General features: G+C 36.1%; 60 protein-coding genes and 2 riboswitches (1 of these 62 running past the window's edge). Of the genes, 36 read left to right on the top strand and 24 right to left on the bottom strand.

The features are described from left to right. The 5 genes from B2Z27_RS00985 to B2Z27_RS00965 all read left to right on the top strand — a co-directional run. Positions 1 to 496, top strand: the 3' portion of a protein-coding gene (locus B2Z27_RS00985) for an NAD(P)H-dependent oxidoreductase (protein ID WP_099192878.1). 179 nt of this gene lie to the left of the window's left edge; 496 of the gene's 675 nt are visible here — the last part of the coding sequence; its start codon lies off the left edge, out of view; the stop codon is at positions 494 to 496. 27 nt (positions 497 to 523) lie between these two features. Further along, positions 524 to 1537, top strand: a complete 1014-nt coding sequence (locus B2Z27_RS00980) for a zinc-binding alcohol dehydrogenase family protein (protein ID WP_286812215.1) — start codon at positions 524 to 526, stop codon at positions 1535 to 1537. A 22-nt stretch (positions 1538 to 1559) separates the two neighbouring features. Continuing rightward, entirely contained in the window at positions 1560 to 2399 is an 840-nt protein-coding gene (locus tag B2Z27_RS00975) for a DUF4437 domain-containing protein (protein WP_286812214.1), read from the top strand. 56 nt (positions 2400 to 2455) lie between these two features. Next, the gene (locus B2Z27_RS00970; RefSeq protein WP_286812213.1) at positions 2456 to 4099 is read left to right on the top strand and encodes an FAD-dependent oxidoreductase; all 1644 of its coding nucleotides are present in this window, start codon (positions 2456 to 2458) and stop codon (positions 4097 to 4099) included. Positions 4100 to 4219: 120 nt separating this feature from the next. Beyond that, complete coding sequence (locus tag B2Z27_RS00965; RefSeq protein ID WP_286812212.1) at positions 4220 to 4471, top strand: helix-turn-helix domain-containing protein; 252 nt, start codon at positions 4220 to 4222, stop codon at positions 4469 to 4471. Positions 4472 to 4489: 18 nt separating this feature from the next. Here B2Z27_RS00965 and B2Z27_RS00960 read toward each other — a convergent pair whose 3' ends face one another. Further along, positions 4490 to 4729, bottom strand: a complete 240-nt coding sequence (locus tag B2Z27_RS00960) for a hypothetical protein (protein WP_286812211.1) — start codon at positions 4727 to 4729, stop codon at positions 4490 to 4492. Between the two features lie 164 nt (positions 4730 to 4893). Here B2Z27_RS00960 and B2Z27_RS00955 point away from each other — a divergent pair, with 164 nt between their 5' ends. From B2Z27_RS00955 to B2Z27_RS00915, 9 genes are all read left to right on the top strand, one after another. Continuing rightward, positions 4894 to 5856: a 2OG-Fe(II) oxygenase gene (locus B2Z27_RS00955; RefSeq protein WP_286812210.1), complete on the top strand. Its 963-nt coding sequence runs from the start codon at positions 4894 to 4896 to the stop codon at positions 5854 to 5856. A gap of 93 nt (positions 5857 to 5949) precedes the next feature. Continuing rightward, the gene (locus tag B2Z27_RS00950) at positions 5950 to 6729 is read left to right on the top strand and encodes an SDR family NAD(P)-dependent oxidoreductase (RefSeq protein WP_286812209.1); all 780 of its coding nucleotides are present in this window, start codon (positions 5950 to 5952) and stop codon (positions 6727 to 6729) included. A 181-nt stretch (positions 6730 to 6910) separates the two neighbouring features. Then, on the top strand, positions 6911 to 8026 hold the full coding sequence (locus B2Z27_RS00945) for an esterase-like activity of phytase family protein (protein WP_286812208.1): 1116 nt from the start codon (positions 6911 to 6913) through the stop codon (positions 8024 to 8026). A gap of 162 nt (positions 8027 to 8188) precedes the next feature. Continuing rightward, entirely contained in the window at positions 8189 to 8812 is a 624-nt protein-coding gene (locus B2Z27_RS00940) for a MarC family protein (RefSeq protein WP_058102779.1), read from the top strand. Between the two features lie 43 nt (positions 8813 to 8855). Next, the gene (locus B2Z27_RS00935; RefSeq protein WP_286812207.1) at positions 8856 to 9407 is read left to right on the top strand and encodes an NAD(P)H-dependent oxidoreductase; all 552 of its coding nucleotides are present in this window, start codon (positions 8856 to 8858) and stop codon (positions 9405 to 9407) included. Positions 9408 to 9448: 41 nt separating this feature from the next. Continuing rightward, positions 9449 to 11347 carry a monovalent cation:proton antiporter-2 (CPA2) family protein gene (locus B2Z27_RS00930; protein ID WP_286812206.1) on the top strand — a complete coding sequence of 633 codons (1899 nt, stop codon included), beginning with the start codon at positions 9449 to 9451 and terminating at the stop codon, positions 11345 to 11347. Between the two features lie 194 nt (positions 11348 to 11541). Further along, entirely contained in the window at positions 11542 to 12126 is a 585-nt protein-coding gene (locus B2Z27_RS00925; protein ID WP_099192897.1) for a DUF6515 family protein, read from the top strand. Positions 12127 to 12287: 161 nt separating this feature from the next. Continuing rightward, complete coding sequence (locus B2Z27_RS00920; protein ID WP_286812205.1) at positions 12288 to 12902, top strand: DUF6134 family protein; 615 nt, start codon at positions 12288 to 12290, stop codon at positions 12900 to 12902. 26 nt (positions 12903 to 12928) lie between these two features. Next, positions 12929 to 13690, top strand: coding sequence for a patatin-like phospholipase family protein (locus B2Z27_RS00915; protein WP_286812204.1), 762 nt, complete (start codon positions 12929 to 12931; stop codon positions 13688 to 13690). Positions 13691 to 13697: 7 nt separating this feature from the next. Here B2Z27_RS00915 and B2Z27_RS00910 read toward each other — a convergent pair whose 3' ends face one another. The 6 genes from B2Z27_RS00910 to B2Z27_RS00885 all read right to left on the bottom strand — a co-directional run bounded on the left by B2Z27_RS00910 (position 13698) and on the right by B2Z27_RS00885 (position 18517). After that, positions 13698 to 14309: a DEAD/DEAH box helicase gene (locus B2Z27_RS00910; RefSeq protein ID WP_058102785.1), complete on the bottom strand. Its 612-nt coding sequence runs from the start codon at positions 14307 to 14309 to the stop codon at positions 13698 to 13700. Positions 14310 to 14396: 87 nt separating this feature from the next. After that, a complete protein-coding gene (locus B2Z27_RS00905) occupies positions 14397 to 15296 on the bottom strand; it encodes a DMT family transporter (RefSeq protein ID WP_286812203.1) in 900 nt (299 codons plus the stop codon). Between the two features lie 126 nt (positions 15297 to 15422). Beyond that, the gene (locus tag B2Z27_RS00900) at positions 15423 to 16580 is read right to left on the bottom strand and encodes an iron-containing alcohol dehydrogenase (protein WP_286812202.1); all 1158 of its coding nucleotides are present in this window, start codon (positions 16578 to 16580) and stop codon (positions 15423 to 15425) included. A gap of 39 nt (positions 16581 to 16619) precedes the next feature. Further along, positions 16620 to 17252, bottom strand: a complete 633-nt coding sequence (locus tag B2Z27_RS00895) for a nitroreductase family protein (protein ID WP_071342269.1) — start codon at positions 17250 to 17252, stop codon at positions 16620 to 16622. A 13-nt stretch (positions 17253 to 17265) separates the two neighbouring features. Continuing rightward, positions 17266 to 17931: an NAD(P)H-binding protein gene (locus tag B2Z27_RS00890; protein WP_286812201.1), complete on the bottom strand. Its 666-nt coding sequence runs from the start codon at positions 17929 to 17931 to the stop codon at positions 17266 to 17268. Position 17932: 1 nt separating this feature from the next. Then, positions 17933 to 18517 (bottom strand): TetR/AcrR family transcriptional regulator, encoded by a 585-nt coding sequence (locus B2Z27_RS00885; protein WP_286812200.1) that lies wholly within the window; start codon positions 18515 to 18517, stop codon positions 17933 to 17935. Positions 18518 to 18740: 223 nt separating this feature from the next. On the opposite strand from B2Z27_RS00885, the gene B2Z27_RS00880 reads away from it, so the two are divergent. The 3 genes from B2Z27_RS00880 (at position 18741) to B2Z27_RS00870 (ending at position 22737) form a co-directional block, all read left to right on the top strand. Beyond that, positions 18741 to 19952, top strand: coding sequence for a patatin-like phospholipase family protein (locus B2Z27_RS00880; protein WP_286812199.1), 1212 nt, complete (start codon positions 18741 to 18743; stop codon positions 19950 to 19952). Positions 19953 to 20055: 103 nt separating this feature from the next. Further along, a complete protein-coding gene (locus tag B2Z27_RS00875) occupies positions 20056 to 21372 on the top strand; it encodes a DEAD/DEAH box helicase (RefSeq protein ID WP_286812198.1) in 1317 nt (438 codons plus the stop codon). Positions 21373 to 21381: 9 nt separating this feature from the next. Next, the gene (locus B2Z27_RS00870) at positions 21382 to 22737 is read left to right on the top strand and encodes a M24 family metallopeptidase (RefSeq protein ID WP_286812197.1); all 1356 of its coding nucleotides are present in this window, start codon (positions 21382 to 21384) and stop codon (positions 22735 to 22737) included. Between the two features lie 67 nt (positions 22738 to 22804). Here the strand turns inward: B2Z27_RS00870 and B2Z27_RS00865 are convergent, their stop codons facing one another. After that, on the bottom strand, positions 22805 to 24100 hold the full coding sequence (locus B2Z27_RS00865) for a Na+/H+ antiporter NhaC family protein (protein ID WP_286812196.1): 1296 nt from the start codon (positions 24098 to 24100) through the stop codon (positions 22805 to 22807). A 51-nt stretch (positions 24101 to 24151) separates the two neighbouring features. Continuing rightward, positions 24152 to 24248: riboswitch (SAM-I-IV-variant riboswitch) on the bottom strand. Positions 24249 to 24531: 283 nt separating this feature from the next. Here B2Z27_RS00865 and B2Z27_RS00860 point away from each other — a divergent pair. The 3 genes from B2Z27_RS00860 to B2Z27_RS00850 all read left to right on the top strand — a co-directional run bounded on the left by B2Z27_RS00860 (position 24532) and on the right by B2Z27_RS00850 (position 27218). Further along, entirely contained in the window at positions 24532 to 25806 is a 1275-nt protein-coding gene (locus B2Z27_RS00860; protein ID WP_286812195.1) for an arylsulfotransferase family protein, read from the top strand. A 239-nt stretch (positions 25807 to 26045) separates the two neighbouring features. Continuing rightward, a complete protein-coding gene (locus tag B2Z27_RS00855) occupies positions 26046 to 26789 on the top strand; it encodes a hypothetical protein (RefSeq protein ID WP_286812194.1) in 744 nt (247 codons plus the stop codon). A 129-nt stretch (positions 26790 to 26918) separates the two neighbouring features. Further along, positions 26919 to 27218 (top strand): hypothetical protein, encoded by a 300-nt coding sequence (locus tag B2Z27_RS00850; protein WP_058102799.1) that lies wholly within the window; start codon positions 26919 to 26921, stop codon positions 27216 to 27218. 122 nt (positions 27219 to 27340) lie between these two features. Here B2Z27_RS00850 and B2Z27_RS00845 read toward each other — a convergent pair whose 3' ends face one another. The 9 genes from B2Z27_RS00845 to B2Z27_RS00805 form a co-directional block, all read right to left on the bottom strand. Next, the gene (locus B2Z27_RS00845) at positions 27341 to 28198 is read right to left on the bottom strand and encodes an outer membrane beta-barrel protein (protein ID WP_074673947.1); all 858 of its coding nucleotides are present in this window, start codon (positions 28196 to 28198) and stop codon (positions 27341 to 27343) included. Between the two features lie 257 nt (positions 28199 to 28455). After that, positions 28456 to 29667 (bottom strand): cytochrome-c peroxidase, encoded by a 1212-nt coding sequence (locus tag B2Z27_RS00840; RefSeq protein ID WP_286812193.1) that lies wholly within the window; start codon positions 29665 to 29667, stop codon positions 28456 to 28458. 150 nt (positions 29668 to 29817) lie between these two features. After that, on the bottom strand, positions 29818 to 31272 hold the full coding sequence (locus B2Z27_RS00835) for a vanadium-dependent haloperoxidase (RefSeq protein ID WP_286812192.1): 1455 nt from the start codon (positions 31270 to 31272) through the stop codon (positions 29818 to 29820). A 169-nt stretch (positions 31273 to 31441) separates the two neighbouring features. After that, positions 31442 to 33943 (bottom strand): TonB-dependent receptor plug domain-containing protein, encoded by a 2502-nt coding sequence (locus B2Z27_RS00830; protein ID WP_286812191.1) that lies wholly within the window; start codon positions 33941 to 33943, stop codon positions 31442 to 31444. Positions 33944 to 33966: 23 nt separating this feature from the next. Continuing rightward, complete coding sequence (locus B2Z27_RS00825) at positions 33967 to 34878, bottom strand: FecR family protein (RefSeq protein ID WP_286812190.1); 912 nt, start codon at positions 34876 to 34878, stop codon at positions 33967 to 33969. Positions 34879 to 34915: 37 nt separating this feature from the next. After that, positions 34916 to 35437 (bottom strand): RNA polymerase sigma factor, encoded by a 522-nt coding sequence (locus B2Z27_RS00820; protein ID WP_286812189.1) that lies wholly within the window; start codon positions 35435 to 35437, stop codon positions 34916 to 34918. A 164-nt stretch (positions 35438 to 35601) separates the two neighbouring features. Next, a complete protein-coding gene (locus B2Z27_RS00815) occupies positions 35602 to 36258 on the bottom strand; it encodes a hypothetical protein (RefSeq protein ID WP_286812188.1) in 657 nt (218 codons plus the stop codon). A gap of 178 nt (positions 36259 to 36436) precedes the next feature. Further along, on the bottom strand, positions 36437 to 36820 hold the full coding sequence (locus tag B2Z27_RS00810; RefSeq protein ID WP_286812187.1) for a response regulator: 384 nt from the start codon (positions 36818 to 36820) through the stop codon (positions 36437 to 36439). Between the two features lie 299 nt (positions 36821 to 37119). Beyond that, positions 37120 to 37500 (bottom strand): Fur family transcriptional regulator, encoded by a 381-nt coding sequence (locus B2Z27_RS00805; RefSeq protein WP_286812186.1) that lies wholly within the window; start codon positions 37498 to 37500, stop codon positions 37120 to 37122. An 81-nt stretch (positions 37501 to 37581) separates the two neighbouring features. Between B2Z27_RS00805 and B2Z27_RS00800 the strand changes: the two genes are divergently transcribed. From B2Z27_RS00800 to B2Z27_RS00770, 7 genes are all read left to right on the top strand, one after another. Then, the gene (locus B2Z27_RS00800; RefSeq protein WP_286812185.1) at positions 37582 to 37986 is read left to right on the top strand and encodes a MerC domain-containing protein; all 405 of its coding nucleotides are present in this window, start codon (positions 37582 to 37584) and stop codon (positions 37984 to 37986) included. After that, positions 37976 to 38641, top strand: coding sequence for a GTP cyclohydrolase I FolE (gene folE, locus B2Z27_RS00795; RefSeq protein WP_286812184.1), 666 nt, complete (start codon positions 37976 to 37978; stop codon positions 38639 to 38641). The genes B2Z27_RS00800 and folE overlap by 11 nt, the downstream gene beginning before the upstream one ends. Positions 38642 to 38674: 33 nt before the next feature. Further along, positions 38675 to 38983, top strand: a complete 309-nt coding sequence (locus tag B2Z27_RS00790; RefSeq protein WP_286812183.1) for a hypothetical protein — start codon at positions 38675 to 38677, stop codon at positions 38981 to 38983. Positions 38984 to 39134: 151 nt separating this feature from the next. Beyond that, entirely contained in the window at positions 39135 to 41504 is a 2370-nt protein-coding gene (locus B2Z27_RS00785) for a TonB-dependent receptor (protein WP_286812182.1), read from the top strand. A 71-nt stretch (positions 41505 to 41575) separates the two neighbouring features. Continuing rightward, positions 41576 to 42400, top strand: coding sequence for a DUF4625 domain-containing protein (locus B2Z27_RS00780; RefSeq protein ID WP_286812181.1), 825 nt, complete (start codon positions 41576 to 41578; stop codon positions 42398 to 42400). A 58-nt stretch (positions 42401 to 42458) separates the two neighbouring features. Further along, positions 42459 to 42938 (top strand): DUF4625 domain-containing protein, encoded by a 480-nt coding sequence (locus B2Z27_RS00775; protein ID WP_286812180.1) that lies wholly within the window; start codon positions 42459 to 42461, stop codon positions 42936 to 42938. A gap of 108 nt (positions 42939 to 43046) precedes the next feature. Next, positions 43047 to 43811, top strand: a complete 765-nt coding sequence (locus B2Z27_RS00770; protein ID WP_349677504.1) for a DUF5995 family protein — start codon at positions 43047 to 43049, stop codon at positions 43809 to 43811. An 8-nt stretch (positions 43812 to 43819) separates the two neighbouring features. Here B2Z27_RS00770 and B2Z27_RS00765 read toward each other — a convergent pair whose 3' ends face one another. Beyond that, positions 43820 to 44734, bottom strand: coding sequence for a helix-turn-helix domain-containing protein (locus B2Z27_RS00765; RefSeq protein WP_286812179.1), 915 nt, complete (start codon positions 44732 to 44734; stop codon positions 43820 to 43822). A 149-nt stretch (positions 44735 to 44883) separates the two neighbouring features. Between B2Z27_RS00765 and B2Z27_RS00760 the strand changes: the two genes are divergently transcribed. The 4 genes from B2Z27_RS00760 to B2Z27_RS00745 all read left to right on the top strand — a co-directional run bounded on the left by B2Z27_RS00760 (position 44884) and on the right by B2Z27_RS00745 (position 47561). Continuing rightward, positions 44884 to 45648 (top strand): hypothetical protein, encoded by a 765-nt coding sequence (locus tag B2Z27_RS00760; protein ID WP_286812178.1) that lies wholly within the window; start codon positions 44884 to 44886, stop codon positions 45646 to 45648. A 180-nt stretch (positions 45649 to 45828) separates the two neighbouring features. After that, the gene (locus B2Z27_RS00755) at positions 45829 to 46302 is read left to right on the top strand and encodes a cupin domain-containing protein (protein ID WP_286812177.1); all 474 of its coding nucleotides are present in this window, start codon (positions 45829 to 45831) and stop codon (positions 46300 to 46302) included. Positions 46303 to 46312: 10 nt separating this feature from the next. Beyond that, positions 46313 to 47086 carry a carboxymuconolactone decarboxylase family protein gene (locus B2Z27_RS00750; protein ID WP_286812176.1) on the top strand — a complete coding sequence of 258 codons (774 nt, stop codon included), beginning with the start codon at positions 46313 to 46315 and terminating at the stop codon, positions 47084 to 47086. 10 nt (positions 47087 to 47096) lie between these two features. Further along, positions 47097 to 47561 carry a cupin domain-containing protein gene (locus B2Z27_RS00745; RefSeq protein ID WP_286812175.1) on the top strand — a complete coding sequence of 155 codons (465 nt, stop codon included), beginning with the start codon at positions 47097 to 47099 and terminating at the stop codon, positions 47559 to 47561. A 36-nt stretch (positions 47562 to 47597) separates the two neighbouring features. On the opposite strand, the gene thiH is transcribed toward B2Z27_RS00745, so the two are convergent. The 6 genes from thiH to thiS form a co-directional block, all read right to left on the bottom strand. Beyond that, positions 47598 to 48710 carry a 2-iminoacetate synthase ThiH gene (gene thiH / locus B2Z27_RS00740; RefSeq protein WP_286812174.1) on the bottom strand — a complete coding sequence of 371 codons (1113 nt, stop codon included), beginning with the start codon at positions 48708 to 48710 and terminating at the stop codon, positions 47598 to 47600. A 5-nt stretch (positions 48711 to 48715) separates the two neighbouring features. Continuing rightward, positions 48716 to 49480, bottom strand: a complete 765-nt coding sequence (locus B2Z27_RS00735) for a thiazole synthase (RefSeq protein WP_286812173.1) — start codon at positions 49478 to 49480, stop codon at positions 48716 to 48718. A gap of 1 nt (position 49481) precedes the next feature. Next, entirely contained in the window at positions 49482 to 50135 is a 654-nt protein-coding gene (thiE, locus tag B2Z27_RS00730; protein ID WP_286812172.1) for a thiamine phosphate synthase, read from the bottom strand. 12 nt (positions 50136 to 50147) lie between these two features. After that, a complete protein-coding gene (locus B2Z27_RS00725; RefSeq protein ID WP_286812171.1) occupies positions 50148 to 50789 on the bottom strand; it encodes a thiamine phosphate synthase in 642 nt (213 codons plus the stop codon). Between the two features lie 103 nt (positions 50790 to 50892). Beyond that, positions 50893 to 52752 carry a phosphomethylpyrimidine synthase ThiC gene (gene thiC / locus B2Z27_RS00720; RefSeq protein ID WP_286812170.1) on the bottom strand — a complete coding sequence of 620 codons (1860 nt, stop codon included), beginning with the start codon at positions 52750 to 52752 and terminating at the stop codon, positions 50893 to 50895. Positions 52753 to 52822: 70 nt separating this feature from the next. Further along, positions 52823 to 53032, bottom strand: a complete 210-nt coding sequence (thiS, locus tag B2Z27_RS00715; protein ID WP_286812169.1) for a sulfur carrier protein ThiS — start codon at positions 53030 to 53032, stop codon at positions 52823 to 52825. A 101-nt stretch (positions 53033 to 53133) separates the two neighbouring features. Then, positions 53134 to 53227, bottom strand: a riboswitch (TPP riboswitch). 199 nt (positions 53228 to 53426) lie between these two features. On the opposite strand from thiS, the gene B2Z27_RS00710 reads away from it, so the two are divergent. The 5 genes from B2Z27_RS00710 to B2Z27_RS00690 form a co-directional block, all read left to right on the top strand. Further along, positions 53427 to 54101 (top strand): NUDIX hydrolase, encoded by a 675-nt coding sequence (locus B2Z27_RS00710; RefSeq protein ID WP_058102832.1) that lies wholly within the window; start codon positions 53427 to 53429, stop codon positions 54099 to 54101. 96 nt (positions 54102 to 54197) lie between these two features. Beyond that, positions 54198 to 54635, top strand: a complete 438-nt coding sequence (locus B2Z27_RS00705) for a nucleoside 2-deoxyribosyltransferase domain-containing protein (protein ID WP_286812168.1) — start codon at positions 54198 to 54200, stop codon at positions 54633 to 54635. 10 nt (positions 54636 to 54645) lie between these two features. Beyond that, a complete protein-coding gene (locus B2Z27_RS00700; protein WP_286812167.1) occupies positions 54646 to 56100 on the top strand; it encodes a nicotinate phosphoribosyltransferase in 1455 nt (484 codons plus the stop codon). 12 nt (positions 56101 to 56112) lie between these two features. Next, complete coding sequence (locus B2Z27_RS00695) at positions 56113 to 57111, top strand: hypothetical protein (protein ID WP_286812166.1); 999 nt, start codon at positions 56113 to 56115, stop codon at positions 57109 to 57111. Positions 57112 to 57114: 3 nt separating this feature from the next. Continuing rightward, on the top strand, positions 57115 to 57671 hold a 557-nt coding region (locus B2Z27_RS00690; RefSeq protein WP_286812165.1), incomplete at its 3' end, for a ribose-phosphate pyrophosphokinase.

Genomic DNA, 57671 nt, shown 5'->3' with positions numbered 1-57671 from the left:
AGACAAAGAGTTAAGAGAGCTTTTAAAACCGGTTGCTTGGGGCGCTCCTTTAAAATTAGATACTGCCAGTCACTTTGTTTTAGGTTTGGCTATGAAAGCACCAATGGTAAAGCATAACGCACCTTATATAGAACATATGATGAAAGAGGTAAAACAAATGCCTGCCGAAGTTATAGAAATGTACTCTAAATTTTATAGGGAATTTCAGGAGCGCGATTTTAACCTGGATACGGATAAAAAGCTATTTGATTGGTCTTCTAAGCAAACCTATATTGCATTAGGTAATATGATGACATCAGCAGCATTAACAGGCATAGATTCTTGCCCAATTGAAGGATTTCATCAGGAAAAAGCAGAGGCTTTATTACAGGAGAAATTTGGAATTGATACCGATAAATACGGACTAGCTTTTATGGCCGCCTTTGGATATAGAAAAGCGGACCCAGAGTTTCCTAAATCTAGAAGAAATTTTGAAGACATTGTAACTTGGAAATAAGGACAAGTTCATTTAAAAATCACATTTATGAAAGCAATAGGATACAAAAAAAATCTTCCGGCAACAGATATTAATTCGCTTCAGGATATAGAAATAGATATGCCTAAAGCAACAGGAAAAGATATTTTAGTTGAAGTAAAAGCTATTTCGGTAAACCCTGTAGATTATAAAATTAGAGCCAATAGACCAGCTCCAGATGGAAAATGGAGTGTTATTGGTTGGGATGCTACAGGTGTTGTTAAGGAAGTGGGAGAAGATGTATCTCTTTTTAAAGTAGGTGATGAAGTTTGGTATGCTGGTGATTTAAACCGACAAGGTAGTAATGCCCAATATCAGTTGGTTGATGAACGTATTGTAGGTAAAAAACCTGCAAGTTTATCATTTGCAGAAGCCGTCGCCTTACCATTAACCACGCTAACGGCTTACGAAATGCTGTTTCATAGATTAGAGGTTTCTAAAGATGATGCCAACAAATCTATTTTGGTTATTGGTGCTGCTGGTGGCGTGGGTTCTATTTTGGTGCAACTGGCTAAAAAGCTTACAAAATTGAATATTATTGGTACCGCTTCTAGAGAAGAAACTACTTCTTGGTTAAAAGAATTGGGTGTAGATACGGTAATTAATCACAGAAATAAGCTTAGTGATGAATTTGAAAAATACCACTTGCCAGCACCTGAATACGTAGTGAGTTTAAATGCTACGGAACATCACGTAGGTGAAATTGCTAAACTGATTAAACCACAAGGGAAATTCGGATTTATAGATGACCCAAAATCATTAAACGTAATGCCTTTTAAAGGCAAAGCGGTATCTACACACATTGAGCTAATGTTTACGCGCTCTATGTTTCAGACCGATGATATGATAGAGCAACATAATATCTTAAACGAAGTTTCTGAGCTTATAGACAACGGAACAGTAAGAACCACATTGGGAGAAAACTTTGGAGCAATAAATGCTGAAAATCTTAGAAAAGCTCATGCTTTCTTAGAGACAGGAAAAGCAAAAGGTAAAATTGTTTTAGAAGGATTTCAAGATTAACTATTTAGATACTGAAAATAAAATGAAAAATATATTATCAATTTTAGCTGTAGCGGCTGTATTTGCAAGTAACAAGATAACTGCACAAACACCAACAACAGACGACATTAAGTCTGTAAATGAAGTGGTAACCGCAGATAATGTAGAATGGGGTTGGTTAAACCCATTGCGAGGCGATAAAAGTCCGGCTGCAGGAAAACTTTGGGGCAATAGAACTAAAAACGAACCAGCGGGATTTTTGGTGAAATTCAAAAAAGGATTTTCATCACCACCACATATTCACAATATAACTTATAGAGGTGTAGTAATTAAGGGATTGTTACATAATGATGATGAAAATGCAGAAAAACAATGGCTACCAGCAGGTTCTTATTGGCAACAACCAGCAGGAGAAGCGCATATTACTGCTGCTGACGGTGAAGATAATATGGCGTTTTTAGACATTCAAGAAGGTCCGTATTTAGTAAAACCAACATCTGAAGCTTTTGATAATGGCGAAAGACCTGTAAATGTTTATAAAACAAACTTGGTCTGGTTAAATGCTAACGACATCCAATGGGTTTCTGAAAAGAGCAATGTAGAAACTGCATTTTTATGGGGAAGCCACAAAGAAAATCAGCTACGTGCCGCGCTTTTAAAATTGCCAGCTGGTTTTAATGGAAAGATTAAAAACTTAAGTCCTAATTTTAGAGCAGTGGTCATTTCTGGTGAAGTAACACATCAGTTTTCTAAAAAAGATACTAAAAATGATTTACAACCCGGTTCTTATTTTGGAGCTGAAGAAAATGCGACTTCAATCATTTCTACCGCTAAAGAAACAATTCTTTACATAAGAAGTAATGGAGATTATGAGGTAAAATAGATTACAAACATTATCTTATGTTCAAGGTTATCACTATCTAAACAATCAAACCAATTATGATCGATCCAAAATTTCCTGAATTAACCAATGTTCAGGTAGAAAAACTTAAGAAGTACGGTGAAATAGAGTTCTATAAGGAGCCAACGGTCGTTTTGGATTTTGGAGACCGGCATTATGATTTTTTTGTGGTGCTTACTGGCGGAATCAGAATTATAGACCCTGATAAAAAAGATGAAAATATTGCCATTCATACCAGGCATCAATTCTCAGGTTCAAGTAGTATTCTTTCGCACAGAGCCGTTGGGGTTTGTGGTGAAACCTTGGCAAATACCCAGCTCATAAGAATAAGTCCTGAAAATCTAAAAAGTGCCATTGCCAAATTCAGTGATATTAGCGATGTACTTCTAAATGCATTTTTATTACGTGAAGATGCGCTGAAAAACAATGTTCAGGGTATTAAGCTCATTGGTTCTGAACACTCCAATGAAACCTACGCTATCCGTGATTTCATGGATAAGAATGATATTTGGTACAATTTTATTGATTCTGATAAGGAAGACGGATTGGTGCAGCTATTGGAAACTTTCAATTTAAAAGAATCTGACCTACCTGTTTTGATTAATAGTCAGAATGAGATTTCCGTTCGGCCATCCATAGATGAAATTGGTACGTGTACCGGTGTTCGGTTGCAATTGGATGATGATATTTATGATGTTCTAGTGGTAGGTGCAGGTCCCGCTGGCTTGGCTGCTAGTGTTTATGCCGCTTCAGAAGGCTTAAAAGTGTTGACCATAGATAGTAATTCCCCTGGCGGACAAGCCGGTAAAAGTTCTAAAATTGAGAACTATCTTGGGTTTCCTACCGGAATTTCAGGACGTGACCTTGCGAATAATGGCTATATACAGGCACAAAAATTTGGTTGTACCATATCCGTGCCGCATAGGGTAGAGGGCATAGTGCGCAAAAATGGTTATTACGAAGTTAATTCTAACAACACATCTATATTAAAGGCTAAAACGGTCATTGCCGCAACAGGTGCCGCGTATAGAAGACTGCCTTTAGAAGGTATTGAAAAATTTGAAGGTTCCGGAGTGTACTATAGCGCCACTTCAATGCATGCCAATATGTGTAAAAACAGCGAAATAGGTATTGTGGGCGGTGGCAACTCCGCAGGTCAGGCGGCATTGTTTTTAGCAAACCATGCGCATAAAGTATATGTAATCATAAGAAACGAGGATATTGGTGCAAAAATGAGCGACTATCTAGTGCAGCGAATTTTCGCATGTGATAATATTGAAGTTTTAACAGGTAGTAATGTCGTTAAGGTTGACGGCGATACGAATTTGGAAAAGGTAGAAATCAAGCAAAACGATACTTTAGTCCAAAACAACATTAATTACCTATTTACATTTGTTGGCGCAAAACCGTGTACGGAGTGGTTAGACAACATTATAGACACAGATGCTAAAGGCTTTGTACATACAGGGCTCACTATTTGCGACAATGCTTTAAATGGCGAATCAGTTTTTAAACATAGAAAGCCTTACACTTTTGAAACCAGTTTACCCGGACTTTTTGCTGTTGGCGATGTGCGTTCCGGGTCGGTTAAACGTGTAGCTTCGGCAGTAGGTGAAGGGTCTATTGTAGTTAGTGACATCCATAAATTTTTAGCGCTTGAAACCGAAGTAAAAACTATATAGTACTTTTAAGTCCTATGCCACGTACCATAATCGAAAATATTGTAATTCAGGAATACAAAGACCAAACTTTTTTTGAGTTTTGTAAGTATACTACTATCAGGTTTTTTGAGATTGTGTATTTTGAAAGAGGAGTTTCATATGGCGGACAATTACATCAGTGAATATTTTAAAAAACATACTGATGTATCACTAAAAAAGTACATTCTTAACTACAAATTAAAACAAGTAGAAACCCGATTAAAATATACGGATCTGCAGTTCTCAGAGATTGCAATGGAATTAGGCTATACAGATTCTAGTCACCTTAACAAAACCTTCCAAAGTTATAAGGGAATGACTATTGGTGCTTATAAGGCAAGTATTTCGGTCTAATTTATGGTATTTAAAGATTTAGATACCGTCAAAAATACCTGAGATAAATTCCCCAATCCCTTCAAGTAATCCATCAAATACATCTCCAAAGTCCAACCAAGAAGCATCTATATCCAAGTCTGGAATTTCAGTCCAATCAGATACAGATGTCAAGGACAGTCCACTTAGCATTTCTGTTTTCATTTCTGCATAATCACATACCTCACCAGTCTTCGCATGATATGCATCAAAATCGGAATGTGATGAATAAATGCTCATTCCCCAGCATGCAAAATCAACATAATCATACCACTTACTCTTTTGATGAGCTTCCTTTATTTCTTCTGGCTTATAAAATTTTTTCTTACCGTTATCTTTTATTAAAATTTCTCCAAGGTCGGTAATATACTCTCGCTTATTAGCTATACTTAAAACATATAATTATGAAAACAATAGAACATACCAATGCACTCGCAGAAGCTCGTGCGCTAGAAGTACCATCAAGAGAACTATCATTAAGACGCGATCCATCTGTTTCTCAATTTTGGAATGAAAACCGTAAATTGTTAGAAGCTGCTTGGGCAGAATGGGAAATAGAAAACAAAGACGATTTACTAGTTCCTGACGAAACTTTGCTTGACCCACGTTTACGTAAAGCTATTAAAGAGGCTTGGGAAAATCCTGAAAAAGAATCTGCTGTTGCCGATTTATGGGAAGAAGTTATACCTGGTGTTTATGTAGCGCAGTTTTTTGATGTAGATCGTTTAGCGGATTTTCGCAACTACTTAGAAGCTGTGGCAAACTCAAGAGTGCCAAAACGTGCGCCTTACAGTATACAGCTAAACCGATATGGAATGATGCTAGACCCTCGTTCTGAAGGGCATTTGGCTACACCTAATTTTCAGGCATTTTATAATGATATGATGGACCGTTTTATGCGTCCGATAGCGCGCTTGCTATTGGGAACTTACGGTTATGACAATCAGACTTTTGGATTTTCAATACAATACAATCCAGATAAGGACAAGGATTTACACGCACATACTGATGCTTCTGCAGCTACCTTGAATATCAACATTAATTTACCGGATGAAAAGTTTACAGGATCTGAGGTCGATTTTTATGATAAAGCTTCAGGAAAAACGGTACAAGCTATTTTTGAGCCAGGAAAAGCCATCATCCACAGAGGGAATGTGCCACACGCAACACACCCAATTACAAGCGGACAACGTAGTAATTTAGTAGTTTGGCTGTATGGTGACCGTATGCAAATACCACGTGGTAGTACTAGCAGTTACAGAAATAGTAGTAGTGACACCATTAAAGATGTTACCATGGAAAGCGTTACCGCTCGCCAACGTTGGAGTTTACCTGATGGTCCTAAAGATACTGTTGCACCATTTTAATTACAGCAAGCGTAGTTTATTACATTAGACAAAAATAAAATTATAAAACTGGCAATAGTTGTATTACCAGTTTTCATCAACATAAAAAATACAATGAAACATATATTAATAACAGGGAGTACCGACGGCATAGGAAAATTACTTGCCTTGCGTTTGGCTAAAGAAGGACACTTTGTAGCCATTCACGGTAGGAGTGATGCTAAATTAAGCGCTACTTTAAAAGAAATTAAACAGCAATCTAACAATGAATATGTTATTGGCTTTTTAGCGGATTTTTCAGACTTAAATGCAGTTAAAAATATGGCTGAAGAGGTTGCTGAAAAAATGCCGGTAATTGATGTTTTGGTCAACAATGCAGGCGTTTTAATGACAAATGATAGTAGTGGAACTACAGATATACGGTTTGTGGTAAATTACTTTGCACCATATGTATATACTAATGGCATATTAGCAAATTTAAAAGCATCGGACGCACCAAGAATTGTGAATTTAAGTTCTGCCGCGCAATCTACTATAAATATACAAGCATTAGAAGGTAAAACAGGCTTGGGCGCCAACGAAGCATACGCACAAAGCAAACTAGCATTAACAATGTGGAGTTTTTATTTAGCGGAACAAGAACCATCAATTACGGTAGTGGCAGTAAACCCGGGTTCATTATTAAATACCAAAATGGCTAAAGAAGCTTATGGGCAGCATTGGTCTCCTGCAGAAAAGGGAGTTGACATTCTGTACAATTTAAGTATGACAGATTTAGTAAAAACAGGTAAGTATTTTGATAATGATAAAGGTTCATATGCCACAGCACACGCAGATGCATACAACACTCAGAAAATTGAAAATTTACTTTCTATAACAAATACATTGGTTTAGGACTTTTTTGTTCTTTTAATTTGATACAACCTTTTTATTATGAATAATTTTGCAAGAATAAAACACCTCAGGATAAGCCCATGAGACATTCAACGGAAATAAACTTTTAAATTCGAGGCAAGCCTCGGGGTATTATACCCTTTGGCGGAGCCAACAAAATTTCGCTATTAAAACCGATAAAATGAGGATTGTAGTAAAATTGCTATTTGCATGCACAGCTTTAATAATAACATCTTGCGGTGGTAAAAAGGATAGCAAGAAAGCCGAAAACACTATAAACTTACGTTTTGTAGATGAGTATGTTCTGCCGGCAGAGTCAGCTCTTAACAGCACTAAAGTTGGTGGCTTATCCAGTATTGATTATGCAAATGGCAGTTATTATTTAATCAGTGATGATACTGAATCTCCAAGATTTTATCAGGCTGAGATTTCGTTTGACTTAAATGGTTTTGATTCCATCTTCATGAAATCGGTCACACTCCTTAAAGATAAAAATGGTCTAGGTTTTTCTAAAGGAAGTATTGATCCAGAATCTTTAAGATATGATAACGGCTCGTTCATTTGGACTAGTGAAGGTAATATCAATAATGGAGTAAACCCATTTGTACGTATTTCAGATTCAAACGGAAAATTCGTTAAAGAAATTGATATCAGAGACCGCTTTTTAATTCATCCTGACCCAAAGTTTGGCCCTCGTCATAATGGTGTTTTTGAAAGTATAACCTTAAGCCATCAACAAAAAGGATATTGGGCAGCAATGGAATTACCATTAAAACAAGATGGCGATGAACCAACGGTAGACGAGACTGATTCGCCAGTAAGGATTGCTTTTATCAATAAGAAAACCGATAGTTTTGAAAAAGAAATAGTGTACGAATTAGATAATGTAGCCAGGCAAGCTATAAATGGGCATTCTTTTGAATTGAACGGTGTTGTAGAAATTTTGGAATATGATACCAATAAGTTTTTAGTTTTGGAACGTTCTTACGCTATGGGGTACAAAGATGGTGGTAATACGGTTAAAATTTATGATGTAGATGCCAGTAATGCAACAGACGTAAGCAATTTTAAAAGTTTAAAAGACAGAAACTACTCAAAGGCAACCAAAAAGCTTTTGTATAATTTTGATACTATTAGAAATGAGTTAACAAACGGGGTTGTAGACAATATTGAAGGTATTACGTTTGGACCAAATTTTGAAAATGGCAATAGGTCTTTAATTGTGGTTGCCGATAACAACTTCAATCTTTACGGCAGTCAACTCAATCAGTTTATTTTGTTTGAATTTGGCAAGTAATTTAAAACCTGTACCCTTGAAAGTATTCCAGTTTAAAAATGAGATTAATTTTAAAATGGTCTCAGCTTTTCTTATTTTTCAATAATTCCCAAAAGTTTCAAAATTATTTAGGAATTTAAAATGGAATTGAAGTTCTTGCACGATTAATTTTTGCTCATAATAATGGATGACTTAATTACATTTTCAATTGCCGTTTTTACTGGTTTCTTTGCCATTACAAACCCAATTTCTAACATGACCGTTTTTTTATCGTTAACCCAAGGTGCCGATAATAAAACCAAAGAGGATATCAATAAAAGAGCAAACCTAATTGCATTTATTATTGTATTGGTCTTTGTGCTTTTAGGCAAGTATATTTTTGAACTTTTCAATATCAGTATTCCGGCGTTTAAGATCACGGGCGGAATTCTAATTTTCTATATTGGTTTTGAGATGCTACAATCAAAACAATCTAACGTAAAAAATATAAAACACGTTAATATTGATGAGAATATTGCCGTGTCTCCACTTGCCATTCCAATTTTGGCCGGTCCGGGAACTATTGTTACCGCAATGAACTTTGTGTCTAGTGCACAACCGGTACATATTGCTATAGTTATTGCCGTATTCGGTTTTATGAGCCTTCTCACTTATTTCACGTTCAGACTTAGTAATTTAATAGTAAAATTAGTTGGCTTTAACGTTATTTCGGTAATTGGAAAAATAATGGGTCTTATCATAGCCATTATTGGTACGGGCATGATCATTGAGGGTATTAAAATCTCCTTTAATCTAATTACGAAGTAATTGGCTTACTAAACCATAGGTCATTATTCTTAATTGATATAACATGAAAAAAGTACTTGTTTTATTTGCTCACCCAAAGTTTGAGAAATCTAGGGCAAATACCATTTTGGTCAATTATATCAGAAATAAAGAGGGTGTAACCTTTCACGATTTGTATGAAGAGTATCCAGATTTTCATATTGATGTTTCCTATGAAAAAAAATTATTGGAAGAGCATGATGTAATCGTTTGGCATCATCCAATGTACTGGTACAGTTGTCCGCCTTTATTAAAGCAATGGATAGATATGGTGTTGGAATTTAATTGGGCGTACGGACCAAAGGGCAAGGCCCTAACTTCAAAAATATGTTTAAATGCCATTACTACCGGTGGAAGTAAAAAATTGTATTGCTCACAAGGTAGCAATAGCTATACCATTACCGAGTTTTTAAGACCTTTTGAACAGACCGCCAACCTTTGTCTAATGAATTATAGACAACCATTTACCGTAATGGGTACCTATAGATTAACTGATGAACAGCTTAGCGAATACGGTTCGCAATACAGTTCTTTGATAGATAGCCTACAAAATGAAAAGACGGTGCTTAGTACTTAAGTTTGAGTTCTATTAAAAGCACCAAATAAACCAAACCAATTATGACCGGAAGCCTTCTTTTTGATGCCATTATATTTTTATTGGGAGCGATCATCTGTGTCTCAATAGCTAAAAGATTAGGCTTGAGCTCTGTTTTGGGCTATCTGATCGCCGGAGTTTTAATAGGTCCGTATGTTTTAGGATTTATAGGTGAAGAGGGAGAAGACATCCTTCATTTTGCTGAATTTGGGGTAGTGGTCATGCTTTTCTTGATAGGGCTCGAAATTGAACCAAAGAACTTCTGGAATATGCGTAAATCCATTGCTGGTATGGGTGGTTTACAAGTTGCTGGGACCATGTTGCTCTCTTATCTCTTTTTTATACTAATTGATTTTGATTGGAAGGTTGCCTTGGTGATATCTATGGCGGTAGCCTTATCATCAACGGCTATAGCCATGCAAACCATTGATGAAAAAGGCCTTATGGAAACTACCTTTGGTAATTCGGCATTTTCCATATTATTATTTCAAGATATCATCGTGATCTTTATGTTGGGAGCAATTCCTTTGCTTTCCAATACCGAGGTTGAAGCAGCTGCAGATAGCCATGAATCTACCGGTAATCTTTTAGATGGTTTGCCCATGGGCTACCAAACATTGGCCATTATTCTATCTGTGGTGTTGATCATAGGTGCGGGTCAATATTTGATTGTTCCCATGTTAAGAAGAGTCGCTAAAACGGGAGTAAGGGAACTGCTGTTTGCCTCTGCTTTGTTAATCGTATTCAGTATTTCATTCTTAATGGAGTATGTTGGCCTATCACCTGCTTTAGGTGCCTTTTTGGGCGGAGTGGTACTTTCTAGTAGTGAGTACAAACATGAACTTGAAAGTAACCTTGAACCTTTTAAAAACCTTCTTTTAGGTTTGTTCTTTATAGCCGTAGGGGCGTCCATCAATTTTGTGGTCATTGCCAAAATTCCGTTGACCATTGGCGGTATATTATTGGCAATAGTATTGATAAAGGCATTGATACTTTTTATTACGGGAAAGGTATTTAAACTAAAACTGGACCAAAACTTGTTGTTAACATTTAGCTTGGCCCAGATTGGGGAATTTGCTTTTGTATTGTTATCCTTCGCATTTCAATTAAATATCCTAGATCAGGAACAGATGGATATAATGTTGGTAATCACGGCACTGACCATGTCCATTACTCCCATTATCAGTATCATAAACGAACGTTTCATCTTACCAAAAATTGGAACTAAGGAGTCCATCAAAAGACCTATGGATCATATTGCGAAATCACAAAATGTTATTTTGGTAGGTTTTGGTCATTTTGGAAGTACGGTCGGTAGATTTTTACGCTCTCATGGTATTGAAGCTACTATATTAGATCAAGACTCCAATAGGGTGGATGTACTCCGTAAAATGGGTTTTGAAGTATATTATGGTGATGCCACTAGAATAGATCTTCTTGAAGCTGCAGGTATTGCAAAGGCTAAAATATTAATATGCGCTATAGATAATCCTCCCATAACAGAAGAAATTACCAAACTTGTGAAAGAAAAATATCCTCATGTAGAATTAATGATACGTGCCCAGAATAGAAATGATGCATATGAATTGCTGAATTTGGGCTTTGAGAATATTTACCGAGAATCATTGGATACCTCTTTAGCATTGGCAAAAGATGTTTTAAGTAAACTAGGTTTTAGAAAATACACCTTAATTAGACAGGTCCAGAATTTTATTAAATATGATGAATCTAGTTTAAGAAGGCTGGCAATGGAACCTAAAGGCGATGATGATTACCTTTTTAAGGTTAGAAAAGAACTTGAAGAGCAAGAGCGATTATTGGAGGAGGATTTTAAAAGAGGCATTGTTGAATATGATATTCATTGGGATAGTGAGTCTATTAGAAAAGTATTGAAAAACCAACAGAACAATGCCAAATCTTAAAGGCTAAACCCATAGCGTAAAGTACCACCAAAACTCAATCTTAAAACTTCTATACAATTTACTCATTCGTAGATCAAATTCCCTAAATCATCTATTAGTACAGTTTTTTCATCTGTTTCATTTAAACCACTTGCCATATTACTTGTCAAAGTATGGAACGATAAAGTAAAGTTTAACTTTTAAAACTAAAACAGATGAAAACAAATACTAAAACATATGCAATACTTGGTTTGTTATTAATCGCTTTTGCTTTACCTAGCAATGCCCAAACACGTAAAAGAACAACGACAAAAACTACCACTACCAGGACCGTAACTAAAACACCTGGAAGGGTTTCTAGTAAGAAAGTAGTATACAGAACACCAACGAAAAAGGTGGTTTCGGTGAGATCGGTTCCTAATAAAACCGTGGTTAGACACAATGGTCAAAATTATTATTATGCCAATAATAAATATTATACGGCTTCTAGAGGTAGATATATTGCCATTGCACCAAAAGTAGGATTTAGAATCAACACTTTACCTGCTAATTCGGTAAGAGTAAGATTTAATAATCGACTTTATTTTAATGTAGGGGGCACTTTTTATATTGAAGCAAATTCTGGATATGAGGTAGTTGAACCAGAAATTGGCACCGTAGTTTATGAATTACCAGACGGGTATGAAAAAGTTACTATTGACGGTTTAACATACTATGAATATGCTAACATACTTTATGAAAAAATACAACTGGACGGTTCTAGAGCCTATGAAGTGGTAGGTATTATTGATATGGAATAATTAGATTAAAATTGAATTTGTAAAGGGCTTACCCATAATGGGTAGGCCTTTTCTGTTTATGAATAGTAGTGAAATATGACAACGGTTAGTTTTTACAAGAACACGTTTTGTTAGATTTACTACTTCATTACATTATTCATCATCAAAACAATAATTAACCAATGCCTTCAACAAATCAACTACTTGGTATTTTCATTTTTGCTATGACTCTGCTAAGTGCTGCACCAAATACTGTTAATACCAGTAAAAATACCCTAAACTTTACCATTATCAATAAAGACAAAGCCATTGGCACCTTAAAAGCTACCAAAGTTGTTAATGGTTCAAAAATTCATTATCAAAGTATTACGACAATTAAAACAAGGGTGATCAAGGAAATTGAAGTAGATTATAAATATGATGTTGTATTTGAAGATAACCTATTAAAAAAGGCTAGCGTAATCATTGGGGTAGATGATAAACCCTATGCCGATATAATCACCAACCGTACAGATCAAACCTATCTAATTACTAAAAACAAAAAGAAAGAATCGGTTATAGAAAATGCTATACATTATGCGACCATAGTTTTATATTTTAAAGAACCTATAGGTATTGATAGTTGCTATTCTGAACAAGATGGTAGCTTTAACACCATTGTACCTTTAGGCAATCATGTCTATAAAAAGATCAACGCCAAAAAACATGAAAATGTATACTATTATGAAGGTGGATATTTACAGAAGGCTGAAATTGATGGCGGATTGATAAAATTTGAAATAGTGGCAGAAAATTGAATTTTAAACTAATAAAATAAATGGTCATGAATACAGGATTAGTGTTATCTGGAGGTGGTATTAGAGGTGTAGCCCATATTGGAACCATAAAAGCCTTGGAAGAATATAATATTTTTCCGACCCATATTTCAGGTACCAGTGCAGGTGCCATAGTTGGTGCCCTATACGCAGGTGGTATTCAATGGCAAGAAATTTTAGGCTTTTTCAAGGCAATTCCAATTTTTCACACCAATAGGTTCGCAAGAAGAAAACCCGGATTTTTAGATACCGAAAAGTTTTATGACGAGTTTAAAAAGTTTTTTCCAAATGATGATTTTGGCGCCTTACCAAAACCATTGTTTATTACTGCTACCGACATTATAAAGGGCGAATTGGTCATATTTGAAAAAGGAGAATTGATCAAACCAATTTTAGCCTCGGCAACTTTTCCCGGTGTTTTCTCTCCAATTGATATAGAAGGGTCTTATTATATAGATGGCGGTGTACTGAACAATTTCCCTGTAGAACCTCTCTTAGGCTCTTGTGAAACTATAATTGGCAGCTATGTAAACGCTCTTAAACCTGTAGCCATCAATGACCTCAAACATTCATACAATGTTCTTGAAAGAGCATACAAAATAAAATCAGCCGCAGAATCTCTTGCAAAATTCCCAACTTGTAAATTTGTAATATCACCAAATGAACTTTGTGAGTTCGCAACTTTTGATATGCGCAATATAGATACGATCTTCAAAATTGGTTACGAAAGCACCATTAAGGTTTTAAAGGATTTAGAATATAAAAAGTAAAACGTATTTACTCAGAGACATACTGTGCGCGTTCCATGAAGAAATCTTCAAATCGCTCTAATTTTGGAGATAATTTTTCAGCATATAGTACATACTGGCATTTTCTAATACTTTGTGAAACCGTAACCATTGCGGTATAATCGGATTTCTGAATTAAAAAATCACCGTCATCAATACTGCAAATTTTTAATTGCGAAGTACTTACACCATTTAACAAAAACAATTTATGTAGGGTAGTAGGGGTGGTAATCAATACATCGATCCCCTCAAAAATTTCCGATTTTTGAATGTCTATATGCAGTTCTTTATAACTGGCATAGAGCCTCATATCCGTATACTTGGTATACTCAAAAAACTTATCATAAAGCTCCAGCACTTTTTCTTTGTTTTCAACAACGACCACTGCTCTAGGCGCATTTCCTTCTGCCTTGCATTGTAATTTTTGTAATGTTGTCAAAATTAAAGCGGTGGTTTTTCCACTCTCCTTAGGACCATAACAATATACATTTGCACCACTTTTAATAACCGGTATACTCTTCTTCTGAAGTGAAGTGGGCTTTTCAATTGCCAATGCTGTCAACCTTTCAAGTAAATGCGGATTCAGTTTTTTAAATGCCATAGATGATGATACAAATTAAACGAGCTGTTCATGTGCAAAGATACTACCTACAAGGGGGCAATACCAATTAGAAGGAATATTTAAGCACTAGCTATATAGTATTAGAAAAACGCCCAGCATAATACCTGCCAATGGAACTAGCTTTTTACGTTTATTTTGCTCTTTGAAGATAAAGCCACCTATGACCACGGCAATAAGAATTTGACTTCGTTTAATGGCCGATAAAAGCATGATCAATGCATCTGGATCCTGTAATGCCTTAAAGTAAAAATAATCTGCAATTTGAAGTAAAATACCCACCAATGGTATGGTCCATTTCCAAGTAAATGCCTTTCTTTTTTCGGAATAAGGAAACCAAGTTACCGTAAGTATGATCAATAAAAATAAAACGGTGTAAAAGCAAAACCAGAATTGCAATGTCTGCGGATTCAAGGCTAAGCTTTGAATTAAAAATTTATCGTACAAACCGCTTGAAGCTCCTAAAAAAGTTGCTCCAACAATAGCAAAGATCCATTTATTTCGCTTAAAATGGATTCCTTCTTTTTTACCGATTCGTGAGTAGAGAATCACAGAAAATATGATAAGAAAAAAACCGATCCACTGCCATGAATTCGGTTTTTCCTGATAAATGGTAATGGCTCCTATAAAAGTAAAAAATGGCCCAGCAGATCTTATGGGCGTAACAATGGTTATGGGCAAATGCTTTAATGCTTGGTAGGCCAACACCCATGATGCCGCCATGATCGCTGATTTAATTGCAATAAATCCGTGAGTTTCAAAAGGAATATTGTTGATATAAAAATCTATGGATAACATATATTCCTTGAAGAACAAGGAGCCAAAATAAAAGGGCAGGAGCAATAAAAACCCAGACGAGATCGTACCCAACAATACAGGAAAAACCTCATTGCCCTGTACAGCATGTTTTTTGCATAAGTTGTGTAATCCTAAAAATAATGCCGCTAAAAGTCCAAGGTACATCCACATAATGCGCGCGAAGATATTGGTTTTATCTTATTTGTTCATAACCTAAAAACCTTGTATTGCTCCTTTAAAACAAAAAGGGGATGCCTTTTGTAAAGACACCCCCTTTTTCAACACTCAAACTTAATGTTAATATGCCATTTTTACGATTTTTTCAGCGTCTTCAGGCATTAAAGCTTGTCGCTCACCTAATTTCCAACCTCGGTCTGTAAAACGTTTAGCAATCTCTTCAGCAGTACCTTCGTATTCTTTGGTATAATCTGACAATTTGGTATCTATGCCCAATTCTTGAAAGAAAGCTTCGGTTTTCTCAATGGCCGCATAAGCCTTGTCATCAATACTTCCCTCGGTTATATTCCATACACGTTCGCCATATTGAGCCAATTTTTCTTTTTTGGCCTCAAAATTATACTTGTAATGACTTGGTGCCACAATTGCCAATGTACGTGCATGATCAATACCGAACAAAGCGGTTAATTCATGCCCCATCATGTGAACGGCCCAATCTCCAGGTACTCCTTTTTGAATTAATCCGTTCAAGGCCATGGTACAGCTCCACATAAAATCGGCCGCAGGTTTATAATCGGTAGGGTCTTTAATGACCTTTGGCGCTACTTCAATCAACGTTTGCATAATACTTTCTGCAAATCTATCTTGTAACGATGCTTCTATAGGATACGTCATGTACTGTTCCAAAACATGTGTAAACGCATCGGTAATACCGTTTACCAATTGACGTACAGGAATAGATGTAATCACTTGTGGGTCAAGTACGGAAAACTCTGGGAACAATCCTGGTCCGCCCATGGCTAATTTTTCCTTTGTTTCCGCTCTTGTGATGACCGCTCCTGAATTCATTTCAGAACCTGTTGCCGGTAACGTCAACACCGTACCAAATGGCATTCCTTTTTGGGTTCTTACATTTTTAGTAAGTATATCCCATGGGGTGTCACCTTCATAAACAGCTGCCGCAGAAAGGAATTTTGTCCCGTCAATTACAGAACCGCCGCCTACTGCCAATAAGTAAGATACATTTTCATCCTTAATAACCTTCAGCGCCTTCATCAATGTATCATATTCTGGATTGGCAGGAATTCCGCCAAACTCAATAACATCAAAATTGGACAGTGCCTTGGTTACCTGATCGTAAATGCCGTTTTTCTTAATACTTCCGCCACCGTAAAGCATAAGTACCTTAGCATTGGCGGGTATTTCACTTTCTATTTTTTTGATCGTATCCTTTCCAAAAATTATTTTGGTGGGATTCTTAAATTCAAAATTGTTCATTTTCTTTCTCTTTTAATTTTTAATTGTTCATTGGCTTTACTATTCTATAACAGTAACCAAATCTTTCATTGGTTTTCTCACCTTTACAAGGTTCACCAACCAATCTTCACTTTCATTCCTATAGCCTAACGGCAATAATACCGCACTTCTTAATCCTTTTTCACGAAGACCCAATATTTTATCTACAGCTGCAGGATCAAAACCCTCAATAGGCGTTGCATCTACTTTTTCAAAAGCTGCCGCAGCAATGGCTTGTGAAAAAGCAATATAAGCTTGCTTTGCCGCGTGGTTAAAATTCTCCTCTTCATCTTTTTGTGGGTATGAATCTAACAACATCTTTCTATAGTTTTCCCAACCTTCATTTTTAAAACCACGAATTTCATTGGTAAGGTCGAACATATAGTTAATACGTTCTTCGGTATACGTGTCCCAAGCGGCAAATACCAAAAGGTGAGAACAATCTGTAATCATAGATTGGTTCCATGCTACCGGTCTAATCTGTTCTTTTATTTCTTGATTCTTAACCACTATAATTTCAAAAGGCTGTAAGCCACTAGAAGTAGGAGCCAAGCGTGCCGCCTCTAATATGCGTTCCACTTTATCTTCAGCAACTTTTTCACCATTCATGGCTTTAGCTGCATATCTCCAATTCAATTTATCCAATAATTCCATTATCTAATTTTAATTAAGTTGTTTTTGCTAATTGTTCTATATCATCCGACGTAATTATAACATCGGTATTACTCGTGGTATTTGCCAAATTGAGCATTGCTTGTGCAATACTATCGGCATTAATTATTCTATATTTCTTTAAGGGACCAATGAATAGGGGCTGAATTACTTTAAAAACTACTAGACCTATCTTTTCTAGTAATCGTTGTTCGTTTCTTTCCCCGCCTATTAAAGAAGGTCTTAAAATGGAAGTTCTCGGTATTGCCTGATTTAAAACCTCTTGCTCCATTTCTCCTTTAGTACGGTTATAGAAAATGTTACTTTTCTTATTTGCGCCCATTGCGGAAATAACCAAAAAAGTGTTTATTCGATTAGCCTTTGCCAATTTTGCCGCGGCTACAGGTATACCATAATCAATGTCTCTGTACAAAGATTTATCCGGAGTCTTTTTTGCGGTGGTACCTATACAACAATAGACTTCATCACCGGTAAAATCATTTTTAAACTGTTCCAATTCTAAAAGATCGCCTATATACTGCTTCACTTTATTGGGCAACCCCTTTATGCTAGACCTTGAAAACAACTTTATGCTTTCATATCTATCATCAACAATAAGTTTCTCTAAAAGCAAGCCACCCGTTAAACCAGAAGCTCCCAAAATAATAGCTGTCTTATTCATCCTATTCGCATACTTTTATACTGCTCCAAGCTGCCTCAAAAGCTAGTTCTAACTGTTTGTCGTCCAAAACTAAGGCACCACGATTTTGAGCAATGGTTAAAAAGGAAAGCGGATTTATAGCATAGGCATACAACATATAATCTGACATGGGTTTTATAACTCCTTCTTTAATTCCTCTTTTCCATAAATCTAACAACGGTTGTAAATGCCTTATCCCTTCTTGTCTGCTTTCTTCATCTATCATGGGCGTATTATCACATTGGGCCAAGAACATGGCGTAGGCATCTTCTTTCAGTTTAAATTCAGCAATACGTTTCCAGATTACTTCAAAACCTTCTTTGACCGACATGGTTTCATCATAAGTAGCAAAAGCATAAGCAGTATAACTTGATTTCACCTCTAAATATGTCTTGTTTACCAAATCTTGCTTGTTTTCATAATAGAGGTAAATAGTGGCAGGAGAAACACAGGCCATTTTAGCAATTTTGCTCATAGGCGTTGCATGAAAGCCGTCGTTATTTACAAGCTCTATAGTTGCATTTATCAATGCGTTACGTTTGTCTATACTTTTTTGAAGTGCTGCCATGAATTAAAATCTTTGTACAAAGTTACAGAAAATGAACGTTCATTCTTTTTTATTAACAGAACTTTAATTGACTGTATTAAAATATAATATCCTCATAAATTCTAAGAACATCCTATAACGGCTCTATCTGATAATTCACTAACTTTAAGATGTCTAATAAAGGTAGTTCCCACGTCCTTTTCATTTACTACATCATCTAACCTTAGTAGGTATTCCATAACACATGTATAAAATTCTATCTTTAGATGGCGGCGGAAGTTGGGCAATAATTCAATTGCTTACCTTAAAAGATCGTTACGGAAATTTAAACGGTCACCAAATACTTAAAAAATTTGATTTAATTATTGCAAACTCAGGGGGCAGTATCGTATTGGCGGCATTGGCAGAAAATTATACATTAGACAAGGCAATTGCCCTTTTTAAGGAGAAAAGAAACAGGGAGCTTATATTTCATAAAAATACTTTTAAAGACCGCTATTTTCCGGTGGATTATCTCGGACTCTTCAATGCAGGTTTCGGACCTAAATATAGTACCAAAAGAAAAAAGGAAGCGTTTGAGAGCTTATTTCCCGAAATCGATAAAATACAAATGGATGAACTTCCAAAACTCATTGGTAAGGATTCACTTAAAATTGTTGTTGCAACATACGATGCACTGAACAATCGTGCAAAATTCTTCAAATCGTTCTCATCGAATTCCGAAGGAGATGATTCCGTTAGACTTACACAGGCCATAAACGCATCTTCAAATGCACCGGTACAGTACTTTGATTTTCCTGCACGCTTTAAGTCTAAGGGTAGCGATATATTCTATGAGCTTTGGGACGGAGCCTTAGGCGGATTCAACAATCCTATTTTAGCGGGAATCATTGAAGCGTATAAATTGGGTGTTGACCTAAATACCATTCGCGTTGTTTCTTTAGGTACCAGCAATTCCTTAATGTCAGCAGATTCTAAAAGGGACTTTTGGAACTGGAAACAAATTGCGCTTCAATTCAGAAGAAAGAAATTCCATTTTTCAAAATGGAAACCTCAATTTAATTTTTTTAAAGAAACGGTACTGCACCAAGCTAAAACCATATTATATCAACCGCCAGACACCGCCAATTACATTGCTATGATGTTCTTAAAAGCTGCAACGGGCAATAAACCCAATGAGCAGATTATTAGATTATCTCCTTTAATACATTATGATAGCCATAGTTCTGAAGAAATTATTCCATTGATCCAACAGCTCTATAAAATGGATATGGACTTAACTACAGATGAAGAAATCGATAAATTAATAAAGTGTTTTATTGGTTGGAAAAACGGACTGATCTATAACCAACCTATTGAGTTTAGGGTAGAACGCAGTAATGACCTCTTGTTTTTACAGGGCGATAAATGGTACAAAGACGGTATGGAGAGGTGGATAACTTGGGAACAAATATAAATAAGTGATCATACCTTCTAATTAATATTAATTTACAAAATCGTTTCCACCGATTATATCCGCCCCTAGCCAAAGTGTACCTATCTTTGTTTAAAATCATTTTATGCCAAGCCAATTTTCAGATTTAGGAATTTCTAAGGATTTAAAAAAAAGTCTAGATGAATTACAGATAACCGAACCCACCACTATTCAAAAGAAATGCATTCCTATAATTTTGGACAAAAGGGATGACCTTGTTGCCTTAGCAAAAACAGGAACTGGAAAAACCGCTGCTTTTGGTCTACCATTATTGCAATTGATAAACAGCAAAAGTACAGCTGTACAAGCTGTTATTTTAGCACCAACAAGAGAATTGGCACAACAGATTCATGCCAACTTAATATCGTATACCTCAAATAACCCTGATATTTCCATTGCTGCTTTATGTGGTGGTATTCCCATTAAACCCCAAATAGAGGTACTTAAAACTCCTACCCAAATTATTGTCGCTACACCTGGTAGATTAGTTGATTTAGTAAAACGCGAAGTTTTGGATATTACTAAACTGAAGTATTTGGTTTTAGATGAGGCCGATGAAATGGTAACTGCATTAAAAGACGATTTAGATACCATTATTGCTGGCATACCTAAGGCTAGACGTACTTTTCTATTCACTGCAACCATGTCCGGTGCTATTAAACAAATGGTGCAAAATTATATGTCCAAACATGTGGTGCATATTGAAGCTGATATGTCTACCCTTGGTCATAAAGGCATTGATCATAAATATGTAGTTGTGGAGCCCATTGAAAAACTAGATGTATTAACTCATTTTTTGAATTCAAAAGAGGGACAAAGCGGAATCATATTTTGTAAGACCAAGGCCGCCGTAAACAAACTGGCAAAAAAATTGGCTATAAATAAATTTTCTTCGGGAGCGTTGCACGGTAGTCTATCTCAACCCATTAGAGATCGCATTATGGGGCAATTTAGAGAGGGACATATTAAAATTCTTGTGGCTACCGATTTAGCTGCCAGAGGTATAGATGTTAAAGAATTGGGTTACGTAGTAAATTACCATTTACCAGACACCTATGATGCCTACGTGCATAGAAGTGGACGTACGGCCAGAGCAGGGGCAAAGGGACTTTCTTTGACCATTTTACAAAAAGAAGAGGTTGCAGAGGTTTTCGATTTTGAGAAAGAATTAGGTATTTCCTTTTCTAAATATCAAAAAGCGGATGCCAAAAGTATTGAAGAGAACAACACTTTATTATGGGCCAAGAAAATATTTAAGACAAAACCGAACAGAGAAATTTCAGATGAACTTAGAACGAAAGTTAAAACGGTATTTCATCATTTAACTAAAGATGAACTCGTTGAGAAAATTTTGGCACATTACTTAACTGAGCATAGCACTTCTGATAACCAACCTAAGTAAAAGTAGAAAATGAAAGTAATTTTAACATGTTTAGTATCAATTTTAGCTATGGTGGTTGTAAATGGTCAAACACCCGTGCAATCTTATTTTGAGTGGACTAATTTACCTTTTACAAAAGAAGAATTAAACACTAGACGAGAAAACCTGATGACAGAATTAGCCCAATCAAATAAAAAAGGGCTAGTATTAATACCCGCAAAAGACGGATTTTCAATTGGTGAAACATTTAGGCAAACAGATGATTTTTATTACTTTACCGGTTTAGAATTGCCAAATGCCATTTTAGTTTTGAACTTGAATAATCAAAAAGTTACTATCTATACCCCAGAACAGGATATACGGTTTGAAAACAGTTCTAGAAAAAATGATTTTCCCTTAAGACCTCTATTATATGATAAAAATATCATAAACAGAACAGGTATCCCACTCGCTTCCATGGAAGATTTTACTAATCTGTTGAATTTAGAAAATTCCAATAAATCTAAAATATTAATAAATAACGGTAGACCTGGCGAAGTAAAATTTGCACCCAATGACTACATAGCTACCTATTCTCCTGTTCAAGTTCTTTTAGAGGCAATCAAAAAGAAACATACAGATTTAAGTTTTGAAAATATCTACGAAGCAATTGCCAAAGTACGTATGATAAAATCTGAAAATGAAGTAAAATTCTTAAAACAGGCGGCAAATATAACAGTTAAAGGCATTAATGAGGCGGCAAAAGCTATAAAACCAGGAATAGACGAACGTTATTTAGAAGGCGTTTTAGAAGGAGATTTCAAGAAAAATGGTTCTCAAAGGTTGGCTTTTGGGTCCATCATAAAATCCGGACCAAACTCTCATTGGCCCTGGAGAATTTTAGCAACACATTATAATCGGAGAAACCGTATTATGCAAAATGGAGATCTTGTTATTTTTGATGTAGGGTGCGAATATGAGCAATACGTAAGTGATATAGGAAGAACATTTCCGGTTTCTGGTAAATTCACAAATGAACAAAAAGAGATTCTGATGATGGAAACCAAAATTGCTGATGAAATTATTAAGTTTTTAAAACCAGGAATAACCTTTAAGGATGTGCAGAAATTCACCAATACCATTATTCCTGAACACTCAAAAAAATATATGCAAGTAGGTTTGTTTTTTGGTCACCATTTAGGCTTATCAACAGGCGATCCAAACTTATCTAATGCTCCTTTAAAACCAGGCATGGTATTTACTGTAGAGCCGTGGTATTATAATCATGATATCAATATTTCAGTATTTACAGAAGATATGATATTAATCACGGAAGATGGTTGTGAAGTGTTAAGTTCGGACTTACCTAGAACACCTGAAGATTTAGAGAATTTGATAAAAAGTTAATCGCTACATTTTATTATACCTTATTTTAATGCTATTGAGAATGTTTTTTAATATTCCTGTAGGCTATTTACTTCTTAGATTTTAATCCTACAAACAACACAGTAGACACCAATAATAACAATAGATACCAAGTATTACTTACAAGGTCCAAATAAGTTATACTACCCTTTGCAAAGCTCAAAATCATAAGCACCTGGGCTCCATAAGGCAATAATCCTTGAGTTATACAAGCAAAGACATCTAAGATAGATGCAGTCTGTTTGTTCTCTAAAGCATACTCATCATTAATAGATTTAGCAATGGGTCCAGATATAATTATGGAGACCGTATTGTTCGCAATTGCCATATTAATAGTTGATACCAATGTTGCAATACCAAACTGTGCCGACTTCTTACTTTTTACAAAAGTTTTAATTTTTAATAGTATAAACGCTATACCGCCATTGTACGTCACCAAAGCGGCCAAACCACCCGTTAATAATGATAAAAGAAATATCTCCGTCATATTGGTAAAGCCTGTATATGATATTCTTGTAAATTCCAACACTGTGAAATCACCATAAAAGACACCTAAGATCCCAGCCGAAATTGCGCCCAATACAAGCGTCACAAAAACGTTCACACCTATTACTGAAAGTATAATTACAATTAAATAAGGCAAAATTTTAAGAATGGAATAATGATACTCTTCCATTTCCATTCCTACGGTATTCATGGTTAGACCTTCATACATTAAAATGGCCATACTTATAATGGCAGCAGGTACGGCTATTTTGATATTCGCCTTGAACTTATCACTCATTTTTACATTCAGTGATTGTGTAGCGGCAATGGTGGTATCTGAAATTACCGAAAGATTATCACCGAACATGGAACCTCCTAACAAGGCACCGCACAAAATACCCAGCGAAAAATTACCGGTATCCGCAAAACCAATTACAATTGGAGCCAGCGCTACTATAGCGCCAACAGAGGTACCCGTAGAAATAGACAAAAATGCAGCAATTACAAACACACCTACATATATATAGTGTCCGCTGATAACATCCAGACCTAAATGAACAATAGCATCTACACTGCCCATAGCTTTGGTTGTCGCTGCAAATGCTCCTGCCAATAAGTATATAAGACACATGGTCAAAATTTTATCATTACCGCACCCTTCTAAAAGAATGGCAATTTTCTCCTTCATAGATTGCTTAAACATGAGAAATGCTACCAGTATACCAGCAATTACGGCAATAGGAGCGGGTAGGGCATAAAAATCATTTTGAAAAATGCCTACGCCTAGAAATATTGCAATGAATATTAAAAATGGAATAAGTGCCTTTGCATTGGCTGTAACAGCTTTTACTTGAGTCATATATGGTTATTTGTAGAATCAGGTTTAGAGCTATAGCAAATACAATAGGAAGGATTTAACGTTTTTTCCAAGGTATTGGCTTATCGCTTTTAGCACCTTGCTCGTTATTGCAGGTTGCTATCTCTATTTGAGATTCTTGATAATTTAAGGGCGCAAAATTAATAAACCATCAGTACATAAAATCAAAAATTATACTAATTATATCTTAATTTAATCCGTTTTGACCAATTGCAGAAAATGCCATTTTAAGATGACAAAAGGCTAAAAAATTTCACTTATACAAAAGGGTCTTTTACTGAATTATACACTCCATTCGCTGAGTAGCTTCATTTTCATTTAAACTTCGAACTACATTTAAAATCTAAACGGAGACTGGTATCTATACCTACTTAGATGCTTAAACCGTATAACAACCCTAAAAATTAAAATCGATGAAAAAAATGAATCTTAACTTAGGAACAACTGCATTATTCGTATGCCTGCTTTTCTTAACCTCTTGCAGTAATGATTCCGATGATGTTTCAATCACCGAAGAAGAAACAACAGATGATACTAGCGACACCAATGAAGCAAGTAGTACTGTGGACAGTGACTCCTATATTTTAGCCGTTGCACCGGACAATGGGGTATATTTAATTGATCATGATGGTAATACCTTATTTGATTGGGATTTCAATGGTGACCAACTGGGTAATGATGCCATGCTTCAATCTGATGGCAGCTTGGTAACTACCATAAAAGCTGATAATCCACAGATAACCTTTGGTGGTTATGGTGGCGGTTTTAGAAAAATAAATGCTGACCAATCCATTGAATGGGAAGTGGACTATTCTACTAGTACCTACATCTCACATCATGATGTTAATTACTTATCGAACGGAAATATCATATTTCCCGTATGGGAAGAAGTAAGTGCTGCAGATGCTGCCGAGATGGGATTTTCGGGTAATTTTAATATTTATCCTGAAGCTATTATTGAAATGAATCCATTAACCCAAGAAATAGTTTGGGAGTGGCATGCTACGGACCATATTGTTCAAGATTATGATGAAAGCAAATTAAACTTTGGTGTCGTTGCCGATGTTCCCAACCTTATTGACATCAATTATAATAATGATCAAACTGATGGTGACATTATGCATGTAAACGGTATAACCCTAGATGAAACGAACGACCTTTTATACATGACCGTTAACTTTTATAGCGAGGTTTGGGTTATTGATCATAGCACCTCAACAGAAGAGGCTGCCACCAATACCGGCGGAAACTATAATTTAGGTGGTGACCTGGTTTACCGTTTTGGAAACCCCCTTACTTATGACAATGTTGGTGAAGTGACCATGAACAGGGTACATTATCCTAATCTTTTTGATGATAATAAGATGTTGGTATTTGTAAATAATAAGTACGACAACCAATCTGCAGTAGCAGAATACCAATTGAGTCCGCCTTATGAACTGGTAGCCGGTCAAGATAATGAGCCTGAATTAATATGGGAATTCACAGATACCGATTTATATAGTAATGGTTTAGGTAGTGGGGTTAGAATGAGCAATGGAAACACCCTTATCTGCGAAGGCACAGGTGCTATTTGGGAAGTTAATAGCGACGGAGATGTGCTGTGGAGATTTACAAATTACAATAGACCGTGGCGTGCGTATGCATTTACAAAAGACGACGATGCAATAACCGCATTAGGTCTATAATTAAAGATAGTTTTTTTGATTGATTGATTGATGACGAAGGGCTCCAATAGCAATATTGGAGCTTTTCTATTTTTAAAATTCATCTACATGATGAAATATAAGCAACTAGCATTGTTCAAATATGTAACCGGTAAAGGTTCAGGCATTCGCTTTAAATCTTATGGCATACACTTAAAATTCCTCTTTAGTCTTTGTTTTATAAATAGGTTTACCATTCCAAAATTACTAAGATCAAAAAAATGAAAATATATACTACGCTATTATTGGTATTTAGTTGGGCAATTGGCCAAGCTCAAAATACAGAGGATAACATTACTTATCAAAGCATTATAGACGAAGAACATATTATGGTCCAATTAAGTACAGCAGACCAAGCTACTATGATGTCTATGTTGCACCAGGGCTTTTACGTGTATTTTGATGTTAAAGGAAAAAAGAAGAAAAATGTTTCCATTCAATATCCAATCAATAGTACTCCGCCAAAACGTCCAGAACGAAATGAAAGAGATAATAATTCTCGTAAAAATACGGATGAACAAGAGCGGAAAGGACCGGACATGAACAAGCTATTGGAAGAAATGCCCAGAACGGCACGCTTTATTAATTTTGACCATGAAGAAGAATTTCATTTAGACCTAAACAATCTAGGTGTTACCATAAACTACAATTTTGACGAAGCTTCAAAAGAACTTCATTATCACTTAAAAATACCAAAAAATAGCATTGCTGATAATGACACCAAGCTATCCAAATTATCCATTGGTATTGTGACTCCAAAAATAACATCCGAAACAAAAACTGAAAGCCCAAATGTAAGTTTTGGTGGTGGAGGTCAAGGTAGCCGATCTGGAGGTGGCAGAGGTGGTCAAGCTGGAGGTCCTGGCGGTGGAGGTAGAGGAGGTTCTCAAGGCACACCACCACAAGATCAGCGACCCGAAGAAGTCTCCATTAATATTTGGTTTAAGGCCGATGCCAACAATTAAGTATTACAAAATTTTTCATCTATTGATTCTATAGATACGTAGTAATAATTACACTATTGGTATATATTGTTTTCACTTACTAAGAGGTAAATATACTTTTGTAACACATAAATATTAAAACACATAACCATGAAAAAAGTAATTGCAACGTTTATCATTATTGCTTCAATAACCAGTTGTAACAGTGTAAAGAACATGAACACCTCATCTATGTCCGATGCTGCTACATTATTAAGCTCACTAAGTTCTAATTCTACGGTACAGCAGGTGGCGAGCTTATTTAGCCTATTGGATACCAACAATGATCAAGCTATTAGCTCAACTGAAGCTATTGGCGAAGTTTCTGAAAATTTTGATGTATTGGACACTGATAATAACGCTAGCCTTAATTTAACCGAATTGGAAGGTATACTTGGTTTGTTAAAATAAACCTTCCATATAAACGTATTCCCCCCGAATACGTTTATTTTCATTTTGAGTTATTTGCTAAGAACCCCCTGTTTATCTTAAACAGGGGGTTCTTTTTTTTGTAGAAGATTAATAATGAAAACTTAATTCGTGGCTTTATTAAATTTGTAAGTAATACCAATATTTAATCCAAAAGAAGAATATGGTACTTTTTGGGACAGTTCTTTAGATGTATCAGTATTGGTATTCGATAGGTTATCTACGTACGTAGTAGTTCTATTTACACCTTCTGGCAAATTATCAATGGTATATAGCCCACTAACCGCTACAGTACCATCAGGTAGTTTTACATCTGTATTGAATTCCGATATTTCAGAATCTTTACGCTTTAAACTAATACCGTAATATTCAGCTTCTACAAACAGGCTAAAATTATCATCTAAATCATATTTATATCCAAGAGCTCCCACGAACCCTAAAGGAAAATGTCCATGAAAATCCTCTTTATAGTTCGTTTCGGAATAAGAGCCTTCCGGTACACCAAAAGCCTCGGCTTCGGCTTCAGAAAAAACAGATTTTTGATAAATGACACCTTCCGTTTTACCTCCCAATTTTAATAGTGCTCCAAAACGTCCATATATATTATTGGTAAATTTATATACCACGGATGCGGAAGCACCAAATGCCCTTGCCCTTGCAACAGCATTCACTTCTGTATCCGGTAAACTAACAACAGAAATATCCTGGTCAGCACCATGCAAATAACCTACTCCAAGATCAAAACCGAAAGAGTCGTCAAAAAAATAGGTGCCTCTAAGTTGAAAGTTTGTGCCTTCTCCATAACTGCCATATGAGTTTTCTGTTTCCGTTGTCGTAATTCGTTCTCCCAATTTCATACCTGCACTTCCAACGGCATAGCCAGAACTTGCCGAGACTTGCCATTGCCCATATGCCGTTGTGCTAAAAATTGCCAAAACAGCTATTAACATTTTATACTTCATAATTCATTTTTTATGTATTAGACTAAGTAAATTTCATTCTATTCATTAAACCCAATTTTTCTTATAAATACCTAATAAACATTACGTTTAACACTTGCTAGAGTGCGTATAAAAGAGGTAGAATAAGAGTTTTAGTATTGAGCTTTTTTTAAATTGAACGCCAAATTTACATCAAACCAATAATACAGCTTAGCTTAAAAGATTTTTTAACTAATTATATTAATTTAAATTATAAACCTATTGAAATAAATGAATGGTTAATTCTCTATAAACGGATCGGCATATTTCTCATCTGTGATAAACTTTGTATCGGTCAAGGTATGTAGAAAATCAACTAATGCTTGTTTGTCATTATCGGATAAGTTCAATCGGCGAACGTTATTTCCTTGAGTAAGTCTATTATCCAAATTTGGGTTGTTCTGTACACCGCTATTGTAATGTTCAATAACCTCTTCAAGAGTTTCAAATCTACCATCGTGCATGTAAGGTCCTGTTAAAGCAATGTTTCTTAAAGATGGCACTTTAAATTCACCCAAATCATTATTATTACCGGTTATACCGCCTACGCCCGGATCTGTAATAGTAGCATCTAGCCCGTTGTTTCTAGCAGCATCACCCACAAAAACATTGGTAGCATGACAATCAAAACATCTGGTCTGGTTGCTCATAAAAAGTTGCTTACCTCTATTTTCTGAATCTGTAAAATTTGGAAAGTTGTCATCTATATCGTTTACTTGTGCCAAACCTTCATCAAATTTAGATTCATATGAAACCATAGAACGTATAAATTGAGATAACGCCAATGCTATACGCTCACTGGTAACATTGTCATCACCGAAGGCATTAGTGAATAAAGCTTCATAATAATCTACGACCGACAGTTTTGCTTCCAATTCAGGCAAAGTTAGTCCCATTTCCACTAGGTCTTGAATTGGAACCAATGTTTGCTCTTCTAGACTAACCGCTCTTTCGTCCCAAAAAAACCTTCCATTTTCATAAAACCTGGCATTTGCAAGCCCCATGGAATTCCTAGAAGTTAATTCACCATCAAACCCTGTACTTAAGGCGGTAGGATCAGAAAAACCATGTTCTTGAATATGGCAAGACGCGCAAGAAATAGTATTGTTCCTAGATAAATTAGTATCATAGAACAACACCCTGCCTAAAGTTGCTCCATTATCTGTTATTTCGTTATTATTAGGAGTATTATCTTCATTTCTAACATCGTTATCTAAAAAGAAATCCGGCAAAAGTATATTGGCATAATTGAATGGAGAACCTGGCAAGGCTAAAATAGATGAATCAACAGCAAGGTCATTAGTATTTTCTTCATTATCATCAACAACCGTATCATTATTTTCATCATTGACCAATAGTTGTTCTTCTTCGGTTATATCTATATATTCATCTTTACTACACGAACTTAAAATAATCACTAGTAAGCAAATTGGGACAAAACACTTTTTCATATTACATTGTTTTTTAAAAGATTGATAAAAATTAAAAAGTAGTTTTCTGTCATATAGGTCAAATAAATTAGGGTAGGGTAACGGTAGGAATATGGTATTGCAACAGCTTCGCCATTACTGGCGAAACTTCTACAATCCAAGGGTTAAGAATTAAAAATTAGGGGATAAACTAAAGTTGTTCACTGCAGCTGAAATCTCATAACCTAAACGAGCGCCTTCATCACTATCAGCTTGTATATGTACACCCAATGGTATTCTAGAATATCCATTTTCTTCGGCCATTTCCGTAAAAGAACTGAACCTTCTAGGGGTGCCATCAAAATCTGATCTTCCGGCATGGGTTCTATCGGTAAAGTTAATGGCGTCTCCCCCAAATATGTCTATAAAAACTCCCGATGCCGCCGCTGCAAATGTAGCATGCCCTGACGGATAAGCCGGAAAAGCTGGATTGGGGCTGGAAATGAATCGTGCTAAATTTGTTTGAAAATCATCGTTGATGTACTCCAGAATAAATCTACTTGGTCTTTCTGAATTATAGGTGTATTTATCATCCCAAGCAGAAACCGCAGCATCATTAGTTGCAAAACCAAGTTTCAGCAACAACTCCAATGCTTGTTCAAAATCCAAGTCTTCCTGTTCAATTAATTGATTGGCAATGGAAAACTGTCTACCAGGAGGACTCATCATTAACCCTTCTACATCATCTGACCAAAATTCGGCTATCCAAAGATCTTCGTTATCTGATAACCTAGCGGTTGTAGCAGAAATCTCAACTTCTTCCATTTGCTCATAATAGCCACTATTTCTATTAGTGTTGTGGGAAAATGGCGGCGGTGTGCTAGAGGTCTGTTCCGGACTGATCACAAATGTTCTTACCCTGTTCCAATAAGGAAACCACGCACTTTCTCCTTCAGATGCCGCCCATAAGCCTTCACCAACAGGTGCTACATATGATGCAGGATTAGGGTCTAACTGTTGAGATTCTGCTTCGGTATCGGTTTGGCTATAGGCAATTACACTTTCTGCGACCAAAGTCCCCCATGCTATGGAATTCTCAATTTCTTCTTGGGAAAGTTCTTCCGTTAGTTCATCTGCCAACTCATCCTCTAAAGTTGCAATACCCGCTTTTGCATTATTGGAAACATTGAACATAAAATGGTCCATTACCAAGGCGTAACATGTGTTAAGTGCCAAATTTCTATCTACGTTATTTGCTCTTTCATCTAAATCAAGATTAAAGCCCTGTAATTGACCTTGTGTAGATCCATAACCATCCATATCCGCTACGGCAGTTTCGTACCCGGCCAAATGAATGTAGGCTAAAGCTCTTGCTGTAGTATTAGGTCTTAAGCCATCAGTATATCTATCCAAAACCAGCCAAAGATCATTCCAATCCACAATTAATTGCACAGTCTCCTCAGATGGGTTCAAGCCATTGTTACGGTTATTTTGCCTTCTAGCGGTCAAAGAGTCTTGGGCCACTGTTTCAAAATCATCTGTGTCCGTTTCACTAATTTCAAGTACGTCTAACTCATCTTTTGCACAAGCCTGTAGTAGGATCACCGATAGGATAATCAACACCCATCTTAAATTATAATTTCTCATAAATTTCTGTATTAAAGGTTAATGTTTAACTGAAGGCCTTTTGTGCCTTTCCCTTAATACGCTGAGGTAGTACATATACCCAACCCTCTTTTTGAAAAAAAATAAATTCTATTGATTTACTACCTAATTAATGGAAAAACCAAAGTAGTATTTGAAGTATAATTAGTTATTAAAAATGTATGCTAAACTGTAGGTTGGGGGCAAAACCAATAGTTTTACGATAAGGTTCATCTACAGGTGGTTCATTTTGAAAAATATTGACAATATTGTCCTGATCAAATAAATTAACGATTGACAAGCCCACAATTCCTTTCCAACTTTTCTTAGTGTTCGTAAAGCCATACGTGGCAGAAACATCAAATTGATGCATACTTGGAAAACGTTCTGTATACGCTATATCCAAACTATTTTGTGAGGTATTGCTGTCTTCATCAAAATCTGGAACAACTACCGGCATACCTGAAAAGTAACCCCAGGTCACCGCCAAATTAAAAGGATCTAAGTGCCATAAACCCGTAACGTGTAAGATATGGCGTTGGTCAAAAAAAATGGGTAAATCAGTATCAAATTCGGTATCTACCTCACTTAATGAATAACTGAATAACGATTCAAAATTATTCCACCGCTTTTTTATAAATAGATCAGCCCCTTTGCTTTTTAACTTTCCTTCTTCAAGTGTACTGGTGTTGGTCTGTACGGTTACGTTTTTCGTATTCCTACTATACAATTCTACATCAAACAGCCAGCCCGATCTATTGTATAAAGCTCCTATCATGGCTTGGTAGCCCTCTAAAACGGATGTAGTTGCATCTGGCAGATACCAAAATTGAGATTGATCATTAAAATCATCAAAATCGTCACGTAGTTTTTTTTGAATAAATTGATGTGAACGACCGGCAGAAGTTTTTAAATACAATGCATCACTAAGACTTATATTTACTGATAATCTGGGATCCGCATAAAATCTTTTATTGGGTTCAAAATAGTCTGCATGCATGCCTAAATTGGCCGTCACTTTATCATTCCAGTTTTTATTGTATGAAATGAAAGTACTATGGGTCAATGCATTTTGATCCCTACGACTGTCAACACTATTTTCATCATTTCGCTGATCAAACCGTAAATTATAATCGGTAAGGGTGTACCCGGTTTCTAAAGTAGTATTCTCGTTCAATTGTAGCTGAACTTCGCTAATAAACCGAGTATCGTTTATCGTATTTGAATATTTTTCAAAACTTGAGCGTACATCTGCAGAAAAGCCCTCACTTTTATTATCAATATACAAGGACGATGTACTTACTCTTGCCTGTGCACTTAATCTGTCCGAAAATGTACCTTCCCATTTTATAGTCATTCCCCAATTATCCAAATATAAATCCCTGAAATCCCTGTTATCTTTATCATCCGAATCCTCTAAAACTGCAGACAGTCTATTCTGTATATTTATATAACTAATTGTTGCTTTATGATTCTCATTAATATCATAAATCAATTTTGAATTTATATCATAAAAGCCAACTTTAAAATAATCACTATTTACATCGTTGGCAACAGATTCTAACCGACTGCCTTGAAAATTTAAATTTGAAAAAGCCCTTAATTTAGGTGAGTTAACTCCTGGGTAGTTGGATCTACCTGCCACATAAAGTGCAAGTTTATCTTTTACCAAAGGTACTTCTGCCGTTGCACCAGCATAAACCGTATTCGCTTGAACGGTATAAGAAGTTGAATCTGGCACCTTGTTTTTTGTGGTCATGTGAATAAGTCCGCCAACACGACCTCCCCATTTGGCAGAAAGCGTATTTCTTTGAATCTCAATTTTACTTACAGTAGTTGGGTTATACGGTGCGATAGCCCCAAAAAAATGTCCATTATGGTATATAGGGATATCATCAATTTCAATAAGGGACTGATCAAAGGTATTGCCCCTAAAATTTAAACTACCTGGTTTACCACTGGGGGTATGTACACCAGGTATATTTTTAACTACATTAAAAACATCTCCGTCTGTTTCACCCGCAAGCAAACCCAAAGATTCCATGTTTATTTGAAACGTATTATCGCTAATTTTAGCGTTGACCCCCCTGGTCAAATAATCTGTTATCTGCACCTCATTTAAATGAATCATTTCGTGTTGTAGTCGCAATGGAGATTTTAGTTCATTTAGATCCATGGCTTTCATATGTATGGTATTATAAAAAGCCGAATGGATATGAACGGAATCTAATGGAAATAAATTCTTAATGGTATAAGTAGATTTTATAGGATATAAAAACCGTTCTTCTCCAGAATTTATCCGAATGGTAACATTACTTACAAATTCTTCAGTTTCTGAATCTACTACCGTAAATGTTATATTTTGCCTAACTGGAATAATCATAAAGGAATTGGCCCCGTTCTTTACAAATTTGACAGGAGCTATTTCTTTAATAGCATTTATGCAATGAATTAAATTATCACATTTAAAATTAGAGGGTAGAACTACTGGGGCTAAAAGGGTATGGTTATAAGTAAAATCTACATTGTAAACATCTTTGAGTTGCTCTAAACGATCAACCAACTTTAAAGCAGGTTCATTTTGTGAATATGCAGAATGATGATAAAATATACAGAAAAAAATACTAAGGAGAACCGTTATTATTGCACTCTTTTTCTGTTTATAACTTATCATACTAGGCTTTAACTGATTCAATGTTATTCAAAAATAACCTTATTACGGTCTTTAATCCTGTATTCAATCTCCATAGTGGTAAAAATAGTGGTAAGAGTATGTTGCAAATCTTTATGTTCTATTGTTCCTGTAAATTGTAATGACTCATAAGCTTTGGGAAGATCTATTTCCACATTATAATATCGTTTAACATCAGCAATTACATTCTTTAGCGGTGTTTTTTCGTAATTGCCAATACCGCTCATCCAATCTGGACGAGACAATTGATGGGTTGTTAATTGAAGTTCTCCATTATGCAGCGTTACGCTTTGACCCATGGTTATTATTTTGTCTTTTTCTTGGTATGAAACTTTTATTTTACCTTCATAACAATACACTTTAAATTGATCGTTTTGTGTATTGATATTGAATTGTGTTCCTAAAACCGAAACTTGTGCTGTAGGTGTATTGACCACAAATGGTGACCCACTGGTCACCTTAAAGTAAGCTTGGCCCTTAAGTGTAACAAGCCTACTTTCTTCCCATTTGTTTTCATTATACGTAATACTAGAACCAGCATCAATTGCTACTTGAGAACCCAATGGCAAGTCTATTGTTTTATTTTCTGCAATTTCGGTTGTGATGGTAGTTGCCCCGGTAGACATAAAATACCCAACGATGCTACATGTAAATAATACGGCCAAACCTGCGGCAATACCCAACCAATTTTTATTTGTAGATTTTTTAATCGGTAAAACCGTAGCATTCGCTTCTTTTAATCTGGACAAACCCGCATCTGCATTAAATGGTTTAACTTTCCAAGTATCAATATCATCTATAACCGTTTTGAGCGCATCTAATTCACCCGATGCTTTCAGTTGTTCTTTCTCCTCGTCACTTAAACGATCATCCATCCAACGGGCAATTAAATTATTATCTTCTAAATGCTTGCTCATACCAGTAATACGTTTGAAAAACTATATAACCAACCCTTTAAATTGAAAAATCTTTAATTTCTGAAATATTGTTCAATTTTATCAATGCTTTTGAAATGCGTTTCTCAATTGCTGTTTCACTAACTTCTAATCTTAATGCAATTTCTTTATAGGTTAATTTATCTATCCTGTTCATTAAAAAAGCTTCTCTTTGCTTTTCTGGCAGATTAGATATAACAGTTTCAAGCTTTAACCTAAACTCTTTGGTTCTAAGTTTAAAATAAGGGTCTTCATTCTCTTGTTCAAGCACTAAACCCCTTTCAAATTTTAATGCTACTTTTTTATTACGGAGCGTATCTATCATAAGGTTTCTTGCCATTTTATATAAAAAACCAGCTACCCTATTGTAAAGTACGGAACTACATTTAGACCACAATTTCACGAACGAATCATGCACAATATCCTCTGCACGTTGCATATCCCCAAATTTGTAATACAAGTAATTACGTAAACTTTCTGCATGGGTTCTATACACTTGATTGTAAACCTGCTCTTCACAAATAGATGGTTCTTGCCCCATTAATCTATATTAATTCCTTTATCTATAATAATCCGTACTACTATATTTAACAGCCTTTATAGCTTAAGATGCAATATACTATAAAAATAAAAGCCTATAGATTACTATAGGCTTTGATATATTGATTGTTGACTATTTTGACAATGTTCAAGGAGCGTATTTAATTACTTACTACAGTTTTGATTATAATACAGGACAATAGCTGCTAATTCTGCTCCTTTCCCGTATTCATCATCTTTAAAGTCCCCATTGTTCATTTTATCAATAAGTGTTTTGCAGTCTCCTAATTGCTTCTTCACCTTTTTCTTGTATCCGATCCAATCTACATCGCCGACAACTAACCTATATACTTGTTCAAGATCCGAACCTGGCTTTTTAATGAAGTATTTAATAATAGTACCTCTGGTACTTGGTCCCCTTACAACTCTTCTTGATACCTGTTTTGTTTGACTAGCGGTTAAGTTTCCACTTTGTACAGAATAGGTATCGTAATCAGTTTGTATACTACCATAATTGGTTTGAATATTTTTGGCCAAAAGCATAGTACTGCCATAAACCATAACTTGATATTCCTCTAATTTTTTAGATTTTGCGGAGGTTCTAAAATATTCAATGTCACCTGTCTTTATATGCTCAATTTCTTCATGTGCAATTTTAGCGGTTTCTGTACCTTCTACTGTAAATAGAATCTTGCTACCCTTATTTTCTACTATACCCTCTTTAACATCTCCAATTTTAAAGGTCACTGTACCTTTGTGTTGTGCAGATAAATTTGAAAGTATTAAAAGTAATGCTACTAATGATAAAGTTTTGAAATTCATTTGTTAATGGTTTAAGAATTTTAGAAATTCTATAACGCACTACAAATAAATTAATTACATACAACTCAATCTTTGAAGAATCTCTGTCAAATTCAAATACAATTGTTACAAACAAGTACTTGTATAGAATCTTCTGCAAAAAGCAGGTATAACTAGACATTTATAGTTACACGACAACCTACTTATAATTACTTACTTTTTCGCCAAACATGTGGCTATAAACCTCATCAATTGCATTATGAATATCTGATTTTGAAAAAGGTTTTGCTACAAAATCTATACAACCAAGCTCTTTTGCCACTACTTCAAATTCTTGTTTGGTTGAGGTAGATATAAATGGTAATCTATCACTGAACATTTCCAAAAATGAGAGTCCGTTCATACCAGGCATTTCTATATCTGAAATTACAAACTGAGGTTTGTTGATTTGTATATGTACCCATGCATCATAAGAATCATCAAAAGTGGTTATTTTACCTACTAAAGGGTGGGTTGTAGCCAACTTTTCAGCCAAGGACAACCAAAGATGAGAGTCATCTACAATAACTAGTTCGAGCTTCATACTTTTCGAGTTTAAAGAGGGAAAAGTATCCTATTGTCTCAAAATGAAAAATTAATTCGGTTGAACGGTTTAAAAAGGTCTTCAAATGTTGAAACAAGACATTGAAACCTCGCTTATTCAATACATTTATCTATAAAAACAGGTGCTTAAAATATCCTGTTAAACCAGTGTTTACCACAAAAGTAAAAGGCTAGAATTTCTTCTAGCCTTTTGTTCCTTATAACCTTCTTAGGTTTATACCTGCCAAGACTGTACTAATTATTGACAAACGGCTCACCATTTCTTGACCGCAAGTTAATTTAAACGAAACATGCTTCGCACTTACCTTGTATCAATAATTGTGATATCTCTATTTTTCTGTTTGGAATTTCGGGAAGTGATACATGTACGGGCAAACAATCTACCTTACCACATTGTAAACATTGAAAATGTGGATGAACATCTTTATGTTCTTTAGAGGTACAGCCATTGCATTTTGCATACCATTTTAATCCATCTTTCCCTAAAAAAGAGTGTAGAACTCCATCATCTTCCAACTTATCCAACACACGATAAATAGTGGTTTTATTGAACATATCTCCTAACTGCTCAATTAAAGCTTTTGCAGAAATGGCTACTGAGCCTGTACTAAACTCATTAAGTAAAATCTCGACAGACTTTGTTTTTCTAATTACTCCCATAAAACAAATATAACGCAACTTTGTTGCATTAACAAATATTATGATTACATTTGCAACTCAGTTGTATTAACAATAACATCAATGCTATTAATTAAACAAAAATCTGACATTGTAGGAACTTTTGCCAGTTCCTTATGTCTTGTACATTGTATTGCCACTCCATTTCTATTTCTGGCTCAAGCTAGCGCAGCAACCTTTTACAGTGGTCCGCCTGTGTGGTGGAAATCTTTAGATTACGTGTTCTTGGCTATTTCATTTCTTGCCATATTTTGGTCAACAAAAAACACAACAGTAAAATGGATAAAACCAATGCTTTGGTTAAGTTGGTCTGTACTGGCGGTAATAATTCTAAATGAAAAATTAGACCTTTTCCCAATACCAGAATTTGTTATATATATACCCGCCCTTGCTTTGGTAATACTGCATTTGTATAATAGAAATCATTGTAAATGTACTACAGATAATTGCTGTGTAAATGAAGGATAAAGAACAAATAGAGATAGTAGGGGATAACCACTTTTCCTCAAGCATAGAAACCCCATTAAGAACTGATGCTTTTGCTAAAAGCGATGATGAAAAAATAGAAAACATTCAGCATCATTTTGCCAAAATCATGGAAGAGCTAGGTTTAGATTTAACCGATGATAGTTTATCCGGTACGCCATACCGTTTCGCAAAAATGTATGTAAAAGAATTGTTTTATGGTTTAAACCCAAAAAACAAACCTAAGCTTTCAGTTTTTGAAAATAAGTATGAATACAAGAAAATGCTTATTGAACAAAACATCACAATAGATTCATCATGTGAACATCATTTTTTACCCATAGTGGGGTATGCCCATGTGGCATATATTCCCCAAAAAAAGGTTATCGGATTGTCAAAAATCAATCGTTTAGTAGATTATTATGCTCGTCGTCCTCAGGTTCAAGAAAGACTGGTTCTTCAAATCTTAAACGACCTGCAAGAAGCTTTGGGTACTGAAGACGTTATTGTTTCAGTAACCGCAAAGCACCTTTGTGTATCTTCTAGAGGGATTAAGGACCAGAGCAGTTTTACCACAACCTTAGAGTATGGCGGTCGTTTTTCAGAGACCGATATACGTAATGAGTTTTTAAAAATTATTGGACAGGAAAAGATATAGATCATTAAAGCTTATTACAATCATAAATTTTCAATGAAGGGTAGTCGTATAAAACATAGTATAACTAGAATACTTCTAGTACTTTATCTTTTCACGAATGTGTCTGGACTACATGTTTTATCCCATTCAAATGATGAACAAGAGCATGATACTTGCATTATTTGCGATCATGCTATAATAAATAACTTTACCCCAACTATTTCTCCCAGTTCAAGCGATTTCGGAATAGAGAATCCTGAATTTATAATACCACTTGAAATTGTCACCAATTACCGTTTTACAATAGATAGTCCTATTGTTACCAAGGCACTATTCTCTAGACCTCCACCTGTATTGCTATAAGTTTCACTACAAATTATGCTAAAAGTCGTCTGATCTATATGCCTTATACTATTTGGCTATATAGACTCAATTCATACACTTTTAAGCTAAACCCACCTCTATCATTTTGCTTTTTAAAAGAGCAACTATTCAACTCTTATAGTTCATTATTATGTTTTATAAAATACTGGGTATATGGCTATTCTTTGGTCTATACTCAATGGCACTTGCACAAAATACTTATCAAATTAAGGGTGTTGTGTTACATGCTAAAGACTTATCACCGGCACAAGGCGCCACTATTGTTAGTAAAAACTTGTATGCCGTTTCTACGGAAGATGGAGCATTTACGATAAACAATGTAGCTGAAGGTACTTACACCTTTACCGTATCACATATTGGCTGCCATCCTGCAACCATGAATGTTGAAGTACAGCAAAACATAAAGGAAATAATTTTTTTTTTACTTGAAGCTGCCACTGAACTAGAGGAAGTAAAGGTCAACGGAAAGACCAAAAACAGGGAAGCCAAAGTAGTACCGATCGTTACACAAACCGTATCAAAGGAGTTTCTAGAACAAAATAGGGAAAACACCTTAATGCAAACTTTGAGCAAAATTGCCGGTGTAAGTACTATTAACATAGGTTCCGGGCAATCTAAACCTGTAATTCGCGGATTAGGGTTTAATAGGGTTGCTGTGGTACAAAACGGCATAAAACATGAAGCACAACAATGGGGCAATGACCACGGACTGGAAATTGACCAGCACGGTATTGAAAACATTCAAATTATAAAAGGTCCGGCTTCTTTATTATATGGTTCAGATGCTATTGCCGGTGTGGTAGATATTCAACCTAACCAAACTCCGTTGCCCAATTCTTTTGGTGGTGAAGTAAATATTCTTGGAGAAAGTAATAATGATTTGTTGGGAGTTTCTGCTGGTGTAACATCTAGAAAAGATAAATGGTTCTACCGTGGGCGACTTACCTATAGGGATTACGGAGATTACAAAGTACCTGCAGATAGAATCAGTTATGAGAATTACATATTTGAATTGCATGAAAATAATTTAAGAAATACAGCCGGATATGAGGCAAATGCAAGTTTAGGTATAGGTTTTGTCTCTGAGGGTATTAAATCTGAAACCGTCTTTAGCAATGTTAATGCGAAAAACGGATTCTTTGCGAATGCACATGGCTTGGAGGTAAGAACTTCCAGTATAGATTATGACAGCTCTAACAGAGATATTGATCTTCCATATCATAAAGTAAACCACTTTAAAATTACCAACAACACTGTTTTAAGCGCGGGTACACATATTTTAAACATTGACCTTGGCTACCAAAATAACAATAGGGAAGAGCATTCAGAACCAGTACCACATGGGTATATGCCAACACCGCCCGATACCAAGGAAAGATTGTTTATTAAAAATACCTATTCCCTAAATTTTCGTGATACGTTCAAACCCACTGACCAACATAACCTGGTCTTGGGCTTAAATACGGAATACCAAAATAATAATATAGGAGGATGGGGCTTTTTAATCCCGGAATACAATCGGTTTACTGCTGGTGTTTTTGGTTATGATCAGTTTAAGGTAAATTCCAATCTTCATGTGCTAGCAGGTTTACGCTATGATATTGGTAGGGTAGACACCAAAGCGCATTATGATTGGTACCCGTCCACAGTAAATAACGATGATGGTTCCACATCATATATACACCTGCAAAGGTCTAAAAACAAAACTCTTGATTTTGGCAGTCTTAGTGCTTCTCTTGGGCTTAGCTACATTCAAAATAAGACCAGCTATAAAATTAACATTGGTAGAAGTTTTAGAATGCCTTTGGCAAATGAATTAGCATCTGACGGTGTCAACTATCACATGTACCGTTTTGAGCAAGGTAATCTTGATCTAGACCCAGAAATATCATATCAGTTAGATTTAAGTGTAGACCATGCTGAAGAAACTTTTAGTGTAGGGGTTAGCCCGTTCGTGAATTTTTTTCAAAATTATATTTACCTCAATCCAACATCAAGCTATTTTGAAACCATACAAATTTATGAATATACACAAGCTAAGGTTTTTAGAATGGGAGGAGAGTTCAACGCAAGTGCCTCTATTTTTAAAAATCTGCAATTAGATGCATCTGTAGAATATGTGTATTCTAGACAGCAGAGCGGTCCAAAAGAAGGATTTACGTTGCCATTTTCACCGCCTTTATCTGCCTTACTTTCGGCAAAATATCAATTTAACAAGCTGCTATTCTTTGAGAAACCTCTATTGATCGCAGATTTTAGAATTACAGCCGATCAAGAAGACATTGTTCCTCCCGAAGAAAAAACAAATGGCTATCAAGTTTTAAACATGTCTTTCTTATCAGAATTAAATGCGTTTAGAAATAACGCCCCACTTGAAATGCGCATAAAACTGAATAACGTATTCAATATCAAATACTTTAATCATACCAGCTTTTACAGACTTATAGATGTTCCGGAGGCTGGCAGAAACATCTCATTGTCCCTAACAGTACCTTTTTAAAATCAGTAATCAGTAATCAGTAATCAGTAATCAGTAATCAGTAATCAGTAATCAAATTAAAAATGAAAACAATGAAAACAACTATTATGAAACCAAATTTGAAATTTTTAGCAATCGTTGCGTCTGTCGGACTCTTTTTACAATCATGTAGTAGTGATGATGATGAAGGAGCTATTGAATTGAATGCTCCAGTAATTACCAATTTTGAATTTGGTGAAGGTCATCATGACGAAGATGGGGATGATGATCATGATCATGATTCAGAAGAAGCATATGCTTTTAAAGGTTCAGACATTCATTTAGCAGCAGAAATTGCTGCAGAAGCTACCGTAAGTAGCATTACACTTTCTATTCATTCCGATGAAGTAACTGCCGGAGAAGGAGAAGTAGATTGGGATTTTGAGCAAGTATTTACAGATGCCAAATACTTGGTGCTTAATCCTGAATTTCATGAGCATATAGATGTACCAACAGACATTCCTTCTGACGAATACCATATTGAACTTTTGGTTACCGATGAATTGGGGAACAGCACAGAAGTAGATGGTCACCTTATAATACTAGATGCCATAGCTATTAGTGGTTTTGAAATGGAAGAAACAGTAGCTAGAGGAGATGATTTCCATATTGAATTTATGATTCTAGCTGCGCATGGTGTACATAGTATAACCGTAGATATTCATGCAGACGGAGTTACACCTGGAGAAGGAGAAGTAGGATGGGATTTTGAAGAAGAATTTTTAGAAGGTTACCATGAAGAAATGGAAGCGGAATTCCATGAACATATAGATGTACCTGCTATTGCTCCTGCTGGGGAATATCATATCATCTTTACTGTTGAAGATGAAGATGGTAATACCGTAGTATACGAAGCACATATTGATGTAACTGCTTAAATTATAAAACAAAACCGCACGGCGTACCAACATGCTGTGCGGTCTTAAATCTAATCTTATGAAATCTACTTTTAAATATTACTATTTTATATCCATTATACTACTAACTGCGGCATGTTCTAGTGACGACAGTGTTGAGATTGATGAAGAAAAGCCTACAATTACAGTTAACTATACGGCAGGATTTCCTCAAGGTTGCGCGTTACTTACTAGAGGAGAAACCTATAATTTTAGGGCAATGGTTACGGATAACAATGAACTTGCCGCTTACAGTATTGATATCCATCATAATTTTGATCACCATACCCATGATGACCAGGTAACAGAATGTGATTTAGGTGAAATTAAATCAGCTGTAAATCCTTTGATCTATGTGGAAAACTTTATCATTGAAGGCGCATTGAGCAGTTATGAAATCAATATCCCGGTTACCATACCAAATGACATAGATACGGGCGATTACCACTGTGCATATTCGGTTACAGATGCAACCGGTTGGCAAAGCAGAACATCTATAGATATTAAAATTGTGGAGTAAATCTTTATATTAGCGTATCCATTTTGCAGTTTAAAAATTTTAAATGTTCTACATTAGAACAATGAAATTCAATTTTCTTTTTATAAATACGTTTCATCAATAAACTAGATACACAAAATTAGCCGAGCAACCACCATACAACAGGTACTTGACCAATTGGACATCATTATTGATGATGCCATGACCACGAATAGCCGCATTGGTTATTTTGCTTATCTATACAGAAGGGTAACCGCTGAAATTCAAAAGGAGATAATACTAGGCAATTTTGAAGACAATGCCCGTATGGAAATCTTTGATGTAGCCTTCGCCAATTACTATTTAGATGCCTACAATGGTTATAACAAGCAGACGCCAATCAGGAAATCTTGGCAATTTTCCTTTGGTTCAAAAGATGAACCTTTGACCATTTTACAGCATATCATGTTAGGTATCAATACCCATATTAATCTTGATTTAGGATTAGCCGCAAGCGCTGTAATGCAAGGCAAACAAATTAGCGATATAGAAAATGATTTTAATATCGTAAATAATATTCTTGGTAATATCGTCAATGAAATGCAAGACAGATTAAGTAGGGTTTCTCCCTTACTTTTTTTATTGGACATTGCAGGTAAGAACACCGATGAAGAGATTATCAATTTTAGTCTGGGCAAGGCTAGGGCATTTTCATGGTACAATGCCAATTTGCTTTGGGGCTTGGGCGTTGGTCTTCAAGATGACGCAATACGTCAAATGGATTTAGCGGTTTTACGATTAGGGGAATTCATTAAATCCCCGAAATCAACTCTTATCAACTATACTCTTAAGTTTATAGGGAAATTTGAAGAAAAGAACGTGGGTGCAGTAATTAGAAAACTAAGAGAAGAATAACATAAATTTTAGTTTAACGAAGCCCTGAATTCCTTTGGTGAATGTCCCACCTTTTGCTTGAATAACCGACTAAAGTGTTGCGGATATTTAAAACCTAGTTCATACGCGATTTCACTGACCGATTTATTTTGATCGAACACTTTCTCTTTTGCTACATCGATCAGTTTTGACTGAATATATTCTTGTGCAGATTTACCGGTTTCCTTTTTAACCAGATCACCAAAATAATTGGAAGATAAATGTAGTTCATCTGCAAAATAACCTACTGACGGCAATCCATTGGTTTTAGGCTTATCCGAAGAAAAATAGCTACTTAGAAGATTGTCAAACTTTTCTAAGGTTCCTTTGTTCACCACTTCTCGTGTAATGAATTGACGATCATAAAAACGAAGGCAGTAATCTAAAAACAATTCAATATTGGTAACGATCAGTTTCTTGCTATGCTTATCAATAGGCTGTTCTAGTTCAAATTGGATTTTATCCAATAAACTCAAAATTACTTTTCGCTCTTTTGCCGACAGATGCAAGGCTTCATTACTGGAGTAGGCAAAGAAATTAAATTCATGTATTTTTTTAGCCAAGTCCGTACCCAATAAAAGGTCCGGGTGAAATAACAAGGCATAACCTTTTGGCACATAACCTGGTTCATACCCCCCAAATTCTATAGTCTGGTTGGGCGCCATAAAAACCAAGGTACCCTCATCATAATCGTATGAACTACCGCCGTACTTTAATTTACAGCCTACGGCATCTTTCAAAAAAATAGCATAACAGCTATAATGAAATCCGTCATAGGATTTATTGGTATATCCGCTTTCATCTACCCTGACAAAGTCTACAATACCCACCAACGGGTGAAGTACTTCGTAATTTCTTAATTTAAAGTAATCTGCAATGGTTTTGATTTCCAATATATTTTTCACGACCGGTTGATTTTAAAATAAAGATAACCTATTGATAGACAAATCATCAAGTGTAATGACAATATCAGTAATAATGGTATAAACATCAGTTATTCGGGTAGTATAGTACCTGTTTTCTTAGCCTAATTTTGGCAATGTAATCACGTTAAATGAAGAAGATAGGAACTTTTTTGCTATTGCTATTATGCATGACCTCTTATGCGCAGGAAAATGAACAAGAGAAAAACAACATGTTTTTAGATGATTTTAGAGGTACTGCCAGTATTACCCATAATGGCGTATCATTGGTTCCTTCTTTTTCTTTAGGTGATCCTGCTTTGTTGTTCGATTTAAAGTTTATTAAAAAGAAATTTAGTTTTGAACCAGATATGCGCTTTTCGCTCGAAGGCAAACCATGGACCATGCTTTTTTGGTTTAGGTACAAAGCAATGGAGAATAAAAAGTTCTCTTTAAGGTTAGGGGCTCATCCGGGATTAAATTTTAGAACAGTCAATATCATACGTAACGGACAAAGTGAAGCACTTTTAGAATCTAGAAGATACTTAGGTGCAGAAGTGGTGCCTAAATATCAAATCACCAATAAAATAGGAGTAGGTATGTATTATTTGTATGGTCGAGGTTTTGACGAAGGAGTGAAAGAAACTAATTTTTTGGTATTCAATCTTTCATTCAACCAAATAGCTCTCTCAAACTCGTTATTTTTAAACTTTACGCCACAAGTTTATTATCTTACTTCAGATGAACTTACGGGATACTATACTTCGGGATTTTTAACCATAGCGAAGAAGAACTGTCCATTTTCATTGACCGGAGTTATAAACAAAGGCATTAGCACACAAATATTACCCGATGACGATTTTACATGGAGTATTCTTTTAAACTATAGTTTTCCATCAAAAAAAAGAAAGATTTAGGAAAGGGTACAACTTTATTAAATTGACTATTTAAACAAAGTAATACATGATAAAGCTAAAATATACATTAGTACTTGCAAGCCTAATTTTATTTGCTAGTTGTAATGAACAAAACAAGCAAATAGCCGATCTGATGTACAATTGGTTAGAAGAAAAGAAATTAAACTAAAAGACAAGGAAATGAAAAATCTAATGACAACAGTACTGTTTATCCTTCCCATTTGCATTTTTGCTCAAAATACGGACTACAAAGTATCTTCATATAAAGACGAAGGCTTCAAGGCTCCAAATACGCATTATATTGGTGAAGCATGGTTGAACGGTGTATTACAGGCTGATGATGAAACCGACTTTAATATCACTAAAGCCACTTTTAAGGCAAATTCTACATTAGATTGGCACAAACATTCAACTTCTCAAATTCTTATTTACGTTGACGGTGAAGGTTATTATCAAGAAAGAGGAAAAGACCCTGTGATACTTAAAGCAGGCGATGTGATTAAATGCGATAAAGAAACAGAACACTGGCACGCTTCAACCAAGAATAGTGATGTAACTTATTTAGCAATTTATGGAGGAGGACAACCCACCACATGGACCGAGGTGATATCTCAAGAATATTATGATAGCGTTGCCGATCAACTGAAAGACTAATATACCCCTTATGAAATTAAAGCAATTGAGTACTAAACCTATAATACGTTTAAGCAATATCCTTACTACGGCAACAGTATTGTTTTGGGTATTATTTTTTATCAGTTTTCAATCTAATGCGCAAGAATTAACTTTAAACAATGCTTTAACTGATAAAGAAACCAGCATCATCAAAATTGCAAGTTATACTGCACAAGGTGATTTAGATAAATTAAAGGTTGCGCTTTATGATGGGCTGGATAATAAGCTCACCGTTAACCAAATTAAAGAGGTGTTGGTACATGTGTACGCCTATGCCGTGTTCCCAAGAAGTATTCGTGGTTTACAAACTTTTTTACAAGTGCTTGATGACCGTAAAGAAATGGGAGTTATTGATGAAAGGGGGGTAGAGTCTACTCCTATTCCAGATACAGGCGAAAAATATAAACGAGGAAAGAAAATTTTAGAGACTTTGATAGGTAGACCCTTAGATGGACCTAAACCGGAATATCAAGAATTCTCCCCTGAAATGGATAGGTTTCTTAAAGAACATCTATTTGCCGATATTTTTGAGCGCGATGTACTGACGTATAAACAACGTGAACTGGTGACCATTTCTGTCATAGCAAGTTTAGGTGCCTTAGAGCCCATGCTAACCAGTCACCTAAACCTTTCATTGAATGTGGGTTGGCAACCAGTTCAACTGCATTACTTTATAACCACTATAGAATGCACAGCTTCACCTGAGCACGCGAAAACTGCAAAGGATGTTCTTGCTAGGGTTCTAGAAAATGTAACCGATTAAATAAGATATAATGCTAATTAGAAAATTAATATACATCAGTATCGTTATGGTATTCGTGGCAGGATGTAGCGGAACAAGTCACCTTAAGCAGCAAGACACTATATTCCCAAAAGGAACGGAAATAATCAATGACCACTTTACAGGAACTGCATGGTTAAATATGTTGGCTCCTCCAGACGGATTAAATACCATGTATGCTGGTTTAGTCACCTTTGAACCCGGGGCACGTACCAATTGGCATTCACATCCTGCAGGACAAATATTGATTGTAACACAAGGAGAAGGTTATTACCAAGAGGAAGGAGAACCAAAGCGTATATTGCGTAATGGCGAGACTATAAAATGCCTGCCAAATGTTAAGCATTGGCATGGTGCCACTCCAAATTCAACGGTTGCACATATTGCAATCTCGGACCGCCATCAAGGTCCGGCGCAATGGTTTGATCCCGTTACCGACAATGAATTTCTCAATTAAGGTTTGGGCATCATATATGTTACCCCAATAATATGTTTACTCCCAATTGTTAGACCAGTCTTTCCAAACCACATCTAATCCTTGTGCTTTCAGCATTTCCGTAATTTCCTCCGTTGGTCTTTCATCAGATATTTCAAATTGTTCCAATGATTCTGGCGCTACGGCATACCCACCTGGGTTGGTTTTGGATTCTGCGCTTATGGAGGTAATGCCTAAATTGACAATGTTATTTCTAAATATTTCACTTTCTCGCGTAGATATGGAAAGTTCTACATCTTCATCCAATAACCGAAAAGCACAAATTAGCTGCACCAAATCTGGATCCGTCATTTCAACTTTAGGTTCCAGCCCGCCCGAATGTGGTCTTAACCGTGGGAAAGAAATGGAGTATTTTGTCTTCCAATAGGTTTTCTGTAAATATTTTAAATGCAGTGCTGTAAAAAAACTATCGGCACGCCAATCTTCCAACCCGAATAAAGCACCTAATCCAATTTTATGAATACTCGCCTTGCCCAAGCGATCGGGCGTGTCCAACCTAAAATCGAAATTCGATTTCTTACCTTTTGGGTGGTGTTTTTTGTATTCGTCCCTATGATAGGTTTCTTGATAGACCAATACGGCATACAATCCGCTTTCAATCAACAGCTCATATTCATCTTGCAATAAAGGCTGAACTTCAATGGTAATGTTCGCAAATTGAGAACGAATTAATTGTAAGGCATTATTGATATAGTCTACACCAACTATTTTGTTTGCCTCTCCGGTTACCAAAAGAATATGGTCATAGCCTTTAGATTTTATATAGGCAACTTCTTTTAAAATTTCAGCATTGGTCAAGGTTCTACGCGGTATTTTATTGGTCATGCTAAATCCGCAATAGGTACAAATATTTTGGCATTCGTTACTTAAATACATGGGCGAATACATTTGTATGGTATTGCCAAAGCGCTTTTTGGTCAACTGCCTACTTAACTGCGCCATTTGCTCCAAATAAGGTTTTGCAGCGGGCGATATCAATGCTTTAAAATCTTCTAAATCGCGTTTAGAATTGCCCAGTGCACGTAACACATCATGCTCCGTTTTTGCAAAAATACTCTCTAAGGTTTTATCCCAATTATAGGTATCAAAGACCGACTTAAAATTGCTCATGTTGTTTAGTTCAAGAAACTGGTTAACGGACTACTTGCTTCGGCTTTTTTATGCACTACCGGAGCCAATTTTGCTTCATAGGCCATTCTGCCCGCTGTTACGGCCATTTTAAATGCTTTTGCCATTTCAACAGGATGTTGGGAAACCGCTATTGCCGTATTTACCAGCACTGCGTCTGCACCTAATTCCATCGCAAAGGCAGCATGTGATGGTGCCCCAATACCGGCATCAACAATAACCGGAACATTGCTCTGGTCTATTATAATCTCTAGAAAATCTTGCGTTTTCAGGCCTTTGTTACTGCCTATTGGAGCGCCTAACGGCATTACACATTGCACACCAACTTCTTCCAATCGTTTGCACAAAACGGGATCGGCATGTATGTAGGGCATCACCACAAACCCTAATTTTACAAGCTCTTCGGCTGCATTTAAGGTTTCTATTGGGTCTGGCAGCAAGTATTTTGGATCAGGATGTATTTCCAATTTCACCCAGTTGGTCTCTAGAGCCTCACGAGATAATTGGGCGGCAAATACCGCTTCTTTTGCCGTACGCACCCCAGATGTATTGGGCAATAAATTTATACGTTCATGTTGTAAATGCCGTAATATATCGTCTTGTGTATCTTCCACATCTACACGTTTAAGGGCAACGGTGACCAACTCACTTTCAGAAGCCAATAAAGCTTCTTTCATTAAAGACGACGAGCTAAATTTCCCTGTCCCCGTGAACAATCGTGAACTAAACTTTTTATCTGCGATCTGTAACATATTATTTTATTTTTTCATCTGAGATCCATCGCTGCTCATCAAGAGGACCTCCATTAATCAATTTTTTAAATTCTGATATGGAATTGAAGTTTCGGGTTATTTCGCCAGATACCGCAATACCATGAACACCTGTTTTCATTAGTTCCGTAACATCTTCCAAAACAATACCACCTATGGCAATAACCGGTACCTGCGATTTCAATTCTTCAAGAATGGTCAAATACCCGTTTATGCCTAAAACCGGACTCAAATTTTCTTTGGTCTTCGTAAAACGAAAAGGACCTAGACCTATATAATCCACTTTCTTATCCAATAAAGCTTCACAATCTTCTAAGGTATTGGCCGTACCGCCAATAATTTGCCATGATGCCAGTTCTTTTCTAGCAACGGTAGGGCAGGTATCGGTCTTTCCTAAATGTACTCCGTCCGCTTTTACCGAAGCTGCAATCTTATAAAAGTCATTGATTATTAATCTCGTCTGGTATTTTTCCGTGATCTCCCTTGCTTTTTTTGCGGTTTCCCAAACCACTTTCCCCGGTAACTTCTTTAGGCGTAACTGCACCAGTTCCGCTCCTGCGGTACATGCTTTTTGAATGTGCTCTAAATGCTCTTCGGGTGTTTGTCCCTGTGATATATAGTGTAATTTCGGAATCATATATTTTACTGCTTAATTGCCTTTTGTATTGTTCTTTAATTGTGCCTGCCGCTTTTCCATCCATGCCTGCTCATATGCCGTTTTTAAGCTTATAAAGCTTTGTATAGGGTTGTCCATATTCCATACACCGCCTAAGACCCCAATTCCCCTAAACCCTAAACTTAAGGTTTCTGCTATGTTGGTATTGGTAATACCGCCCATACCTATAATCAATTTAGTACTATGGTTGACATTAAAACCTTTGCCTTCATATCCCTTTTTAGAGATGGATGTAAAAACGGGACTCAGCAAATGATAATCGAATTCAAATTCACAATCTTCCAATACCTGTGGGTCATGAAAAGAGGAACTTATGGTTTTACCATACATGTTCAGTTTTTTAAAGTACTGACCGGGGTTATCAATATAATCTATTCGCATTTGTTCTTGAAAATGCAACCCTTTAAGAGGATAATTATTGATCAGCTCATGATATAAGTGTACTACGATCCTATTATGATATTTTGAATCTATCGCATTCAAATAATCACAATGTTCTTGATAGTCCTTAAAAGGTTTTCTTAGATGATAATATTCCAAACCTTCCTGAAACAATTGATGTAGCAGTTCAATTTCGTTAGGAATATCTTTTTCCGGTGCTATTAGTACGATCATTTTTTTGAGTTAAGGATTGCAATGAAAATCCTTTTGCCTTTTTGCAAAAGATTGAAATGGAAAGCCTACCCACGCTTTTTAGCGTGGGAACTTCCTTAAACACTTAAAGGTAGACTTCTGAACCTTTCTCTTTAAATTCTTTTGACTTTTCATCCATTCCCTTTTGAATGACCTCATTGTTTACAATTTCATTGCTTGCCGCAAAATCCCGTACTTCTTGAGATATTTTCATGGAACAGAATTTGGGTCCGCACATGGAGCAGAAGTGGGCAATTTTAGCCCCTGCTGCAGGTAGGGTTTCATCATGATACTCGCAGGCACGCTCTGGATCTAAACCTAAGTTGAATTGATCTTCCCATCTAAACTCAAATCGTGCTTTGCTTAAAGCGTTATCACGGTGTTGAGAACCTGGGTGACCTTTGGCGAGATCTGCGGCATGGGCCGCCAATTTGTAGGTTACCACACCTACACGAACATCTTCTTTATTGGGTAGGCCCAAATGTTCTTTTGGGGTTACATAGCATAGCATGGCGCAACCGTACCAACCGATCATTGCCGCACCTATTCCTGAGGTTATATGATCATAACCCGGCGCAATATCGGTAGTCAAGGGTCCTAAAGTGTAAAAAGGTGCTTCATCACAAACTTGGATCTGCTTTTCCATATTTTCCTTGATCATATGCATGGGTACATGGCCAGGACCTTCAATAAAACATTGCACCTCATGTTTGCGCGCAATTTGTGTTAATTCACCTAAGGTTTCCAGTTCTGCAAACTGAGCTTCGTCATTGGCATCTGCTACCGAGCCCGGTCGCAGACCGTCACCTAATGAGAATGCCACATCATACTGTTTTAAAATCTCGCAGATCTCTTCAAAATGGGTATATAAAAAGCTCTCTTTATGATGCGCCAAGCACCATTTTGCCATAATAGACCCTCCACGAGATACAATACCCGTTACGCGCTTTGCGGTCATTGGGATATAACGCAGCAATACCCCGGCGTGAATGGTAAAATAATCTACGCCTTGTTCCGCTTGTTCTATTAAGGTATCCTTAAAAATCTCCCATGTAAGATCTTCTGCAACTCCGTTCACCTTTTCCAATGCCTGATAAATGGGTACCGTACCTACCGGAACAGGAGAGTTGCGGATGATCCATTCACGGGTTTCGTGAATGTTTTCACCTGTTGACAGGTCCATAATGTTATCCGCTCCCCAACGGCATGCCCAGACCGCCTTTTCCACTTCTTCTTCAATAGAGGAGGTCACTGCGGAATTACCTATGTTCGCATTTATTTTTACCAGAAAATTACGCCCCAAGATCATAGGCTCTGCCTCTGGGTGGTTAATATTAGAAGGGATTACGGCACGGCCATGTGCCACTTCGTCCCTTACAAATTCGGGCGTAATCTTTTGTGGAATAGACGCTCCAAAATGTTCGCCCTTATGTTGTTCCCTAATCTGGGTCATTTCATCTATACGCTGATTTTCGCGTATGGCTATATACTCCATCTCTGGAGTAATGATCCCTTTCTTAGCATAATGTAGCTGCGTAACATTCTCGCCTTTTTTTGCCCGCAACGGTTTCTTCAACAGCTTAAAACGCATGTGATCTAAACTTTTATCGTTCAATCTCTCGTTGCAATATTTTGATGAGTAAGTCTCCAATTCTTCTACATTACCTCTTTCCTTAATCCAATTTTCACGAATCCGCTCAATACCGGCGTGCACGTCTATTACTATGTTGGGATCGGTATACGGACCAGAAGTATCATAAACGGTTACCGGTTCATTAAGAGTTTTCTTTTTGGTCAAGGAATCAATGGTATCCGTCAACGTTATTTCGCGCATTGCTACCTTTATTTCAGGATACAATTTTCCCGGTACATAAATTTTTTGGGAATTGGGAAATGGTTTACGGGTTATACCGCCTTGTTTGGGTGCTGTATCTTTATTCTTCATATTCTTGTACGGTGATTTTTGTGGTCGTTATCTCTTGTACCTGGTGTTATTACTAATTTGAAGTAGATTTTTATCCTCCTTGTGTAGCCCTGATCACTAAAACTTTGTCATTCTCGTTCAGTGTTTTGGTGTTCCAAGCACTTTTGGTAATAATATTCTCATTGACCGCTACGGCTATGCCATTTTCGGAAATCTTCAATTCTTTGATAATAAGGTCTAAAGTAGTGTCAGGCCTAAATAGGTGAGGGGTGTCGTTTACGATTATGTTTATGTTTATCATCTGCTTAAAAATTTAATCAAGAGCACATGGCTACATTGATTTGATTACAGTGTAAACTAGGGGAATATGAAAATGAATTGATAATTGGAAAGTACAGGTAGTTGTTCCCGATAACTTTTCCCTACGTTGATATTAATCAAATCAGGTTCTAAGGATATTTCTCAAACTATGAAATAGCTACTCCTAAAGTCTACATGGCTAAGTTAGGAATTAGATATGAGATATGATGGTGAAAGTTGGTATGATTACCAGTTTATTTCAAATTCATTAATATCTGTTAAGTCCTACACCAAGACTTTTATTGTATACCTATATCAGTGATGTAGTTTGAGCTACCAAAGGAGCACTTTATTTCTATAATCTTTCATATATTAGCGTAAAATATACGCATAGTATGCAACAATCTATCAAGCTTTCTGTAGACGCCGTAGTATTTGGGTATGAATCTGAAACCATATCCGTGTTACTCATCAAGAGAAAATATGACCCTTTTAAAGGAAAATGGGCAATACCCGGCGGATTCGTTTTAGATTCAGAGTCGCTGGAAGAAGCGGTAGAGCGGGAGCTAAAGGAAGAAACAGGTATTAAAATCAATTATCTGGAACAACTTTACACTTTTGGCAAACCGGATAGAGACCCCAGAAATAGGGTAGTATCCGTTGCGTATTTTGGACTTATAAAACCCAGTGCCTTTAAATTATTGGCATCCACTGATGCCGAAGAGGCACAATGGTTTACCATTAACAATCTTCCAGAACTTTCCTTTGATCATGCCGAGATCCTAAAACTTGCCATAACAAGGTTACAGGCTAAAATAACGTATGAACCTATTGGTTTTGAGCTGTTAGACACAAAATTCCCGTTTTCAGATTTAGAGAAACTGTATGCTGCAGTACTGGGTAGAGCTATTGACAGGCGAAATTTTAGAAAAAAAATGCTAGGTCTTAATGTTTTAGATGAATTGGATGAAAAAGTTTCTAAAGGTTCCGGTAGGCCCGCAAACTTGTTCATGTTCAATAAAGACAGGTATTTCAAGCTTAAAAAGGAAGGAATCATCTTCGAGATATAATCGATTTTTTTATTTTGCGTAAAATAAACGCAAATAATTCTTTGTAAATTTAAATTATGTTTTATATTTGCGTCATAATTACGCAAATATAATTTTATGTTATTTACTTCCAAAAATACACTACCAATAAATAAGGACAACTTTCGTTCTATTTTCCTAGCAGGTAGTATGGACCATAGACAGGAGTATAGTTGGAGAGATGAAATCATTGGCGAATTTGGTTCGCACCATATTTTTGACCCTACACATACACAGCATGATGATTTAAGCAATGCGGAATTAAAGCATCACATTATGTGGGAGTTAGAGGCCATGCAGCAATCAGATTTTATTTTGCTCAATTTTCTAAAAGATTCCAAATCTCCTATTTCCCTTGTGGAACTAGGACTATATGTACAATCTGGCAAGCTGATCGTGGTTTGTCCGCAAGAATTTTATAAACACAATTATGTACATATACTTTGCGAAAAATACAGCACTCCAATTTTCAATACCCTCAAAGAAGCAAAAACACTATTAAAAAACAGCATTTAAAATAACGATTATGAACGGACTATTATTAACCGACGGATACAAAACAGGACACCACCAACAATACCCTAAAGGTACAGAAGAAGTATATTCTAACTGGACACCAAGAAGCAACAAATACGCACCCAAAGGGTGCGACAAAGTAGTTTCTTTTGGGCAACAATATGTTTTTCAATGGTTACATGATTATTTTCAAGATAATTTCTTTTCCAAACCAAAAGCTCTGGTTTGTAATGAATTGAAAGAAGAGCTGTCGTTGTATTTGGGTACCGATTATGATGTTACGCATTATGAGGAACTACACGATCTTCAATACTTGCCCATTAAAGTAAAATCTATCATAGAAGGGGTAGAGGTACCTGTAAGGGTTCCCATGGTTACCGTTGTGAACACGGATAAAAAATTCTACTGGATCACCAATTTCCTAGAGACCATTTTATCTACCATGCTTTGGCAACCAATGACATCTGCATCTATTGCATTGTGTTACAAACGAATATTTAAAAAATGGACCTTAAAGACCGATAAAGACAACTTGGCTTTCATCGATTTTCAAGGACATGATTTTTCCATGAGAGGTATGGGCGGTCTGCAAAGTGCTATATCATCTGGTATGGGGCATGCATCTGTATTTTTGGGGTCAGATACCTTACCGGTCATTAGTAGCCTACGTAACTATTACAAAGCTAAAGGTTTTGTGGTAGGCTCTGTAAATGCTACCGAACACTCCGTTATGTGTGCAGGTACCAAAGATGATGAAATTGGAACGTTCAGAACCCTAATGCAAACCTACCCAACGGGCATTTTATCCGTGGTTAGTGATACCTGGGATCTATGGAAGGTATTGACCGAATACCTACCAAAACTTAAAGAAGAGGTGCTTTCTAGAGATGGCAAATTAGTGATCAGACCAGATAGCGGCGATCCTGTAGATATCATTTGTGGCGAGTCTCGTGAGCTTGGCAGCAACACTCCTAAAGATAAAGGGGTAGTGGAACTACTTTGGGATATTTTTGGAGGTACCGTAAACGAACAGGGGTATAAAGTGCTAGATGCACATATTGGCGCAATTTACGGTGATAGTATTACCACCGAAAGGGCAGAGGCTATTTGTCAACGCTTAAGCGAAAAAGGCTTTGCAACAACTAACGTGGTATTAGGTATTGGATCGTTTACTTACCAATTTAATACAAGAGATACGTTTGGTTTTGCCATGAAAGCAACTTCTGTTGTAGTAAATGGTGAGCGTAGGGAAATTTTCAAAGATCCTATTACCGATGACGGTGTTAAAAAATCTGCAAAGGGATTGGTAAAAGTAGAATTACAAAATGGCGAATATGTATTGGTAGACCAGGTGACTCCTGAAGAAGAAAATACGGGTGAATTACAGGTAATCTATGAAAACGGAAAATTTGTAAACCAGGTGAATATACAGGAGATAAGAGACCATATTAATAGCAACCTTTAAAAATATCTTATCATGTGGTTTGAAGAATTGACGGGATTTGTAGAATTATCACCTAGTAATGTACGTGATCATATCAGTATTGATGGAAAGCATTTAATTTCTAAAATCAATAACAGATCCTTTCAATTCGGAAAACTAGATGTTTCCTCTTTAGAAGATCTAAGAAAACTGGATTTACGAGTAGACACTTCTAACCAAATAAAGGTCACAGAATTGGTGGCTGATATTCAAAAAGTACATTGCGATCCAAATAATGCAAATGCACTATTTCAAGCAGCCTCTCAATTTAATCTATTGGAAATGGTTGGTCCTGAGGTTTCGCCTAAAGCGGGTGTTAGTATTTACGAAAATGACTTTACCCAAGGACCGGCGTGCGCCATAGCTTGTGGTGCAGGTACCATTTACAGAAACTATTTTGTGCCTATTGAAAACCAAATTGGGCAAACGGGTACCTATCAAATTGATTGTTTAGATGAAATCGGTAAAGAGCTTCATAATCAAAAGCTCCAATTATGGAAAATGAAGAATGGTTATGCTGTTTTAAGTCAAGAAGGCTTGCTCAGTATTAATAAGCAGTTAGGATGCTTTACAGATGCCCAAAGAGAGAAATTAAAAGGTAAACTAAAGGTAGGAATACAATGGAATACAGAAGTTACCCTAACGGATGAAAAACAGATAGTATCTCAAATATATTGTGCTGCACTACCTGTAGCATATTCGCATATCGAATCTTATTATTGGGAAAATTTTGCTAGAATAATTTTAGAGGCTACTTATGAAGCAACATTATACACGGCATTATTAAATCTAAAAAACAACAAGTCAAACAAGGTCTTTTTAACCTTGGTAGGCGGTGGTGCTTTTGGTAATGATCTAGATTGGATATTAGAATCAATGTTCAAAGCACTAGAGAAATTTAGAAAAACGCCTTTAGATGTGAGCATTGTAAGCTACGGAAACTCAAATCATATTTTGAAACAGGAAATTGATAATTTCAACAACAAGAATTAACACATGAAATACGAAAGCAAAAGATTTAAAGACGGACAAGTAACTGCCAAAATCATTGAAGGCGGAAATATTCATATAAAAATTAGAGGTAACAGTTATGAAGATTTGTTTAAAGCCGCAGCCATTAAAGAAGCCTGGGATGCAGAAAATGCCACCAACAAAACTGCCGTTGCCAAACTCACTATCTTTTGTCTGATAGGGCAGCGTTCGGATAGGCGATTCAATATAGGAGAATCGTTCGATTTAAAGGTCATTTGTAAGTTTATCAATGATATGAAATTCGACTCCGTGGCTATTTTACATCCGCACAGTCCTATTTCATTGGCGCTAATTGATAATTCCGAAAAAATATCTCATGTAGATTACGTTGAAAAGGCTTTTAAACACATTGGTAACCCTGTATTGGTGAGCCCCGATGCTGGTGCGTATAAAACCACCCATGAAATTGCTGAAAAATTGAATGCCGATTTGGTACCGTCCAATAAAGTACGGGTAGATGGTGCTCCGATAATTAGTATTCAAGGTGATGTAAACGGCAAACAATGCTTAATTGTTGATGA

Source organism: Maribacter sp. UBA3344 (assembly GCF_002362375.1).
In the GTDB taxonomy this organism is placed as follows: Bacteria; Bacteroidota; Bacteroidia; order Flavobacteriales; family Flavobacteriaceae; genus Maribacter; species Maribacter dokdonensis.
This window is presented reverse-complemented; position numbering and strand designations above follow the sequence as displayed.

Bases quoted from the DNA above. Each gene is read 5' to 3' on its own strand.
- B2Z27_RS00980 (WP_286812215.1), top strand. From the start codon at position 524: ATGAAAGCAATAGGATACAAAAAAAATCTTCCGGCAACAGATATTAAT.
- B2Z27_RS00975 (WP_286812214.1), top strand. From the start codon at position 1,560: ATGAAAAATATATTATCAATTTTAGCTGTAGCGGCTGTATTTGCAAGT.
- B2Z27_RS00970 (WP_286812213.1), top strand. From the start codon at position 2,456: ATGATCGATCCAAAATTTCCTGAATTAACCAATGTTCAGGTAGAAAAA.
- B2Z27_RS00960 (WP_286812211.1), bottom strand. From the start codon at position 4,729: ATGAGCATTTATTCATCACATTCCGATTTTGATGCATATCATGCGAAG.
- B2Z27_RS00955 (WP_286812210.1), top strand. From the start codon at position 4,894: ATGAAAACAATAGAACATACCAATGCACTCGCAGAAGCTCGTGCGCTA.
- B2Z27_RS00950 (WP_286812209.1), top strand. From the start codon at position 5,950: ATGAAACATATATTAATAACAGGGAGTACCGACGGCATAGGAAAATTA.
- B2Z27_RS00945 (WP_286812208.1), top strand. From the start codon at position 6,911: ATGAGGATTGTAGTAAAATTGCTATTTGCATGCACAGCTTTAATAATA.
- B2Z27_RS00940 (WP_058102779.1), top strand. From the start codon at position 8,189: ATGGATGACTTAATTACATTTTCAATTGCCGTTTTTACTGGTTTCTTT.
- B2Z27_RS00935 (WP_286812207.1), top strand. From the start codon at position 8,856: ATGAAAAAAGTACTTGTTTTATTTGCTCACCCAAAGTTTGAGAAATCT.
- B2Z27_RS00930 (WP_286812206.1), top strand. From the start codon at position 9,449: ATGACCGGAAGCCTTCTTTTTGATGCCATTATATTTTTATTGGGAGCG.
- B2Z27_RS00925 (WP_099192897.1), top strand. From the start codon at position 11,542: ATGAAAACAAATACTAAAACATATGCAATACTTGGTTTGTTATTAATC.
- B2Z27_RS00920 (WP_286812205.1), top strand. From the start codon at position 12,288: ATGCCTTCAACAAATCAACTACTTGGTATTTTCATTTTTGCTATGACT.
- B2Z27_RS00915 (WP_286812204.1), top strand. From the start codon at position 12,929: ATGAATACAGGATTAGTGTTATCTGGAGGTGGTATTAGAGGTGTAGCC.
- B2Z27_RS00910 (WP_058102785.1), bottom strand. From the start codon at position 14,309: ATGGCATTTAAAAAACTGAATCCGCATTTACTTGAAAGGTTGACAGCA.
- B2Z27_RS00905 (WP_286812203.1), bottom strand. From the start codon at position 15,296: ATGTGGATGTACCTTGGACTTTTAGCGGCATTATTTTTAGGATTACAC.
- B2Z27_RS00900 (WP_286812202.1), bottom strand. From the start codon at position 16,580: ATGAACAATTTTGAATTTAAGAATCCCACCAAAATAATTTTTGGAAAG.
- B2Z27_RS00895 (WP_071342269.1), bottom strand. From the start codon at position 17,252: ATGGAATTATTGGATAAATTGAATTGGAGATATGCAGCTAAAGCCATG.
- B2Z27_RS00890 (WP_286812201.1), bottom strand. From the start codon at position 17,931: ATGAATAAGACAGCTATTATTTTGGGAGCTTCTGGTTTAACGGGTGGC.
- B2Z27_RS00885 (WP_286812200.1), bottom strand. From the start codon at position 18,517: ATGGCAGCACTTCAAAAAAGTATAGACAAACGTAACGCATTGATAAAT.
- B2Z27_RS00880 (WP_286812199.1), top strand. From the start codon at position 18,741: ATGTATAAAATTCTATCTTTAGATGGCGGCGGAAGTTGGGCAATAATT.
- B2Z27_RS00875 (WP_286812198.1), top strand. From the start codon at position 20,056: ATGCCAAGCCAATTTTCAGATTTAGGAATTTCTAAGGATTTAAAAAAA.
- B2Z27_RS00870 (WP_286812197.1), top strand. From the start codon at position 21,382: ATGAAAGTAATTTTAACATGTTTAGTATCAATTTTAGCTATGGTGGTT.
- B2Z27_RS00865 (WP_286812196.1), bottom strand. From the start codon at position 24,100: ATGACTCAAGTAAAAGCTGTTACAGCCAATGCAAAGGCACTTATTCCA.
- B2Z27_RS00860 (WP_286812195.1), top strand. From the start codon at position 24,532: ATGAAAAAAATGAATCTTAACTTAGGAACAACTGCATTATTCGTATGC.
- B2Z27_RS00855 (WP_286812194.1), top strand. From the start codon at position 26,046: ATGAAAATATATACTACGCTATTATTGGTATTTAGTTGGGCAATTGGC.
- B2Z27_RS00850 (WP_058102799.1), top strand. From the start codon at position 26,919: ATGAAAAAAGTAATTGCAACGTTTATCATTATTGCTTCAATAACCAGT.
- B2Z27_RS00845 (WP_074673947.1), bottom strand. From the start codon at position 28,198: ATGAAGTATAAAATGTTAATAGCTGTTTTGGCAATTTTTAGCACAACG.
- B2Z27_RS00840 (WP_286812193.1), bottom strand. From the start codon at position 29,667: ATGAAAAAGTGTTTTGTCCCAATTTGCTTACTAGTGATTATTTTAAGT.
- B2Z27_RS00835 (WP_286812192.1), bottom strand. From the start codon at position 31,272: ATGAGAAATTATAATTTAAGATGGGTGTTGATTATCCTATCGGTGATC.
- B2Z27_RS00830 (WP_286812191.1), bottom strand. From the start codon at position 33,943: ATGATAAGTTATAAACAGAAAAAGAGTGCAATAATAACGGTTCTCCTT.
- B2Z27_RS00825 (WP_286812190.1), bottom strand. From the start codon at position 34,878: ATGAGCAAGCATTTAGAAGATAATAATTTAATTGCCCGTTGGATGGAT.
- B2Z27_RS00820 (WP_286812189.1), bottom strand. From the start codon at position 35,437: ATGGGGCAAGAACCATCTATTTGTGAAGAGCAGGTTTACAATCAAGTG.
- B2Z27_RS00815 (WP_286812188.1), bottom strand. From the start codon at position 36,258: ATGAATTTCAAAACTTTATCATTAGTAGCATTACTTTTAATACTTTCA.
- B2Z27_RS00810 (WP_286812187.1), bottom strand. From the start codon at position 36,820: ATGAAGCTCGAACTAGTTATTGTAGATGACTCTCATCTTTGGTTGTCC.
- B2Z27_RS00805 (WP_286812186.1), bottom strand. From the start codon at position 37,500: ATGGGAGTAATTAGAAAAACAAAGTCTGTCGAGATTTTACTTAATGAG.
- B2Z27_RS00800 (WP_286812185.1), top strand. From the start codon at position 37,582: ATGCTATTAATTAAACAAAAATCTGACATTGTAGGAACTTTTGCCAGT.
- folE (WP_286812184.1), top strand. From the start codon at position 37,976: ATGAAGGATAAAGAACAAATAGAGATAGTAGGGGATAACCACTTTTCC.
- B2Z27_RS00790 (WP_286812183.1), top strand. From the start codon at position 38,675: ATGAAGGGTAGTCGTATAAAACATAGTATAACTAGAATACTTCTAGTA.
- B2Z27_RS00785 (WP_286812182.1), top strand. From the start codon at position 39,135: ATGTTTTATAAAATACTGGGTATATGGCTATTCTTTGGTCTATACTCA.
- B2Z27_RS00780 (WP_286812181.1), top strand. From the start codon at position 41,576: ATGAAAACAACTATTATGAAACCAAATTTGAAATTTTTAGCAATCGTT.
- B2Z27_RS00775 (WP_286812180.1), top strand. From the start codon at position 42,459: ATGAAATCTACTTTTAAATATTACTATTTTATATCCATTATACTACTA.
- B2Z27_RS00760 (WP_286812178.1), top strand. From the start codon at position 44,884: ATGAAGAAGATAGGAACTTTTTTGCTATTGCTATTATGCATGACCTCT.
- B2Z27_RS00755 (WP_286812177.1), top strand. From the start codon at position 45,829: ATGAAAAATCTAATGACAACAGTACTGTTTATCCTTCCCATTTGCATT.
- B2Z27_RS00750 (WP_286812176.1), top strand. From the start codon at position 46,313: ATGAAATTAAAGCAATTGAGTACTAAACCTATAATACGTTTAAGCAAT.
- B2Z27_RS00745 (WP_286812175.1), top strand. From the start codon at position 47,097: ATGCTAATTAGAAAATTAATATACATCAGTATCGTTATGGTATTCGTG.
- thiH (WP_286812174.1), bottom strand. From the start codon at position 48,710: ATGAGCAATTTTAAGTCGGTCTTTGATACCTATAATTGGGATAAAACC.
- B2Z27_RS00735 (WP_286812173.1), bottom strand. From the start codon at position 49,480: ATGTTACAGATCGCAGATAAAAAGTTTAGTTCACGATTGTTCACGGGG.
- thiE (WP_286812172.1), bottom strand. From the start codon at position 50,135: ATGATTCCGAAATTACACTATATATCACAGGGACAAACACCCGAAGAG.
- B2Z27_RS00725 (WP_286812171.1), bottom strand. From the start codon at position 50,789: ATGATCGTACTAATAGCACCGGAAAAAGATATTCCTAACGAAATTGAA.
- thiC (WP_286812170.1), bottom strand. From the start codon at position 52,752: ATGAAGAATAAAGATACAGCACCCAAACAAGGCGGTATAACCCGTAAA.
- thiS (WP_286812169.1), bottom strand. From the start codon at position 53,032: ATGATAAACATAAACATAATCGTAAACGACACCCCTCACCTATTTAGG.
- B2Z27_RS00710 (WP_058102832.1), top strand. From the start codon at position 53,427: ATGCAACAATCTATCAAGCTTTCTGTAGACGCCGTAGTATTTGGGTAT.
- B2Z27_RS00705 (WP_286812168.1), top strand. From the start codon at position 54,198: ATGTTATTTACTTCCAAAAATACACTACCAATAAATAAGGACAACTTT.
- B2Z27_RS00700 (WP_286812167.1), top strand. From the start codon at position 54,646: ATGAACGGACTATTATTAACCGACGGATACAAAACAGGACACCACCAA.
- B2Z27_RS00695 (WP_286812166.1), top strand. From the start codon at position 56,113: ATGTGGTTTGAAGAATTGACGGGATTTGTAGAATTATCACCTAGTAAT.